Source organism: Leifsonia lichenia (assembly GCF_054780215.1).
The window spans coordinates 112232-168838 of sequence record NZ_BAAGWT010000008.1; the positions used below are offsets into that span (position 1 = coordinate 112232).

Here is a 56607-nt window from a genome sequence, read left to right on the forward strand (position 1 = left end):
GTTCACCACCACCGACCTCGACGGCGCCGTGCGCGGCATCCGGGCTCTCGGCATCCGCGGCTGCTCGGTGTCGATGCCGTTCAAGGAGGCGATCATCCCGCTGGTCGACGTGATGGAGCCGTCCGCTCTCGCGATCGAGTCGGTGAACACGGTGGTCAACGACGACGGCGTGCTGACCGCATCCAACACCGACTACGAGGCGGTGGCCGCTCTGCTCGCCGAACACCGGGTGGACCCGGCGCAGCGCGTGCTGTTGCGCGGCTCAGGCGGAATGGCGAAAGCGGTCGTGGCCGCCTTCCGCGGCGCCGGCTTCGACGACCTCACCATCGTCGCCCGCAACGAGTCGGCCGGCGCATCGCTCGCGGAGAAGTACGACTACGCCTGGGTGGCCGCCGACCCGGAGCCCGGCTTCGACGTGATCGTCAACGTCACCCCGCTCGGGATGCGCGGGGAGAGCGAGCACGTGACGGCGTTCTCCGGCGGGCACATCGCCGCCGCATCCACCGTGTTCGACGTGGTGGCGTTCCCGTCGGAGACGCCGCTGATCGTGGCGGGCCGCGCAGCAGGGGCCACCGTCATCACGGGCGCCGAGGTGATCGCCCTGCAAGCTGCACGCCAGTTCGAGCGGTACACGGGCGTCGCCCTCACCGCAGAGCAGGTGGCGCGGGCGTCGGAGTTCTCCCGCGCCGAATGAACGTCGCCCCGCGGGTCCGACCGGAGTAACGTGTGCCGCACGTGACCGAAGGGAAACCAGATGGGCGTCGGCAGTGGGATCTTCTTGGTGGTGGTCGGCGCGATCCTCGCGTTCGCGCTGAACGTGCAGGTGTCGTGGATCGATGTGCAGCTCGTCGGTTACATCCTGATGGGCGCGGGCGTGGTGGTGTTCGTGCTGTCGCTGATCTTCATGCTTCGCAGGCGCAGGACGACGACCGTGAGCCGTGGCGGCATCGACCCGGCGACCGGTGAGCGCGTCCAGGAGAAGCGCACGCGCTCCGACGACTTCTGACGCCGCCCGAAACCGCCCCTTCTTCCTGGCGCGGCACGGGGTTAGCCTGGCGGACATGCGCCTCCGACTCCGCATCGCCGCCCCTGTCCTCCTCGCCGCGCTTGCGGCGCCCCTCATCCTCTCCTCGTCCGCGTCGGCCGCGACCACGTCGCAGTGGGCGGGCTGGGCCCCTCTCACCGGCACGAGCAACAATTACACGACCACGGTGACGGTGGCGAACAACCCGCCCCTGATCGCGGACGTGACCAGCGACTCCCGCTCGGGTTCGGTCGGCGTCATCTCCGGCGCATCCACCTGGCTAGCCGCTGCGACGCCGGTCGGGGCGAAGTACGGGTCGAGCCAGGGCAAGCCGTACCTCAACCTGCGACCGAGGGCGGACAACGCGACATCGCCGTCGACCACGACGTACAGCTTCCGCACACCGACGCCGACCTCCGGCTGGACGTTCGTGCTCGGCGACATCGACGCGGACAAGGTGCAGGTCCGCGCACTCGGCCCGGACGGGGTGCCGCTGACGGCGGCGCAGCTCGGCTACCGCAGCAGCTTCAACTACTGCGTCCCCGGCGTCTGCACGCCGACGCAGACGCCGGCCGATGTGCCGGCCTGGGATCCGGCCACCAGGACGCTCAGCGGCGACCCCGTCACCAACCCGAAGTCCCTCGACACCGCGGGGGCATCGGCATGGTTCGAGCCGAACGCGCCGATCGCGTCCCTCACCTTCGTGTACACCAGGGTCACCGGCTTCCCGGTCTTCCAGACCTGGTTCGCCTCGCTCGCCCGCGACATCTCCGGAACCGTCACCGACGCCAACACCGGCCCTCTGGACGGCGTGCCCGTGACGCTGACGGATGCGAACGGCACCGTGGTGGGAACCGCGACGACCAGCGGGGGCGGCCACTACGCGTTCCCCGGCTTCCTCGCGACCAGCGGGTACACGGTCTCGATCACGCCGCCGCTGGGCAAGATCGCGGTGACCGCAGCCACGGCCCCAGCCGATCTGAGCGCAGCGGATGCGGTGGTCGACTTCGCCGTGCGCGACATCGTCCCCGTCGCGGTCAGTGGAACCGTGAAGGACGCGAACGGCCAGCCGATCGCCGGAGCGACGGTGACCATCGGCACCGCCTCGGTGACCACGAACCCTGACGGCAGCTATCTCTTCGACACGGTGCCGGTCGGCACGCACCAGGCGCTGCTCACGGTGCCGGACGGCTACACCCTGAGCAGCGGACCGCTGCCGTTCACCATCCCGCAGGGGTCGTCGACGCCGATCACCGGCCAGGACTTCGTCGTGGCCGCCAACCCGACCATCAGCGGGGCCGTGACGGCCTCGGGCGATGGGGTGGGCGGGGTGACCGTGACCGCGACAGGGCCGGGCGGCTCCGTGAGCGCGGTGACCGCCGCGGACGGCAGCTACAGCTTCCCGCGCATCCCGGCAGGCTCGTACACGGTGACCGTCACGCCGCCGGACGGCCTGGTGACCGATGGTGCTGGCAGCCTCCCCGTCACCGTGGCGACGACGGATGTCACGGGCGTGGACTTCGCGCTGGCCAAGACGGGAGACATCGCCGGAACGGTGCTCGACACGACAGGGGCAGGCGTCGCAGGCGCGACGGTCACCATCGACGGTCCGGCGGGCACCGCCACCGTGACCACGGACCCGAGTGGCGCGTACGGTGCGACAGGGCTGGTGCCGGGAACGTACACGATCGACCTCACGCTGCCCGACGGATACACGACGACCGATCCGCTCACGAAGACCGTGACGATCACGGCAGCGGGGGAGACCTTCGGCGCGGAGGACTACACGGTGGTCGCGCCGGTCGTCGTGCCGCCGACCACGCCGCCGACCACGCCTCCCGTTACGCCACCGGCGACGCCTGGCCCTGGGACGGGGACAGCGGGAACCGGTTCAGGGTCTGGCGACCTCGCGGCAACGGGGTCCGTCGTGGATGCGACGCCGGCGCTGCTCGCGGCGGCCGCGCTGCTCGTCGCTGGCGCCTGGATCGGTGTCGGCAGGCTCGCCCGCCGTCGTCGGACGTAGAATCGGGAGGTGCCCGATGACCTGCTCGCCCTGGAGAACCAGGTGTGCTTCGGCCTCGCCGTCGCCGCTCGCAGCGTGATCGCCCTGTACCGGCCGGTGCTCGATCCGCTCTCGCTGACGCATCCGCAGTATCTGGTGATGCTCGCCCTATGGGAGCGCGACCCACGGTCGGTGAAAGAGCTCAGCGAGGCTCTGCAGTTGGAGCCCGCCACGCTGTCGCCCCTGCTGAAGCGGCTCGAAGCGACCGGGTATGTGGAGCGGAAGCGGAGCACGAGCGACGAGCGCACGCTCGAGGTCACGCTCACCGCGAGCGGCAGGGCGCTGCGGAGCGAGGCGGAGAAGATCCCCGGCCAGATCGTGGCCAGGCTCGGACTGCCGGTCAGCGAGCTGGAGCATCTGCGCGAGGGGTTGCACGCGATCATCGCGGCCGCGTCGCGAACCCCCTGAGCTGGTTACAGTTTCGTCACGGGCAGACGAGGCGGGTGGCGTCGCGCTGACCCTCCGGCCGGAGCACGGTGTGCTCCGTCATCGGCCGCCCGCAGATCGGGCACGGCGACGCAGCGGAGCGGTGGTCGGGGCCCTCCGGGTGGCCAGCGCCGAGCTGGGCGGGGCCGGCGACGCTGATCAGCTTCTCGTTCATCCGGGTGTACCAGCGCATGAAGCTTCCGGACATGATCTCCTCAATTCGTTAGTGCACTAACTAGTGTACGCCCGATTGACCTTGACCCACGGGTCAGGGTTTACGCTGTGGGCGGAGGAAGCCATGCAGATCAGCGAACTCGCCCAACGGGCAGGCGTCACGGTCAAAGCCGTGCGCTACTACGAGAGCCTCGGCCTCGTGCTGCCCGACCGGCTCCCCAACGGGTACCGCGACTACACCGACGAGCAGGTGCGTGCCGTCACCGAGATCCGCGAGCTGGCGAACTCGGGCATCTCCCCCAGCAAGGCGACGCCGTTCATCGAATGCCTCGGCACCGGCCACCAGTTCAGCGACGAGTGCTCCGCATCCCTCGCCGCATACCGCGACAGCATCGCCGACCTCGACCAGACCATCGCCGTGCTCACGCGCCGCCGCGAAACCCTCGCCCGCCGCCTCGACGCGGGCGCCTCCCGGAGCTCCGCCCAGGACTGAGTCCCGGCTGCTCTCCGTCGGCGTGCCCAGGAGGGGCGGCTTGTCCGCGATCGTGATCGCAGGTTCTCGCGCTCAGGGTTCGGGGTACGGGGTGATGGTCGGGCTGTGGGTGGGGTGGTACGGGGTGCGTTCGAGCGTGTCGAAGACGCGGTACCCGGTGGGCCCGGCGAACATCTCCAGGGTGGGGTCCGTGGAGCACTCGGAATAGGACTTCAGGACGAAGAGTTTGTCCTGCCCGACCACGCCGGCGGCAAGCGTACCGTCGGCACGGTCGGCGCGAATCTGGGTGTAATGATTTCCGCCCGGGCTGGTGATGGTGGGGATCACGGTGCTGACGATGTAGCCCTGGTCTCTCCAGTAATCGCCCATCATGTTCGCGAATGCCACCGGATCACCGACGGGCGCGTGGTAGAGATTGACATCGAAGCGCTGCGTTCTCGTGCCGTCGGCCATGGTGGAGCAGGTTGCGCCGATGAACTCTTTCGCGTCGGGGTCCCACGCGCGGGCCCCGGGCTGCGGGCCGAGGGTCCACCCGTCGGGGATGCCGGACGCGGCGATCGCGGCGACCGTGTCGGCAATTATCTGGGTGCGGAGTTGCTGCCCGGTCTTCTGGGGTGCGGGGTCGGGTGGGGTGGTCATGGCGCAACCTCCAAGGGTCAGCGTGGTGGCGAGGGAGAGCAGAACGGTGGCGGTGCGGACGGTGATGGGAGTCATGGGCTGTCTCAACCTCGGGGAGCCAGGCTCGCGCCGGCGAAGAAGCTGGCGATGATGTTGTGCTGGTCCGCCCCTGGGGTGGTGTCGGTCAGTCCGCCGCTCACCGTGCCGGGCTGACCGGTGGTGGTGGCCGCGATGTTGTACAGCGACTGTGTGTCGCGGTCGTAGTAGCCGTGCCCTTCGGAGGGGACCGCATTGAGGGTGAGGGGGCCGCTGTTGCCCGTGTTCCCCTTCTCGCCGATGGCGTTGTGCCCGTCGACCGGTTCCAGGGCCTTGCCGTCACCGTCGGAGGAGAACGCTTCGGCCCCGCCGATGGCGTAGTTGGTCCCGTAGGCGACCTCGGGATTGGGTTCAGCACGACCCGAGATCGCCGCGCCGACCGGCGCGAGCTGGTCGGGGGTGGCGGCGGTGGTGTAGACGTGGTCAGCGTGCAGAGCCGACAGCGACGGCACCAGGGAGGTGTCGATCCCGGCGGAGGCGACCAGCACGAACGCATCCACCGGTGTGCGGGTGAGGGTGAGCGCGATCGAGGCCATCGTGGTCCCGTACGAATGGGCGGTGACCGCTATCGGAACCGGTCCAGGTCCGAACACCTCCCGGGTGGCGGCGTTGCCGTCAAGCTCGGCGGCGAACCGGGGCGCGCCCTTCTTCGCCGCGTCGCTGTCGACCACACCGAACACGTCCGGGTTGTCATACTCCAAGCACGCGACCACTCCAGGACGATTGATGCCGAGATCGTGTTGAGTGAGGTAGAGGTTCTTGGCGGCGTCGGTCCAGCCACCGAGAGCGTCTCTGGCTCCGGAGTCCATCCCTGCCACGCACCAGGTGGTGTTCTCGCAGGTGTCGAGATCGCCGTACCCCACGGCGACCATCGGCGGTTCGGTGAAGAAGTTGAACGCCACCAACTGCACGGGAACCTCATCGGCAGGCTCTTTCAGCGCCTGCGCCATCTTCGTGAGCACGGCCTGCCGGTCAGGCGTGAGATCGGGGTTGTTCTGCGCTAGCTCGAGGCTGATCCTGTTCGCGGTGTCGCGATCGGTGAACGGTATCCCGGGAAGGTTGCCCACGAGCCCCGGCGCTGCTTCCAGCAGCGCGGTCCGGGCGTCCGGGGTGAGTCCGTTCCACCAGCCCGCGACGACCTCCGGGTTCGGCGGTGTGTCCCAGAACCGTTGCAGAAGCCCCGGATCACCCGCCAGCAACAGCGTGAGCTCGCTCACCGTGAGGCGTTGCAGCACCGTCATCAGCGCCACCCCGCCCGGGCGGCCGCTCGCGTCGATGGTGCTGAGCTTCACCACCCCCGACGTGAAGTCGTTCAGTTCCGCCGTGGCCGCTCGAGCGATGGCCCCGTTCGTCGCCGCCTCCAACAAGCGCACGAACTGCGCCGCGGCGTGCTCATACTCTTGCTTCGCGTCCCGTGCCTTCGCCCGCGCATCCTCCAGACACTCCTCGGCATCCTCCAGACTGCGCCGGGAACGAATCAACGTCATGTTCACCTCTTCGGCGCGTTGACGTGCCGCGAACAACTCAGCACCCGCCGGAGTACGCGAAACCGAGGACGCTCTCTCCAGCGTCGCCACCGCATCGAGCAACGTCAGGTGATCCCCGGTCAGCGCAGTCACTGCAGCCTGCGCCACGGCGATGTCGTGCTCTGCCTCCTCCGCCGACACGAGCGCCCGATCCACCACGTACTGTGCGTCGAACATCGCCTGCGCCCACCCCCGCGCAGCGGCGCCCGCTTCACCGTGCCTGGTCGACGCGACGCTCGTCGCATCAGCGACCACACGCAATCGCGCACGGAACGCGTCAGCCGCGAGCCCCGACCACGCCCCGGCGCCCACCGTCGCCAGGACCGCGTACATCGTCTCCGCCCGCTGGCGGTACCGCTCCGAATGCGCCTGCAACTCCGACATCCACGCCGCCACCGCATCCACATCCCCCGGAGCAGGGTCCGAATCGAGAAGCAACGGCGACCAGTCCCGACCGTCAAAACGCACGGGCGCCCCCCGAGAACCGTCGAGCACGACAACGCCGACCGCCCCGGCAATCAACATTCTTCATAGAAGACATACCGTATCAAGAACACATACACGGAACGTTACGTGAAGGCCGGCCTCCATCGGCTCGATGGAAGGAACCATTCCGGGGTCGCCGCTCGCCGGCGTCGAGAAGTCGGCGCGGCCACGCCGGAGGACTGAAACCGGCCGTCAGGCGTGCCGGCCCTGCACCATCTCCCGGATGCGCTCGATCGCGACCTTCGGGCGGCGGTCGTCGGTCACCAGGCCGTTGGTCTCCTGGCCCGTGTCGGCGAGCTGGGTGTAGCAGAACCCGGCCAGCACCGGGCTCGCCAGCGTCGCCGCCAGCAGGGCGCCGACGCGGTCGGCGAAGTCTTCCTGGCTCGACGCGGCCGAGTAGCCCCAGGCGCCGTCCACCTCGTGCGCGCGGTCCACGAACGAGACGCCGCCGAACTCGGTCAGCATCACGGGCGTGTTCGCGTCACGCTCACCGCGGACGAGCATCCGGCGACCGGCAGGACCGAGACCGTCGAAGAGCTGCTCCACCGCCGAGGCAGAGCCGTAGCGGGCGGCGACCACCTCGCCGGACGCCTCGTAGTCGTGGATGGAGAGAATGTCGGAGTCGACGTGCTCCCACCCGTCGTTCGAGATCACGGGACGGGTGGGGTCGAGCGCCTTGGTCAGCGAGACGAGGGCGGCGGCGTAGTCGCGCATCCGGCCGTCGTGCGCGAGGTGCTGCACTCCCCAGCTCTCGTTCGTCGGCACCCAGGTGACGATGGAGGGATGCGAGTAGTCGCGGTCGACGATGTCCGCCCACTCCCGGGTGGTGCGCGTGACCGCCGTCGGGGTGAACTCGTACGCCGCGGGCGACTCGCCCCAGATCAGCAGACCGAGGGTGTCGGCGAAGAACAGGAAGCGCGGGTCCTCGTACTTCTGGTGCAGGCGCGCCGCGTTGAAGCCGAGGTCCTTGATGAGCTGCGCCTCCGCACGCAGGCCGTCCACAGACGGGGCCGCGAGGTGCGACTCGGGCCAATACCCCTGGTTGAGCACTGAGCGCACGTAGTACGGGCGGTCGTTGAGCAGGAACCGCCCTGCTGCCACCGCCGCCGACCGCAGCCCGAGGTAGGAGCGCACCCTGTCGGCGCCGACGGACACCTCCGCATCCACCAGCCGCGGATGCTCCGGCGACCAGAGCAGTTCCTCGTACGCCTGGCCGTTGCGCTGCTGCGGCAGGGGCACCGTCGCCTCGACCGTCCGTCCGACTGCCGGCACGGTCACCGTCCCGAGCGGGCGGCCGTCGAAGGTCAGCGCGATGGTGAGCTCCGCGCCGTCGGCGGCAGGGCGGTTCAGCCGGATGCGCGCATCCACTGTGCCCGCCACGAGGTCGGGCGTCCAGTGGATGCGCTCGATCGCCACCTCGGGCACGGCCTCGAGCCACACGGGCTGCCAGATGCCGGTGGTGCGGTGGTACCAGATCGAGTGCGGCTCGCGATGCCAGTCCTGCTTGCCTCGTGGCTGCGAGAGGTCGGCGGGGTCGTCTTCGGCGCGCACCACGACCGCGACGTCGGCCCGGCTGTCCGCGGCCGCGGCGAGCGCGGCCGTCACGTCGAAGGAGAACGGCGAGCCTCCGCCCTCGTGCTGGCCGACGAACCGGCCGCCGACCCAGACGCTGGCGCGGTAGTCGACGGCGCCGAAGTGCAGGATCACGCGCGGTGCGTCGTCGGCGCCCTCGATCGCCCCGAGGTCGGCCGCGCCGATCGTGCGCCGGTACCAGACCACGGGGTGGAATCCGGTGTCGCCGATGCCCGACGCCGGGGACTCCGGCGGGAACGGAACGACGATCCGGCGGTCGAAGCGGTCTGCGGCATCGTCGGCGAACCAGGACTGCGCGACGCCGTCGTCCGCATCGTCGTAGGCGAACGCCCACTCGCCGCCCAGGTCGCACCACTGCTCACGCACGAGTTGCGGGCGTGGGTATGTTCCGTCGAGTGCGCTTGCAGCGGGGAAAGTCATGGACACTATCGTGCACTAGAAATGCAGCGCTGTAAAACAGTGGATGCGGTCGGGCCGAAATGACTCAGGCCAGCGGGGCGCTCTCCCGCGTCACCAGGCGGTAGCCGACCAGCTCGTGCCTTCCCATCGACGCCAGGCCGTCGATCCGCTCGCAGAGCATCGTGATCGCCCTGGTCGCGAGCGCGGTGAGGTCTGGAGCGATGGTGGTGATGCTGGGGAAGGTCACCGACGTCATGAGCGTGTTGTCCCATCCCGTGATCGCGACGTCCTCCGGCACACGGAGGCCGCGCTCCTGCAGGGCGCGCAGCGCGCCGATGGCGGCGAGGTCGTCACGGCACATGATCGCGTCGAGCTGCAGTCCGCCGTCCAGGGCCGCCCCGATCGCCGCGGCGCCGTCGACCGGAGAGATGGCGTCGCTCGGGATGAGCATGGCAGGGTCGGGGATGATGCCGGCGTCTTCGAGCGCCGCCTGATATCCGGCGATGCGCAGCTCCGAGGTGCGCGAGAGGACGGCGGGTTCGTGGCCGGCGAACGCGATCCTGCGGCGGCCGAGGCCGAGCAGGTGCGCTGTCGCCTCGCGCGCGGCCGCGACGTTGTCGATCATCACGCGGTCGATGCTGAGCGGTGCGGCTCCCTCGCCCAGAATGACCATGGGGAGCGAGCTCCTGGTCTGCGCCAGCTCGGAGGAGCTCATCACGCTCGGCTGGAAGACGATGCCGTCGACCATCCCCGCCTCGATACCGGAGACGGCGGCGCGCTCGCCCTCCAGGGTGGCGTCGGTCTGTTCGAGCAGCACCCGGTAGCCCTGTTCCTCCGCAACGTCGGACACGCGACGGGCCAGCTCGGCGAAGTACGGGAGGGTCACGTCGGCGAACGCCAGCGCCAGCAGTCCCGTCCGTCCCGTCGCGAGCCTGCGGCCGAGCAGGTTGGGCCGGTAGCCGAGCTCGTCGATCGCCTTCTGGACCCGTTCGCGCATCCGGTCGCTGACGTGCGGGTACTCGTGGACGACGTTCGAGACGGTCTTCATCGACACCCCGGCGAGCTCCGCCACGTCCTGCAAGCGCACACCCGCCACTGCGTCTCCTCTCGTCATGAGAACTCTACTTTGCGGGTCCATAGACCCGAGTCACCAATTGTCCACCGCTTGACAGCAAATTTCTAGCGCTGTAATTTCGAGAGCAGCGCGGCTCTGCCGCGACTCGTGCCTGTAACTCAAGGGAGAGAAATCACATGAAGAAGCGATCTGCCGTGCGGGTCCTGGCCGCCGCGGTGGCCGTGGGCTTCGGCCTCGCACTCACCGCCTGCGGCAGCTCCGGCGGCTCCGGTGGAGAGGTGGCGTCCGGCGACTACTCCGGGCCCAAAGTCACCGTCACCTTCTGGAACGGCTGGACGGGCGGGGCAGCACCCGTCCTCGTCCCGAAGCTCGTGGACAAGTTCAACTCCGAGCACAAGAACATCGTCGTCAAGAACGTCCCGATGGAATGGGCGGACCTGGCCAAGAAGATGCCGCTCGCGGTCAAGGCAGGCAAGGGTCCAGACGTCGCGGTCGCGCACGGCGACGACGTCGCCACCTACGCCGCCCAGGGCCTGCTGCTCAAGAGCGACTCCATCGTCAAGTCCCTCGGTTACAGCGCCGACGACTTCCCCGAGGGTCTCATGAAGGCAGGCGAGTACAAGGGAGCCCAGTACGGCATCCCGTGGAGCGTCACCCCGCTCGGCCTCTACGTGAACAAGGACGTCCTGAAGCAGGCGGGCGTCGACCCCACCACCATCCCGGCCGACAAGGCCTCGTACATGGATGCGCTCGCCAAGCTCAAGACGGCGGGCATCCAGGGCGAGTGGGTCGACGGCTACGTCTTCACCGGGACCTTCGAGTTCCAGTCGCTGCTCTGGCAGTTCGGCGGCGACCTGTTCAACGACGACGTCACCAAGGCCACCTTCAACTCGGACGCCGGTGTGCAGGCGCTCACCCACATGGTCGACCTCATCAAGCAGGGATACAGCCCGGCCAACGTCGCTCAGGACGGCAACATCAACGCCCTGATCGCCGGGAAGACGGCCTTCAACTGGAACGGCGTGTGGCAGACCACCAACACCGCCTTCGACAAGCTCGACTGGACGGCCGTCGCGGTGCCGCAGATCGGCACGGAGAAGGCGGTCTGGTCCTCATCCACCCACTGGATGTTCATGAACAACAAGGGCCAGGACAAGAACAAGACGGCCGCCGCAGCCACGTTCGTCAAGTGGATGAACGACAACTCGGCGAGCTGGCCGGACACCGGTGAGCTGCCCGCGAGCAACAGCGTGCGCAACGACCCGGCCCTGGTGCAGAAGTACCCGAACCTGAAGCCGTTCCTCGAGGAGCTCCCGTACGCGCACTACGAGACCTCCGCCCCCGGCATCACCAGCGTGACCGCCACCGTCACCACCGCGGTCAACGAGGCCGTCACCGGCAAGAAGTCGCCCAAGCAGGCGCTCGATGACGCGGTCGAGAAGGCGAACACCCTGCTGAAGCAGAACAAGCAGACCTATGGCGAATGAGCTCGCTGTAGAGGCGGCATCGCGGCGCAACGCCGTGGTGCCGCCTCGGCGTGCCCGGCGCAGCTCCAACCTGGCTGCGCCGCGCCGTACGAAGACGGCGTACCTCTTCTTGGCGCCGTTCCTCGTCCTGTTCCTCGTCTTCGTCGCCGGTCCGGCCGTGTTCGGCCTCTGGATCAGCCTCACCAACTGGAGCCCGTTCCGCGACACGCAGCAGTTCATCGGGCTGAAGAACTACATCGACCTCTTCACGCCGGACTCGGCCACCTCTGGCGACTTCTGGCAGTCGATGGGCGCCACCGGCATCTTCACCGTCGCGAGCGTCCCGTTCCTCCTCGTGATCCCGCTGCTGATCGCGCAGCTCCTCAACCGCAAGATCCGCGGCGGCACGGTCTTCCGGGCCGTGTTCTTCGCACCGTACGTCCTCGGCGTCGCCGTCATCGGCGTGATCTGGAAGTACCTGCTCGACACCCAGTCCGGAATCGTCAACCACGTGCTCGGGATGTTCGGCCTCCCCTCCGACATCCCGTGGACCGTCAACGTGCCCTGGGTCTGGGTCTCGCTCGTCGGCATCACGGTCTGGTGGACCCTCGGCTTCAACACGGTCATCATCCTCGCCGGGCTCAAAAGCATCAACAACGACCTCTACGAGGCGGCGGCGCTGGACGGCGCCGGCCCCATCAGGAAGTTCTTCAGCGTCACCCTCCCCGGCCTGCGCCAGGTCATGACGTTCGTCGTCACGGTGACCATCCTCGCCTCCGCCAACATGTTCGGTCAGTCGTACATCGTGACCAAGGGCGGCCCAGGCAACCAGACCAGAACCGCGATCATGTACATCTCCGACCAGGGGCTGTCGCAGAACAACATGGCAGCGGCGTCGGCCATGAGCTATGTGCTGTTCGTGTTCCTCGCGATCATCAGCATCGTCAACTTCCGCCTGCAGCGGGAGCGCACGGAAAGGGCATCCCGATGACGGCCGTCTCCTCCCAGCAGCCTGTCGCGAGCGGAGAGGACCGGCCTCCCGCCCGCGCGCAGCGCCGCCGGTCGCCGCGCCGCACGGCCGGTCAGGTCATCCTCTACGTCGTGCTCTGCCTGGTCACCCTGCTGATCGTGCTGCCGCTGCTGTGGATCGTCCTCACCTCGTTCAAGACGGACAGCGACGCCATCCAGAACCCGTTCTCGGTCTTCCCGACGCCGTGGTCGGTCGACGCGTACATCACGCTGTCGAGCGGCCAGCAGCCGATCTTCCGCTGGTTCCTCAACAGCCTGCTCGCTGCGACGCTGCAGACGGCGATCATCCTGGTGACGGCCTCCGCCGCAGCGTACGCGCTCGCCCGGCTGGAGTTCTGGGGAAAGAAGATCGTCTTCGGCGCCATCATCGCGACGCTGCTCGTCCCTCCGGTCATCTTCCTCATCCCGAACTACCTGATCGTGCAGAACCTCGGCTGGCTGGACACGATCTGGGCCATCTCCATCCCCGGTGCCGCGAGCGCGTTCGGCGTGTTCTTCCTCCGCCAGTTCTTCATCGGGCTTCCCGTGGAGATCGAGGAGGCGGCCAGGATCGACGGGGCCGGTGACATCCGGATCTTCCTCCAGATCGTTGTGCCGCTCGCTCGCCCTGCCCTCGCGACGCTCGCCGTGCTGAGCTTCCTCGCCAACTGGAACGACTTCCTGTGGCCCGTGTACGTGCTGCTCAGCCCGGAGAACCTCACCCTGCAGCCCGGCCTCGCCCAGCTCCAGGGGGCGTACTCGACGCACTTCGCGATCGTGATGGCCGGGGCGGTGATCGCATCCATTCCCGTGCTGATCCTCTTCTCGATCGCGCAGCGCCACATCGTGGACAGCGTCGCCAGCTCCGGTGTGAAGGGATGAGGTCGGCGGGGGTCGCCTTGACGGTGGCAGCCGCCGCGCTGGCTGCGCTGGCAACGCTGACCGGGTGCTCGGCCGGTGGCTCCGGCTCGGCATCGGGGACCGCATCCGGTTCGGCATCGGGCCCCGCGGACGCCGGGCCGGCGTTCGCGATCGACCAGGACTTCGCCGACCCAGACGTGATCGTCCACGACGGAACGGCGTACGCGTTCGCCACGAACACACCCGGCTTCCTGGTGAGGTCTGCGACCTCCGCCGACCTGCGCGAGTGGACGGTCTCCCAGACGGATGCGCTCACCGCCCTGCCCGACTGGGCGCAGCCCGGCCGGACCTGGGCTCCCGAGGTGGCCGAGGTCTCCCCCGGCGCATTCGTCATGTACGTCACCGCTCAGGATGCAGCATCCGGCCGCCAGTGCATCGGCACGGCGACGTCGACCGCTCCCGGCGGCCCCTTCGTCCCGGCCTCCGACACCGCACTCGTCTGCCCGGTGGATGCGGGCGGCGCGATCGACGCCGCCATCTTCCGCGACGACGACGGCAGCCTCCACCTGCTCTGGAAGACGGACGGCAACTGCTGCAGCCTGGACACCTGGATCGAGACCGCCCCGCTGTCGGCCGACGGCCTCAGCCTCGCCGGAGCGCCGGTCAAGCTGCTCAAGCAGGACAGGGCCTGGGAGGGCGCGCTGGTCGAGGCACCCGACCTGGTGAAGCGCGACGGCGTCTACGTGCTGTTCTTCTCCGCGAACGACTACGGCGGCGACCACTACGCCATCGGCACCGCGACGGGCACGTCGCTGACTCAGCCGTTCACCTCGCAGGAGAAGCCGTTCCTCACCTCCTCCTCCACGGCCGGGACCTTCCACGGCCCCGGAGGCCAGAACGTCGTCAGTTTTCACGGAAAAGACTGGCTCGTCTTCCACTCCTGGGACGACTCGTACGCCTATCGCGGGATGCTCGTGCGCCAGCTCACCTGGGACGGCGCGACCCCGCACCTCGGCTGACGGCGAGCGCCTAGCTGCCCTCCGCCGGCGTGCCCGGCCCCCAGGTCACCGACTGGAACACCGCGCCCGCGTCACCGAAGGAGGAGATGGAGCCTTCCACGTCGGCCTCGATCGGCTCCGTGGAAGTGATGGTTCCTGAGTCGCCGCTCGCCGGCATCGAGAAGTCGGCGTGGAACGTGACAGCGCCCGGCGTCGCGGTCTTGACCGGCCAGCAGCCTCCGGCGCTCACCGCGGCCTGGTCAGGAAGGTGGCAGCCGAAATCCCACGGACCCACCGTGAGCGTCGGACGGCTCTGCACCGTCCACGCGGCGTTGGTCCAGATCTCGCCTGGCTCCGCTCCGCTGCTGAGGCCGAACGAGCATCCGGCCGGCTGGGCTTCCGGCGACGCAGCGCACTGGTCGAGCCACGCCTGAGCGGACGCCTGAGCGGAGTCGAGGCCCTTCGGGGTGAGGACCGCCGCATCCTGAAGCTGTACGTCGTCGGCGAAGCCGGTCACCGAGGCCTTCGCGCCCGCGAGAGTGAACCAGTCGTTGCCGGTGGACGCCGCCAGCGTGTACGTGCCTGGGAACGCGTTGAGGCGCAGCGTCGCGCCCTTCCAGCCGAGCGGCACCCCGGCGAGGGTCGCATCCACCCGGCCGGGCGCGCCGATGGTCACCGTGACCGTGCCGAGCGTGACCGGGGCGAGCTTCCAGGTGTCCACGCCGACGAGCGAGGCCGGTGTCCACGCGCCTCGGCTGACCGCGAAGTCGCGCGTGCTCTTCGTGCCGCCGCCCGTGACCTCCGCCGTGACCGTCGCGTCGCGCCCGTGCGGCCGGACGCCCACGATGCGGAACGCCGTCACCCTGTCGGTCGCGTTCTTGTACGCCTTGTTGGTGAGCAGCACATCCACCGCACGGTGCGTCCGCCCCTCGAGCTTCGTCGCCGCCTCCACGTCGCCGCGCTTCACGTCGCTGAGGTACGCGGACACCAACGCCTGAGGGGTGGATGCGTCACGCGCCCCGATCACGAGCACCAGCGCCGTGATCCCCACCCCGAGGGCGAGCGCCGTCACGATCGACACCACCACGATCCACAGCGATCCGCGCGACCGCGCCGTCTTCTCCTGGGTCACCGACACCCCTCCCCTGGTCGCCGTTCCGACCGATCGTCCCCGCCCCGGGAATCATACCGGCGGATGACACCTCCACGACCCGCGGCTGATGCCGGCGCTCTCACTCCCGGGTTGACTGGATGCATCGGCCGAACCAGGGGGAACCACGATGACGACACTGAACCACCAACTCCCGTTCACGGGTGCGGTGCCCCAGGTCAAGCGGGCTCGAGGGGTGCTCGCTTCGATCGCGGAGAACGCGTATCTGCGCTTGCTCTCCGTGCTCGTCGTCATCGCGGCCGGTGCGGTGGCGCTCGCCTTCGGAATCGCATTCGTGCTCGACCTCGTCGTGCCGGTGTTCTTCGGGGGCGAGCTCCACGCACTGGGCGCGCTGTTCCCGCAGGTCGGCTGAGCGGGCGCGCAGCAGGCCCAGCAGGGATGTGAGCACGGCCGCCTCGCAGCGGCCAGACTCACCTGGCCCACACGCCCTTCCGCCTCCTGGCGAGGTACGCTCCGATCCCGACCAGCAGCACACCGCAGCTAAGGAGTGCGGCGATGTCGCTCCCGGTCGGCGGAAGCCCGCTCGCGGGTGGCGCGGGCGGCCCCGGCTGCACAGGCGGCGCCGGCACCGCGACCGTCACCGTACTCGGTTCGGACGTCACGGCCGCACCACCCGGAGACACGCCCGAGGCGAACGCAGTATTGCTCACCCGGCCGGCGTCGAGGTCGGCCTGGGTGAGACGGTACGTCGCGGTCGCTGTGACGCTCTCGCCGGGTTCGAGCTCGCCAGGTCCGGCCGGCCACGCGTATGCGATGGCCGAGAGCCCGGCAAGCGGGTCGTCGATCGCAACGTCGCGCAGAGCGACGTTGCCGGTGTTGGTCACCGTGAACTCGAACATGATGCTCTGAGCGACCGCGGCCGGGTTCGACACTCCGGATGCGTCTGCCGCCTTCGTGAGGGTCAGCGCCGGGCTCTCGACGAGCGGCGTCACCACCGTCACCGGCGGTGTCGTCACCGTCTGCCCTGTGGGCGGCGTGCCGGTCGCGGTCGCGGTGTTCGTGACCGATCCCGCATCCACGTCGGTCTGCGTGAGGGTGTATGCAGCCGTCCCGGTGACGGACTGGCCGGGGGTCAGTGTGCCCACGACGCCCGGCCAGACGAGCGCGAGCGCTGGGAGGCCGACGAGCGGATCGGCGATGTCGACGCCGGTGAGCGTGACGTTCCCGGTGTTGGTCGCGGTGAGTGAGTACCTGATGGTGTCGCCGACCTGAACCGGCGTCGAGAGCGCGCTGGTGTCTGCTGTCTTCACGAGTCCGATCGACGGTGCGGCGGCGAGCGGGGTGTCGGTCGACGCCGGTGGCGCGGTGACCGGCGGCCCGGAAGGCGGGGTGCCCGTCGCCGTCGCCGTGTTCGTGACGGCCCCCGCATCCACGTCGGCCTGCGTAAGCGTGTACGCACCCGTCGCGGTGACCGTCTGCCCGGGGGCCAGCAGTCCGGGCGTCGGCGTCGGCCAGGTGTATGTCAGCGCGGTGAGACCGGCGAGCGGATCGGCGATCGTCACACCGGTGAGCGTCACCGTGCCGGTGTTCGTCGCCGCGAACGTGTACTCGATGGTCTGACCGGCACTGACCGGGTCCGTCAGTCCGGTCACGTCGGCCACCTTCGTAAGTGTCAGCGACGAAATGCCAGGGAGCGGTGTGTCGACGCTGACCGGCGGCGTCGTGACGGGTCCGCCTGTGGGCGGGGTACCCGTCGCGGTCGCCGCGTTCTGCACGGTGCCCGCATCCACGTCGGCCTGGGTGAGCTGATAGGTGGCGGTCGCGGTGGCGGTCTCGTGCGCCGCGAGCACGCCAGGGGATGCCGGCGCCGGCCAGGTGTACGTCAGCGTCGAGAGACCGGCGAGCGCATCGGCGATCGTCACGCTGGTGAGGGTCACGTTGCCGGTGTTGGTCACCGTGAACCGGTAGGTGACCGTCTCTCCGACCACGGGCGCTGCTGAGAGCGCCGACGTGTCAGCGACCTTCGCCAGCGTCAGCGCCGGGGCGCTCGGAAGCGGGGTGTCCGTCCCCGCCGGAGGCGGCATCACCGGGGTTCCGGCCGGCGGCGTGCCGACCACTGTGGCGGTGTTGGCCACGTGGCCGGCGTCGACATCCGCGGCCGTGAGCGTGTATGTCGCACTCGCCGTCACGGTCTCTCCCGGTGTGAGCACGCCAGGGGATGCGGGTGTCGGCCAGTCGTACGTGAGCGTCGAGAGGCCGCTGAGCGCATCCGTGATCGTGACGTCCGTGAGCGTCACGTTGCCGGAGTTGGTGGCCGTGAAGCGATAGGTGACCGTGTCGCCAGCCCCCGGCGGGGTCGACAGGGCCGACGTGTCCGCCGCCTTGGTGAACGTCAGCGCCGGCCCCGGCGTGAGCGGAGTCTCCGTGGTGGCCGGCGGTGGCGCGACGGGAGGGCCGGTCGGCGGCGAACCGACGACCGTCGCACTGTTCGCGATGTGACCGCTGTCGATGTCCGCCTGGGTGATCGCGTAGCTCGTCGTGACCGTGACGCTCTCGCCAGGAGCGAGCGTGCCCGGCGTCCCCGGCCAGGCGGCGATCAACGGGGTGATGCCGACGAGCGGGTCGGCGACCGTCACATCGGTGAGGGTCACATTGCCGGTATTGGTGGCGGTGATCGTGTAGACGACGACCTCCCCGACGACCGCGGGGTTCGACACGCTGGAACTGTCGACGGTCTTCGTGATAGCGAGTGCCGGCCCGCTCGTCAACGGGGTGTCGGTGGAGGACGGGTTCGATGGAATCGGGGTCAGATCCGGTGCGATCCCCGCGGCGGTCGCGCTGTTGGCGACGTGGCCCGCGTCGATGTCCGCCTGGGTGATCTCGTATGTCGCCGTCGCCGTCACGCTCTGCCCGGGTGCGAGGATGCCGGTCGTTCCCGGCCACACGGAGACCAGCGACGAGATGCCCGCGAGATCGTCGGTGATACCCACGGAGTGCAGCGTCACGTCTCCGGTGTTCGTGGCGGTGAACCGGTAGGTCACCGTTTGACCGACGGTCGCCGGGGCGGTCACCGCGGAGGCGTCAGCCAGCTTCTGCAACACCAGCCCCGGCGATTCGGTCCCAGGGACATTCGTGGTCGACGAAGCCGTGACCGCCGGACCGACGGGCGGAGTTCCGGTGACCGTCGCCGCGTTCGACACGATTCCCGTGTCCACGTCTGCCTGCTGCACGACGTAGGTGGCCGAACAGGTCAGGGTCGCGCCGGGGGCGAGGGTCGAACCCAGGGCGGGCGCGCATCCGGAGATCGGCGAGAGCGTGCCTGCGCCAGTGAAGTCGTGGTCGACGAGCTGGATGGCGGAGAGGCCGACGTTGCCGGTGTTCGTGGCGACGAACGTGTACATGATCGTGGTTCCGACGGTCAGATCGTTCGTGCTCGCGGTCTTGATCAGCGCGATCCCGGGCGCCGGAGGTGCCGGTGCGGCGAGGCAGGCCGCGTTGTCTCCGGTGCCGCCGGTCTCTCCGGTCACGGACGCGGAGTTGTAGAGGCCGGTGCCAGGACCGGCGCAGTCGACTGCCTGGGTTGTGTCGGTGTAGTGGAACTGCACGTCGACTGCATAGACGAACGCGGTGCGTGCCGCGATGGCGGACCCGCCTGGAGCTAGCGAGAACGGTCCAGCCCCTGTCGCGGACCCTCCGGGCGGCGCCCCCGCACCGGAGACGGTCCACGAAGCGCCGGTGACTGCCAGGTTCGGCGCGAAAGCCGGAGTGTCGACCAGCGGGCCGAAGGTGCCGGGCACGGAGGAGGAGTTGGCGACCGTGACCGTGTAGTGCGCGCTGTAGTCGCCCGCCGCATCCGGACCGGTCACACCTGTCCCCTGTTTCGTCAGGTCCAGGATGGGCTGCGCCGTGTTCGACAGCGTGCAGTGGATGTCCGCTCCGGCCACCGGGGTGAGCGTCAGGGAGCCGGTGAACGGCGCATTCGTCGGCAGTCCGGGCTGCAATCCGAACGTGTCCGTGCAGGTGATGGTGCTCGCATACGAGGCGAGCACCGTGGTCCCTGCTGCAACCTCGGTCAGCGTGTATGCGGTGCCCTCGGTCGCCACGACACTTCCGGTGGTGCCCGTGCCGGGGTCGACCGTCGCGCCTCCGCCGGTCGTGGTCGACGCTGTCGTGTCATTCACGACCGTGCCCGTCGGCCCGCCGACGCGGAGCTGCGTGGTGAACTGGTCGGTGTCGGACTGGCGTGGGGCGCCCAGTGCCTTGCTCAGCTCGATGCGCGGCGCACGAACGGTGAGGGTGGTGCTGCCCGGAGGGTTGAGGTTCGTCACCACGTTCGCAGGACCGTTGACGTACGAGCCCTCTGCGGCGGATGTGACCGCGACGGTCACGGTGCATGAGGCCTGGTTGTTGGCCAGGTCGCCGCCGGTGACGGTGAAGACGTTCGACCCTGCCACGCCCGTCCTGACGAACGGCGCCGTCCCCGCCGTCTGGGCGCACGTTCCGCCGATAGCCGGTGTCGGCGCGATCACGACGCCGGCCGGCAGGGTGTCGGCGAAGTTCCAGTCGTTCTTCGCGTTGATCTCGTCGGTGTTCGTGATCGTGAAGGTCAGGGTCGAGACCCCTCCAGGGGCGATGAGTGCCGGGCTGAACGACTTGTCGAGCTGCGGGGTCACATCCACCAGCCGCAGATTGTCGAAGGCGCCGTCGTTGCCGTTGGTCACGCCGTTGGTGTTGTACATCTGCAGGCCCATGGATGCGCCTGCCGCCTTGAACGCCTGGGTGGTCGTCATCGAGTTGATGCGCACGACCTTCGTCACCGTGCCGAACGCGCCGCCGACGTTGCTGGTGACGGACTGCGTGAACGTCCGGACGTTGGGGTCGCTGGTGGTCGCGCATCCATCGAGGGCGCTGCCGAGGTTGGTCGCTGTCCCCGTCGCGGGATCGATGGTCTGGAACTGATAGCCGGGATCCGAGGCCGCCGCACCGCAGTTGATGTATGCGCTGTCCACGCCGAAGACGTAGTAGTGGTTCAGCGACGTCGCGATCGGCTGGACCGTGCGGAACAGCACAGAGCCGGAGGCGACGGTCGAACCGGTCGGCAGGACGTCGCAGGTGCCGCCGGCCGTCGCCGAACTCTGACACTCGGTGTACGAGCTGACGACGTTGTCGGTCGTGGGGGAACCGGGCGTGAATTGCTGGCCCATGCCGCGCGCGAGCATCCGGAGGAACTGATAGCTGCGCACCCCGGGCGAGTCGGAGCAGCGCCCGTTCACGCCGGAGTCGGCCGCGCTCGTCCCCGACAGCGCGAAGGCGGGCGTGGTCGCCTGGGAGTAATTGAGGATGACTCCGTTGCAGCGCGCGCCGTTGATCCAGAACGGCGAGCCGGTGTATGCGGCACCTGTCGCGCCGACGTAGTTTGCGAAGTTGGTGGCCGACGGACCGGTGTTGTTCTCGAAGTCCTCGGTGTAGACGACGGTGCCCGGCTGCGGTGTTCCCGGCGAGCCGGGCACCGTGGCGTCCGCCCGATCGACAGGAGCGAGAAGCGTGAACGTCGCGGTCACCAGGACGAGCACGACGAGAGCGGCGACCGCCCGGAGCGCGCCGTGGAATCGCTGCGGTCTCGCGCTGCTCTCGTTATGGATCGAGCGTGTCGACATGCCGTCTCCTTCCACTGGCACGGACGCGGGGGTACGTCCTGCAGAGTCGGATAGCTGGTTCCACACCATACGCCGCCTGGGCGACGTCGTAAACGCTGATTCCGCCGGGCGGGTAAAGTCGGTGCGGGAGGTACCACCGATGCCACGTCTCCTCTACTCCGCCATCGCGTCCGTCGACGGCTACACCGCAGACACGTCCGGCAGCTTCGACTGGGCTGCTCCGGACGAGGAGGTGCACGCCTTCGTCAACGACCTGGAGCGCAGCACATCCACCTACCTGTACGGCAGGCGCATGTACGAGACCATGCAGGTCTGGCAAACCTTCGGCGACGATCCGGGCGAGTCGCCGGTGGTCGTCGACTTCGCCGGGATCTGGCGGGGCGCGGACAAAGTCGTGTACTCGGCAACGCTCGACGCCGTCTCGACCCCGCGCACCAGCCTCGAGCGCACGTTCGATCCGGATGCGGTGCGCGCCATCGTCGCCGCGGCTCCCGGAGACGTCGGCATCGGCGGCCCGACCATCGCGGCTGCGGCGCTGCGGGCGGGGCTCGTGGACGAGGTGCGGCTGATCCTGGTGCCCGTCGCGGTCGGCGGGGGAACCCCGGCGCTGCCGCGCGGTCTGAAACTCGGGCTGGAGCTGCTGGACGAGCGGCGGTTCGCGAACGGAACGGTGTTCCTGAACTACCGGGTCACGCCGAGCTGACGCTCAGCGATCCGACGGCCGAACCCGGCTCAGGCGAGGGCGAGCGTGACGCTCGGCCGTCGCAGCGCCTCGGCAAGCACCTCCAGCGTCACCCCGTGTTCCGCGAGGATCGCCAGCGGGTAGAAGAACGGGTCGTAGCCGTGCTGCGACGTCGGCAGCACGAGCCGGTCGCCCTCGAACGGCAGCGGGTCGCCGGTGGTCCTGCTGACGAGGTCGCCGTCGTCGCCGAGCTCGACGGAGACCGTGCGCGTCGGCACGCCGCCCTCGACGTGCGCCCAGCTCATCGCGGGCAGCCGCACGTCGATCATGGCCTGGAAGACGCCGATCCCCTCGCTGAGGACCGCCGCCGCAGCCCCGACCGTCTCGCTCGCGCCAAGGAGGATCACCCAGCCGTTGACCGGAGCGGTGAGCACGAGCAGGCCGGGACCGTCACCAAGGCCGGGGTTCTCGGCCAGCCGGAACCGGTCGTCGGCGATGCGCGCATCCAGGGCTGCGGCGAGCGCCTCTGGCGTCGTGGCGGGCAGGAAGGCCCAGCTTCCGCTCCCGAACGTCTCGAACAGCGCCTCGCTCAGAACCGGGATGTCGTCGGGCACAGCACGAGTCTAGGCGGCTCTCCTCGCGAGCATTTCTCAGTTTCCCTTCCGTTGCGCCCGTGCGCGGGACTACCCTGAGTGCCAGGCCCGCACAGGGTCACTGCCTCTACGGGGGCACGCGCCTCCGTGGCAGCAGAGCACAGTCGTGAGCTGCGAAGGAGCGCTCCAATGCCTGCTCGACGAACCACCGCGGCCGCGATCGTCGGCCTCACTCTCGCAGCACTCGTCCTGACCGCGCCAGGAGGCGCGGCGGGCATCGCGCCAAACGCGGCCAGTGTGCACTTCACCGCGTCGGGCGACTACGGCACCTCAGCCAATGCGACCGCCGTGCTCGCCGGCATCGGCGCGTTGCATCCCGATCTCCACCTCGCCGTCGGCGATCTGTCGTACGGAGCCGTCGGCGACGAGCAAACGTGGTGCGACAGCGTGACGCAGGCCGTCGGCGCCGGCTTCCCGTTCGAGCTCGTCTCCGGCAACCACGAGAGCAGCGGCCAGAACGGCAACATCAACGACTTCGGCGCCTGCCTGCCCAACCAGCTCCCCGGCGCGATCGGCACCTACGGGCGGCAGTACTACGTGGACGTCCCGCAGGGCGCTCCGCTCGTGCGCTTCGTGATGATCTCGCCCGGCCTTCCGTTCGCGGACGGAACCTGGACGTACAACACAGGCACCTCCCACTACGCCTGGACGGCCGCGGCCATCGACGGCGCGCGCACCGCGAACATCCCGTGGGTGGTGGTCGGGATGCACAAACCCTGCCTCTCGATGGGCCAGTACGCCTGCGAGGCGGGCGCCGACCTGATGAACCTGCTCGTGGGCAAGCGCGTCGACCTGGTCGTCACCGGACACGAGCACCTGTATCAGCGCACCAACCAGCTCGCCCTCGGCGGAGCGTGCAGCGCCATCGTGCCCGGCACGTACTCCGCGAGCTGTGTCTCCGACTCCGACGCGTCGATGGTGAAGGGAGCCGGCACGGTGTTCGCGACCGTGGGCACAGGGGGCAACGGGCTCTACAACATCAACGCAGCCGATCCGGAGGCGAACTACTTCGCCGCGGAGTCCGGCGCGAACCTCACGCCGACATACGGGTCGCTCGACGTCACAGCGACGGCGACCCAGCTCAGCGCATCGTTCGCGCGGGCGGCGGGAGGGAACTTCGCAGACTCGTTCACGATCGCACCGGGCGGAGGCGGGGGCAACCAACCGCCGACGGCGAGCTTCACCAACGCGTGCACCGACCTGGCCTGCTCGTTCAACGGGGCGGCATCGAGCGATCCGGACGGCACGATCAGCACGTTCGCGTGGGACTTCGGCGATGGCGCCACCGGCACAGGGGGCACGGCCGGCCACACATACCCGGCTGCCGGAACGTACACGGCGAGACTCACAGTGACCGACGACGGCGGAGCAAGCGGGACGACCACGAAGACGTTCGCCGTCACAGCTCCCCCGCCGCCGGCAGGGTCGCTCGCCACGGACGGCTTCGACCGTGTCATCGCGAACGGCTGGGGGACGGCTCCGACCGGCGGCCCGTGGACGGTCGCGGGCAGCGCATCCCTCTACTCTGTCGGATCGAGCGCGGGCTTCATCCAGTTGCCTGCCGGTTCGGGAGGCACGACCAGGCTCACCGGGGTGAGCTCGGCCAACACCGATCTGCGCCTCAACGTCTCGGTCGACAAGCTGCCGTCATCCGGCAACGTGTACATCTCCCTCTCGGGCAGGCGCGTCGTCACCACCGGCTCGTATCAGGCGAAGGTCATCGTGTCCTCGGTCGGCAAGGTGACCATTCAACTCGTCCGCGTCGACCCGAACGGCGGAGCGGAAGTGGTGCTGCAGTCGTCGGTCGCGCTGACCGGGACCTACGTGGCGGGCACGAAACTGGCGGTGCGCCTGCGCGTGACAGGCTCCAGCCCCACCCTCATCCAGGCCAGGGCGTGGCCGGACGGCACGACGGAGCCGACCACCTGGCAGCGCTCGATCACCGACGCCACGGCCGGGATGCAGTCGCCGGGTGGACTGGCGATCACCGGCTACTTGTCCGGCGGCGTCGCGAACGCTCCCGTGATCATGGCGGTGGACGACCTGCTCGCCGTGACCCCGTAGTCAGCACGCCCCCGGACGAGGAACAGAGCGACGATCCCCATCAGGATCACCGTCCAGTTCCCTGTCGACGCGACGATGAGGAACCCGTTCTGGTGCCCGGTCGCCGCCGTGTCGATACCGCCGGTGGAGAGGAAGAGCGTCGGGTCGGTGAGCGCGTGCGCGACGATCGCCCAGACGATGCTGCCCGTCGCCCGCATCACGAGGTACATGCACATCCCGAAGCAGAAGGTGTACGGGATGGTGATGAGCACAGCGGGGGTGAACCCGGTGCCGATCGCGTTGGCGGTGTGCATGAGGGCGAAGATCGTCGACGACAGCACGGCGACGACCAGCTCGCTGTGCCCGGCGTTGCGCAGCAGGGTCACGGCGGCGCCGCGGGTCACCAGTTCCTCCGCCACGCCGATGAACACCCCGGCGAGCAGCGTGAGCGGCACGACGCCGGGCGCGAATGACCCGTAGTCGATCCCGATCAGCCGCAGCACGATCGGGTATGCGACCACCGCGACGGCGATCCACATCCACCAGCGGCCGCGCACCGGCTGGGCGGCGAACACGCGGCGCACCAGTCCGGAGAGCACGAGGAACGCCACGATGATGACGGCCCCGATCCCGATCGGCAGCACCAGGAAGAGCAGCACGTTGACCGCGCTCCCCAGCGGGCCGCCCTCGGTGATCGCGCTGCCCCACAGCCGCCCGATCAGCCAGCCGACCCCGAGGTACAGAGCCATGTAGACAGCCGCGACGAGCACGGCCTTCCACCAGCCGCCGCGTTCCCAGAACGCCCGCCATCCGGATGTGCTCGCGCTGTCGTTCGTCATGTCCCCGCTCTCGGCTGCGCGGAGCCCCGGCTGGCCCCGACCTGACAAAGCTAGCCGATCTAGGGAAGCGGAACGAGGGGTGGCTCGATCCACGATCCGGGTTCGCTCGGCACGGTTCGGGGATACACTTCCGCCATGCGCGGTGGGTCGCCGCCTCCGGACGGCACGGCCAGAGCCCGTCCGCTGTCCCCGGGGCGAGAGGGCACGATGGCGTTCGCCGTGTCGACCTGGTTCGCCCGCCACGACCCTGGCTTCGCCGCCCTGCGCCGCGCAACCCGCACAGCCATCGTCATGCCGCTGCTGTTCGCGTTCTGCAGCATCGTCCTGCGCGACGCCCAGGTGGCGACGTTCGCCGCGTTCGGGTCGTTCGCCATGCTGATGCTGGTCGACTTCGCCGGGCCGATGCGCGAGCGGCTCCAGGCGCAGCTCGCGCTGGCGATCACCGGAGCCGCGTTCGTGTGCCTCGGAACCCTGGCGTCCCGTCCCGTGTGGCTGGCCGTTGCCGCGATGGCGGTCGTCGCGTTCGCCGTGCTGTTCGCCGGGACGGTCAGCTCGGTGCTGGCCTCCGCGAGCACGTCTCTGCTGCTGGCGTTCATTCTGCCGGTGACCCTGCCGGGAACCGTCGACTCCATCCCGCCGCGCCTGCTGGGCTGGGGGATGGCCGCGGTGGTCGGGTTCATCGCCATCGCGGTGCTCTGGCCCGCACCCACGAGGGAGCCGTTGCGCGCCCCGGCAGCGTCTGCCGCCGGTGCGCTGGCGGCCCGTCTCCGCGCCGATGTCGACTATCTGCGCGGTGACGGCGACCCCGCCCGTGCGACGGCCCGCACCCAGGCCGTCGCGACAGCGGATGCGGCCGTCGCCGGTCTGCAGTCCGTCTTCCTCGCATCCCCATACCGCCCGACCGGACTGAGCACACCGGCGCGCACCGTTGTCCGGTTGGTCGACGAGCTCACCTGGCTGAACGTGCAGATCTCCCAGTCGGTCCTGTCCCCTCCGCTCGGGTCGTCGCGTCCGTCTCCGGTGCGCGAGGCGGCGCTCCAGACCAAGCTCGCCGCAGCCGAGGCACTGGATGCGGGCGCAGAGCTCCTGAGACAGACCGGCGGCGACCCCGAGCCGCTCGAGGCCGCCCTGCGCCGCCTCGCCGAGTCGCGCGCCGCGGTGTACTCGGCGGCGATGGCCGTGCCGACGCTTCCGGTGAGCGCAGACGGCAGCGACCGTCTCGTCTCCGCGCTCGACCCCGGGTTCCGGGCGCAGGAGCTCAGCCGCGCCGTCGACCAGGCCGCGAGGAACATCGCCCTGACCGCGAGGGCGGAGCGCCGCACCTGGTGGCAGCGCGTCCTCGGCAGGCAGCCGGGGGATGTTCCCGGCCCGCTGTCGGCCGCGGAGGAGAGGGCGAGCGGCTACTTCACCTGGCATTCCGTGTGGCTGAGGAACAGCATCCGGGGTGCGGCGGCGCTCGGGATCGCGGTGCTGCTGGCGGACGTCACGGGCGTCCAGCACTCGTTCTGGGTAGTGCTCGGCACGCTGTCCGTGCTCCGCTCGAACGCCCTCAGCACCGGTCAGACGGCGCTGCGCGGCGTGCTCGGCACCGCGCTCGGCGTCGTCGTCGGCGCCCTGCTGCTCTTCGCGATCGGCACGAACACGGTGGCCCTGTGGATCCTCCTGCCGTTCGCGATCCTGCTGGCGGGCATCGCCCCGGCCGCGATCTCGTTCGCTGCGGGCCAGGCCGCGTTCACGATCACGCTGGTGCTGCTCTTCAACATCATCGTGCCGACCGGCTGGACGGTCGGCCTGCTCCGCATCGAGGACATCGCCATCGGCTGCGGCGTCAGCCTGCTCGTCGGCGTGCTGTTCTGGCCGCGCGGCGCCTCGGCCGCCCTCCGCCAGGCGCTGGCGGAGGCGTACAGCGACGGCCTGCGCTACCTCTCAGCCGCGGTCTCCTACGGCCTGACCAGGTGCGAGTCCGCGGCCACCGAGATCCCCCGCCCCACCGCACAGTCTCTCCGCGCCGCCGCCTCCTCCCGCCGCCTCGACGACACCTTCCGCACCTATCTGTCCGAGCGCGGCACCAAGCGCCACCCGCTCGCCCAGGTGACCGCACTGGTCACCGGAGTGGCAGGGGTCCGCCTCGCCGGCGACTCCCTGATCGACGTCTGGCGCGGCCAGCATCCCGCGCAGGGCGACCTCGACGGCGCCCGCGACTCCCTGCAGCGACAGGCGGACCGCCTGACCCGCTGGTACGACGACCTCGGCCGCGACCTCCTCACCCGCGCCGACCCGCCGCCGCCCCTCGACGCGGACCCCGGCCTCGACCAGCGCCTGGCGGATGCGGTCTCCCGCACCGGAGAGGACGCATCCCTCGGCGCAGCCACCGTCGTCCGCCTCGTGTGGACGGCCGACTACCTGGATGTGGTGCGGCGGCTGCAGGCGCTCATCGTCTAGCGTGGCAGTCCAGGTATGCTCCCGGCTGCCATGCACCGATCGTGCCATCGCTTGTGCGGGCCTCTGGCGGATTCGGTGATGGACGTCCGTGGACCAGTGTCCTGTTACCAACGAGCACGCCCCCTATACCGCCACGTATCGGTGTCGATAGATTGCGGGCAAAAGGCGCACGCCGCTGGCGCTGCGCAACGGGAGGGAATCGCATGAAGAGTCTGCCGTCGTTCGAGGAAGTCGTCCGAATCCGCCGGGAGGCTCTGCTCTCGCGAGCGGTGGAGGCGTACAAGTTCTTCTATCCCACCTTGTCGATGCAGTTGAACTTCGAGGCCCTCGAAAAGTACGGGGCGCAGGTGAACCGCGGGTTCCTGATTCAGTTGACCACGCCCGACATCGTCACGCTCACGCAGAACTCCGACACTCCATACGGGCTCGCCTGGGGTGACGCGTCCGCCGGACCTCTGGTGCTCGAGGTCCCGTCTGGCCCGATCCTCGGGGTGATCGACGACGCGAACTTCCACTTCGTCACGAACGTGGGACTCGTCGGCGAGGAGCAGGGCAAGGGCGCCCGCTACCTGTTCCTGCCTCCCGGTCACACCGGCGACATCCCGGAGGGCTACCTGGTGCGCCGGTTGGAGACGAACCGTTTCCTTGTCTGCGTGCGGGCGCCGCTGCCGGACGTGCAGGCTGGTCTGGATCTGCTGCGAACGCTGCGGTTCCATCTACTCGAGGATGCGGGCGACCCGCCCGCCAACGACTTCCAGGATGTGTCCGATCGGCAGTTGATCGCCGACCCCGTCGAGGTGGACGGAACGTTCGCGGTGTGGGAGACGTACAAGCGGGCGCTCGACGGTGATGTGCTGCCGTCGCGGTACTACGCCCAGTACGGCGCACTCGCCGATCTCGGACTGCGGAAAGATCGCCCGTTCGAGCCGGATGACAATCTGCGTGCCGTCCTGACCGAGGCGGCCGCGAAAGCAAACGAGCAGCTTGTCGTCGCTGCGTTCGCCGACGACAACCCCGAACGGCTGGTCTGGCCCGACCGCCAGTGGGAATGGGTGGTCTACGCCGAGGGCGACAACGGTTACTACGAGAAGGATTTCCTCCGGCTGTCCGTGCGGGAACGCTGGTTCTACCAGGCGACCCTCGAGACCCCGATGATGTTCCGGCACAGTGAGGGCGCAGGGTCGATCTACTGGCTGGGGAGCCGCGACGCAGACGGTGACGCGCTCGAAGGCGGAAGCGCATACGAGCTGACGGTTCCGACACCGGTACCCGAGAGTCAGTTCTGGTCGGTCACCCTCTACGACCTCGACACGCGGTCCGAGATCAAGACGGAGCAGTTCAAGCCGGTGCTCACCTCGCTCCGCGACGACCTGAAACCCGACGCGGACGGCAACATCACGCTCCGCTTCGGCCCCACGGCGCCGGAAGACAAGACGGCGTGGCTGCAGACGAACCCAGGCACTCAGTGGTTCGCCTACTTCCGCATCTACGGACCGCAACAGGCGGCATTCGACGGCACCTGGAAGCCGTCGGACTTCACCAAGACACGGGGCGACTAGCACGCCTCACAGCTTCTGAGAGCGATCTAGATCAGCGCATGGTCGCCGCGATCAACGCGAAAGGCCGGCCAGACGTTTCCGTCGGACCGGCCTTTCTTCGTTCGCTTGGAGCATTTCACGATCCGGTGACCCGGATCCTGAACCACCCTCCGTGCGCGAGGGGGGACTTGAACCCCCACGCCCTTTCGAGCACTGGCACCTGAAGCCAGCGCGTCTGCCAATTCCGCCACTCGCGCGAACTAGGAGAGACTAACACGACCGTCGCATTCATTTCGAATCAGCCGCCTTCGGTGCCTTCTCACCCGTTCCGACTAACATGCTCATAGTCGGCGAGCCGGGAGCGGGAGACCTGTGGGCATACTGGACAACTTCGAGAGAGGTCTCGAACGTGCTGTCAATGGCGCGTTCGCGAAGACCTTTCGGTCGGGGCTGCAACCGGTCGAGCTCACCAGCGCCCTGAGGCGGGAGCTGGACACCAAAGCCGCTGTCGTCACGCGGGATCGCATCCTGGCGCCCAACCGGTTCGCGTTGCGCATGTCGCCCGCCGACTACAAGCGGATGCGCGGGATGGGAGCCGCGCTCACCGACGAGCTCGTCTCGTTCGTGCAGCAGCACGCCACGGCCCAGCACTACCAGTTCGCCGGCGGCATCTCCATCGACCTCGTGGAGGACTCCTCCATCAGCGAGGGGATGCTGCAGGTCGACTCCGAGAACGTGAAGGGCGCCGTCGCGTGGACGCCCGTGCTCGACATCGGCGGCAAGCGTTACCCGATCACCCACTCCACCACCGTCATCGGGCGCGGCAGCGACGCCGACATCACTGTCGACGACACCGGCATCTCCCGCAAGCACGTCCAGATCATCTGGGACGGGCAGCGCGCGCAGGTGCAGGATCTCGGCTCCACGAACGGCTCGCAGCTCAACGGCCAGCCCGTCCGCAAGGCGATCCTCGAGCCCGAATCCGTCATCACCATCGGTCGAACCCGTATCGTGTTCCGAGTGCTGCCGCAGGCGGCGCCCGCCCCGTCCGCCGGTCAGGGCTTCGCCGAGGACGTGACACGGCGCAACGACATCGGAAACTTCTGGAGCGAATCGTGAACCCCAGTGAGCTGACGCTCCTCGTGCTCCGGTTCGGGTTCCTCCTGCTGCTGTGGCTTTTCGTCTTCGGCATCGTCTACGCCCTGCGCACCGACCTGTTCGGCCAGCGCGTGCGCAAACTTCCGGATGCCCAGGCAGCGTCGCCGGCCGCATCCCCGTTCGTCGGCGCCCCGGGCGGGGCGGGCCAGGCGGCGACCGGCGCGGCAGCGGGCAGGCCCATGCAGGCGGCTCCCGTCTCCAGCCTCCCGTCCGGTGCGAACACCGCGACCGGCCGCCCGAAGGCCACCACACAGTCCGCCACCCGACTCGTGATCACCTCCGGTCCGCGCCAGGGCACCGAGCTTCCGCTCGGCCGCGACCCGATCACCATCGGCCGGTCGAGCGAGTCCGGTCTGGTGATCCGCGACGACTACACCTCCACGCATCACGCCAGGCTGCTGCTGTGGAACGACGAGTGGATGGTCCAGGACCTCGACTCCACCAACGGCACCTTCCTCGACGGCCGACGCGTCACCGTCCCGACTCAGATCCCGCTCGACACCCCGATCAAGATCGGCACGACGACGTTCGAGCTGCGACGGTAGACGTGGCGCCGAACCGGGCAGCGGCCGTCTCACACGTCGGGAAGATCCGCTCCAACAACCAGGACTCCGGCTATGCCGGGCACGACCTGTTCGTCGTCGCCGACGGGATGGGTGGCCACGCGGGCGGCGACGTCGCCTCCGCCATCGCCGTGAACCGCATCCGCGAGGCCGACAAGGAGTACGCGACAGCCTCCGAGGCGGAGTTCGCGCTGCAGTCCGCGCTGATCGCCGCGAACTCGCTGCTCGCCGAGACCGTGTTCGAGCATCCGGAACTCACCGGCATGGGCACCACCGTGAGCGCCATCGTGCGCGTCGGCGACCAGCTCGCACTCGCCCACATCGGCGACTCGCGCATCTACCTGTTCCGCGACGGCGAGCTCAAGCAGGTCTCCATCGACCACACCTTCGTGCAGCGCCTCGTCGACAGCGGCCGCATCACCGAGGAGGAGGCGATGGTCCACCCTCGCCGCTCCGTTCTGATGCGCGTGCTCGGCGATGTGGATGCGTCCCCGGAGATCGACACCTGGACCCTCGACACCCAGCCGGGCGACCGCTGGCTGATCTGCTCGGACGGCCTGAGCGGCGTCGTCAAGCACGACGACATGGTCGCCGCCCTCGCGTCGAGGGATGCGCCGAAGCAGGTCGCGGACAAACTCGTCAGGCAGAGCCTCGACGCCGGAGCCCCAGACAACGTCACCGTCGTCATCCTCGACATCGCCGACACGGCCCGCGGGGAGACCGTGAAAGACCCGGTCACGGTCGGCTCGGCCGCCGCACCGCTGTCGTTCGACACCGAGGCCAAGCCGACCACCCGCACCACGCGCCTCCCGTCGTTGCGCCTGCACCCCATCCGGCCCGCGACGGGCCCGACGCACTTCGAGCCGCAGTCCGAGGACTATCTCGACGAGCTGATCGAGGAGGACCAGCGTCGCGTCCGCCGCAGACGGATCACCTGGCTCGTCGGTGTCATCGTCCTCGTGCTGGCCATCGCCCTCGCGGCGCTGTTCGGCTACCAGTGGACGCAGTCCCGCTACTTCGTCGGCGCATCCCCGTCCGGCAACGTCGCCATCTTCCAGGGTGTGCAGCAGAACCTCGGGCCGATCACCCTGTCTCACGTCTACGAGGAGTCGAGCGTGAGCGTCGATGAGCTCCCCGCGTACGACAAGCAGCTCGTGCAGCAGACCATCAACGCCGACAGTCTGTCGTCGGCGCAAGCGATCGTGGATCAGTTGGCCGATGCCGTCAAACAGTAACGCTGCGACGCTCGACCAGACCGCGCCGGCCACCGGCAAGGTCAAACGTCTGCGCCTTCCCGCCAAGCTCCGCAATCTGGAGCTGGCGCTCCTCATCGTCGCCTGCGCCATCAACGCCGTCGCCGTCGTGCTCGTGCAGCTCGGCGCGCTCGGGCACGTGGACCTCACCCTGCTGTACCTCGGCGTCGGCCTGTCCGTCCTGGTGTTCGGGATGCACATCGCCCTCCGCTACGTGGCTCCCCAGGCCGACCCGTTCCTGCTGCCGATCGCCACCGTGCTGAACGGCATCGGCATCGCGGAGATCTACCGCATCGACATCCACTACCAGGACACCGGCTGGAACAGCGCCGGCGTGCGGCAGATCGTGTGGAGCGCCATCGCCATCATCTGCGCGCTGGCCGTCATCATCGTGATCCGCAACCACCGCGTGCTGCAGCGCTACACCTACATCTTCGGGTTCGCCGCCCTGCTGCTTCTGCTGCTTCCGATGCTGCCGGGCATCGGCAAGGAGATCTACGGCGCACGGGTCTGGATCGGCATCGGGCCGTTCAGCTTCCAGCCGGGCGAGATCGCCAAGCTGTGCCTGGCGATCTTCTTCGCCGGGTACCTCGTGCAGCACCGCGACTCGCTCTCGATGGTCGGCAAGAAGTTCCTCGGGATGCGGTTCCCCCGCGCCCGCGACCTCGGCCCCATCCTGATCGTCTGGCTGATGTCGATGGCCGTCATCGTGTTCCAGCGCGACCTCGGCACCGGGCTCCTGATCTTCGGCCTGTTTCTGGTGATGCTGTACGTCGCGACGGCCCGCATCAGTTGGGTGCTCCTCGGCCTGCTGCTGATCGTCGGCGGCGCCGTGGTCGCGAGCCAAGTGCTCGTGTATGTGCACGACCGGTTCGAGAACTGGCTGAACCCGTTCGCCCAGAAGGTGTACGACGCGGACGGCGGCAGCTTCCAGCTCGTGCAGGGCCTGTTCGGACTCGCGCACGGCGGCCTGATCGGCACCGGCCTCGGCCAGGGGCAGCCGTGGGTCACCCCCGTGTCGCAGAGCGACTACATCATCGCGAGCATCGGCGAAGAGCTCGGCCTGGCCGGTCTGTTCGCGATCTTCGCCCTCTACCTGCTGTTCGTCGCTCGCGGCCTCCGCATCGGCTTCGCCGGTCAGGACGACTTCGGCAAACTGCTCGCCGTCGGACTGTCGTTCACGGTCGCACTGCAGTGCTTCATCGTGATCGGCGGCGTCACCAGGGTCATCCCGCTGACCGGCCTGACCACGCCGTTCCTCGCGGCTGGCGGTTCGTCGCTCGTCGCCAACTGGATCATCGTGGCTCTGCTGCTCCGATTGTCTGACACCGTCCGCAACCAACCCCGTCTGGTGGTGAGCTGAGTGAATCGCGAGATCAAGCGCATCAGCACCATCGTGCTGCTGATGTTCGTGGCGCTGCTGGTGTCCACCTCCATCCTCACGGTGTTCCAGGCGGATGCACTGACGGCGGATGCGCGCAACAGCCGTGCCAGGAACGACAGCTATTCGCAGCAGCGCGGCGCGATCCTGGTCGCCGGCCAGCCGATCGCCCAGTCCGTGCCGTCGAACGACGTCTACAAGTTCCAGCGCGTATACAGCAACGGACCGCTCTACTCGTCGGTCACCGGCTTCTTCCCCGTCAACGGAGAGCCGACCGGGCTGGAGGGCGCGCTCGACGACAAGCTCAGCGGCTCGTCCAACTCGCAGTTCTTCGACCGCGTGAACGCGATCCTCACCGGCAAGAACCCGCAGGGCGCCTCGGTCGAGACCACGATCGACCCCGTCGCGCAGCAGGCGGCGTACGACGCCCTCGGCAGCTACCAGGGCGCCGTCGTCCTGATGGAGCCGAAGACCGGACGCATCCTGGCGATGGTCTCCAAGCCCGACTTCGACCCGAACACGCTCGCCGGTCACGACGGCGACACGGTCAACGCCAACTATCAGGCCCTCCTGGATGCACAGGGCAGCCCCCTGACGAACCGCACCATCGGCGGCGACCTCAACCCGCCAGGCTCCACCTTCAAGCCGGTGATGAGCGCTGCGGCCTTCGGCTCCGGCAACTACACCAAGGACAGCCAGCTCCCCAACGTCGCGTCGCTGCCGCTGCCGGGCTCGCCCACGGTGGTCAAGAACGACAACTTCTCCACCTGCGGCCCCGGCGCCACCGTGTCGATCGCGACGGCGCAGATCCTGAGCTGCAACATCCCGTTCGCCGAGCTCGGGATGCAGCTCGACCCGCAGACGATCCACTCGCAGGCCGAGAAGTTCGGCTTCAACCAGTCGCTCCGCATCCCGATTCCGGTGGAGAAGAGCGTGTACCCGCTCTACACCGACGACGCGCAGCGCGCTCTCGGGTCGTTCGGGCAGTACAACGACAAGGCCACGCCGCTGCAGATGGCAATGGTCTCGGCCGCGATCGCGAACGGCGGCAAGCTGATGTACCCGAACCTGGTCGACTCGATCCGTTCGGCGGACCTTCAGACACTCGAAAGCTTCCAGGCGAAAGAGTTCAGCCAGGCGCTCAGCCAGGAGAACGCCGACACGATCAAGCAGATGATGGTCGACGGCGTCGATCACGGCGTGGCGAGCAATGCAAGAATAGACGGGGTCGAGGTCGGCGGTAAGACCGGAACGGCGCAGAACGGGGACAACGACCCCTACACGCTCTGGTTCACGGGTTTCGCGCCGGCGAACGATCCTCAGTTCGCTGTGGCGGTTGTTGTTGAAAATGGCGGTGGACAAGGTCAGAACGGCACGGGTAACTCCATCGCCGCTCCGATCGCGAAGAAAGTACTAGAGGCGGTGCTGAATAAATGAGACCCACAGCAGGGCTCACCTTCGGGGGACGTTACGAGCTGCAATCGCGGATCGCGATCGGCGGCATGGGCGAGGTCTGGCAAGCAACAGACCTCGTGATCGGACGCACCGTCGCCATCAAGATCCTCAAGGACGAATACCTCGGCGACCCTGGCTTCCTCGAGCGCTTCCGCGCCGAGGCCCGTCACGCCGCCCTGGTGAACCACGAGGGCATCGCGAACGTCTTCGACTACGGCGAGGAGGAGGGCAGCGCCTTCCTCGTGATGGAGCTGGTCCCCGGCGAGGCTCTGTCGACCATCCTCGAGCGCGAGCATGTGCTCAGCACGGACAAGACACTGGACATCGTCGCGCAGACCGCCGCCGCGCTGCACGCCGCCCACGCCGCCGGTCTCGTGCACCGCGACATCAAGCCGGGCAACCTGCTCATCACGCCGGACGGCCGCGTCAAGATCACCGACTTCGGCATCGCGCGCATCGCCGACCAGGTTCCGCTGACCGCCACCGGCCAGGTCATGGGCACCGTCCAGTACCTCTCGCCCGAGCAGGCGTCCGGCCACCCGGCGTCGCCGACCACGGACATCTACTCGCTCGGCATCGTCGCCTACGAGTGCCTCGCCGGCCGTCGACCGTTCACGGGCGAGTCGCAGGTCGCCATCGCGATGGCGCAGATCAACGAGGCGCCGCCCGAGCTGCCCGCGACCGTCGCAGAGCCGGTGCGCAACCTGGTCTTCGCGTGCATCGCCAAGAACCCGGCCGACCGTCCGGCCTCCGCCGCCCACCTCGCGCGTGCCGCCCAGGCGCTGCGCCGAGGGGATGTGCAGGCCGCTGCAGCGTCCGTTCCCGCCGTTCTCGGCGGCGCGGTCCTCGGAGGCGCGACCACGATGCTGATGCCGTCCGCCAGCGCGGGCGCAACCGAGGCCACGACCATCCTGCCGTCCGCGTCTGCGCAGACGACGCAGACGGAGCTGCAGGATGCGGAGCCGTCCACCACGACCAAGAAGCGCAGCCCGTGGACCTGGCCGCTGATCGCCCTGATCGCCCTCCTGGCGCTGGTGCTGATCGGCACGATCATCGCGCTGGTCGCGCAGCCGAACACGCCGCCGCCCACGTCGCCGAGCACGACCGCGAGCCAGACGCCGAGCACCAAACCAACCACGCCGAGCCCGACACCCACGAGCAACACCGTGCAGATCACCGAGGCCGACTTCGACGGACTGACCGCCGACGCCGCTCGCGCCAAGCTGCAGGGACTCGGGATGGTCGCCGACGTCCAGACCGGAAACGCCGCCACCGCGCAGGCCCAGGTGAACACCGTCTACTCGGTGAACCCCACCGGCCCCGTGCAGAAGGGCGCCACGATCACGGTCAAGGTCTTCGGGCCGGTCACGCCCATCCCGACCCCGACGGACACGGTCACGGCCAACCCGAGCGAGGTCGACAACTTCGACCCGAACAACATGCCCAAGATCACGGTCACGTTCGGCTCGGCCACCTGCCCGGCCGGACAGGACCTGAAGGGCCGCGCACTGTACGTGAACGGGACGCAGCAGACGCCGGTGAACGCCAGCACGACGACCTGGTCGCCGAACGCGGTCGGCACATACCAACTGTCGTACACGATCTTCTGCGGGGAGTCGATCGAGTCGGCGCAGTCGCCTGCTGTCCCGTATGTGGTGAAGAGCAGCACGACCACTGGGGGGAACGGTAATGGAGGAACGGGAACAGGGACGAACGGCGGCTGATCCGGCCCCCGCTTCGGGGGGAGTTACCCAGACAGAGACCGCTACACTAGCCGGAGCCACCACCCGGAAGGAGTCCGCATTGAGCCCAGATAGCCGCCTGCTCGCAGGCCGATATCAGGTGGGCGAACTCATCGGACGTGGTGGGATGTCGGATGTGCACCGCGGCAAAGACACGCGTCTCGGCCGCACCGTGGCGATCAAGCTGCTCAAGCCGTCGCTGGCGACCGATCCCGCCTTCCGCACGCGTTTCCGTCAGGAGGCTCAGGCGGCGGCGCGCATGGCGCATCCCACGATCGTCCGCGTGTTCGACGCCGGCGAGGAGACGGTCCGCGAGCCCAACGGCCACGAGGCGCAGCTCCCGTTCATCGTCATGGAGTACGTCGACGGCGTGCTCCTCAAAGACCTCATCAAGAAGGGCCCGCTCGAGGTCACCGAGGCCGTGCGCATCACCGAGGGCATCCTCACCGCGCTCGAGTACTCGCACCGCGCAGGCGTCGTGCACCGCGACATCAAGCCGGGCAACGTCATGATCACCAAGTCCGGCCAGGTCAAGGTCATGGACTTCGGCATCGCCAGGGCGATCAGCGACTCCTCCGCGACCGTGGCGCAGACCACCGCCATCCTCGGCACCGCCAGCTACTTCTCGCCGGAGCAGGCCAAGGGCGAGTCCGTGGATGCGCGCACCGACCTCTACTCCACCGGTGTCGTGCTCTTTGAGATGCTCACCGGCCGCCCTCCGTTCCGTGGCGACACACCGGTGGCCGTCGCGTACCAGCACGTCAGCGAAGCGCCGGTCAAGCCGAGCTCCATCAACCACAAGATCTCACCGGCGATGGACATCGTCGTCGCGCGCGCTCTCACCAAAGACCGCTTCGAGCGGTATCAGACGGTCACCGAGTTCCGGGACGACCTGGAGCTGGCCGCCTCGGGCAAGGTCCCCATCCACAAGGCTCCGGATGCGGTGGGCGAGACGCTCTTCGGAGCCCCGCCGAGCGTCGTGTCCGGCCCGGAGGCCGCCTTCCGCCAGCTCGCGGAGGACCAGACGATGGTCCGCACGCAGCGCCGCCCGCCGGTCATCTGGATCTGGGCCGGTGTCGCGATCATGGCCGTCGTCATCGTCGCCGTTCTCGCGTGGGTTCTCCGGCTCGCTCCGAGCACCACACTGCCGGAGACCTCGCGCGAGGTGCCGAACCTGTCGGGCCAGGCGCTCGACAAGGCCACCGCGCAGTTGCAGGACATGAAGCTCAAGTGGACCCAGGCGTCCGAAGCGAGCTCCACGTACCCGCAGGGCGAGGTGATCCGCACCGATCCCGGCGCGGGAATCGTGGTCGCCACCGGTGACACGATCACGGTCTACGTCTCGACGGGCAAGAAGACGGTCAGTGTGCCAGACGTGCACAACATGACGACGGATGCGGCCAAGGCCGCCCTGGCCGCCGTCGGCCTCTCTGTCGGGCCGGTGACGACGACGAACTCGTCGACGGTGCCCGCCAACGTGGTGATCACCACCGATCCGGCGCCGAACGCCAACGCCCACGAGGGCGACGCCATCGCGCTCACCGTCTCCAGCGGCAAGGTCACGGTCACCGACCTGACCGGTCAGTCCTTGCAGGCCGCCACCGGCATCCTCTCCGACCTCGGATTGGTCGTGAACCCGAAACCGGATGCGACCTGCCCGCAGGACAAGGGCGCACCGCTCGTGCACACGCAGTCTCAGGTGGGGGACGTGCCGCAGGGCTCGACGGTCGACCTGACCTACTGCTCGGGCTGAGCGGACAGCGCTGGCGCTGGCGCGTTCGCGCCAGCGAGTTCAGACCAGCTTGACCAGTGGGTTCAGGTCGCGTGCTGCCGCAGCCGCGCCGTGCAGTCCCGCCACTTCGAGCCAGTTGCCGAGCATCCGGTACCCGCCCTCGGTGAGCACGGACTCCGGGTGGAACTGCACACCGTAGATCGGCGCTTCCCTGTGTCGCAGCGCCATGATGACGCCGCCCGGCGTGCGTGCCGTGATGACGAGGTCGTCCGGAACCGTGCCGTCGACCACGGCAAGCGAGTGATACCGGGTGGCCGTGAACGGCTGACCGACGCCGTCGAAGAACGGGCTGTCGTCGTGGGTGACCTCCGACGTCTTGCCGTGCATCAGCTCTTCGGCGTTCGTGACGACGCCTCCGAACGCCTCGGCGATGGCCTGGTGCCCCAGGCAGACGCCGAGCAGCGGCATCCCAGTCCGCAGCGCCAGCTTCACCGTGGGGATCGACACACCGGCGTCCGACGGCTTGCCCGGCCCGGGCGACACCAGCACGGCGTCGTACTCGGCGAGGCGCGCGGCCAGGTCGGCCTCGGCGATGTCGTCGTTGCGCACGACCTCGGTCTCCGCACCCAGCTCTTGAAGGTAGCCGTTCAGGGTGTAGACGAAGCTGTCGTAGTTGTCGATGACGAGTACGCGGGTCACGGCCCCACGGTACCTTCCTGCGGCCCCAAGAGCGAATCCACCCACGGGAACACCCAGGTCACGAGCGCCGCGAGCACCGCTACGAAGAGGACGATCAGAATCAGGACCCGCACCCACCACGGCCCTGGCAGGATGCGCCACAGTGCGCCGTACATCGTCACCCTCCGTTGGCCGCTACGGCGGCCGCGATCTCGCTCGGCACGTCGCTGGTCGGTGCATAGCTCTGGAACACGTTGTATGCGATCAGCCGTTCGCCCGCGTGGAACGGCGGGTTGCAGGTGGTGATCGTCATGAGCTTGTCGATCGGGGTCGCATCCGGCTGGCGGGGAACGGGGAGGATCACCCCGACGGCGCTCGGCTGCACGTACTCGAAGTTGCGGAAGGTGTACGTGTACCAGCCGTCTTTGGTCTGCACGTAGATGCGATCGCCGATGTGGAGCTTGGACAGGTCGATGAAGGTGTTCCCCCAGCCGCTGTCGTGGCCGGCCACCGCGAAGTTGCCGACGGCGCCCGGCATCGCCGTTCCCTTGTAGTGGCCGACGCCGGCGTTGTAGCTGTTGAGCACGCGCTCGGTGTCGACCGTCTCGCGGATCGTCCGCTTCCAGTCTGCGCCGAGCCGCGGGATGTAGATGACCGCGAACGGCTGGTAGTCGGCGGGCTCGGAGAGCACGGGAGGGGGCGCGGGCTGCGTCGGGTCGGTGTCCGCTGGCGGCGTCGGCGTCGGCGACTTCGCCGCTTCGTCGAGCCACCTCTGGCTCTGCTCCTGCGCCGCGCTGGTCTGCGACCCAGCGAGCACCAGGCTGTTCCACCAGATCTGCCAGCCGAGGAACAGCAGGACGAGCACGCCGGCGGTGATCAGCAGCTCGCCGAGCACCCCGAAGAAGGTGACCCGGTGACGTCGACGGACCCGGCCGGTGGGCGCAGCGGGCGGCTGCGGGTCGATCGGGGCTGTCATATGTGTGATTCTAGGAGATATTGGCTGAGTAATGGCCTCGGGCATCCCTCGGACTCCCACAGCCTGTCCCGCTACACTATGGAGCTATGGCACGCACCAAGTCGAAGACCAAGCCCGAGCGCACTGTCGCCCAGTCGGGCGAGGACGCCCCCAACCCTGTCTGGTTCAAGCCGGTGATGTTCGGCTTCATGCTTCTCGGGCTGGTGTGGATCATCGTCTTCTACGTGAGCCAGAACATGTACCCGATCCCGGCACTCGGCGCGTGGAACATCCTCGTCGGCTTCGGCATCGCCTTCATCGGCTTCCTCATGACCACCCGCTGGCGCTAGTCGGCTTCATATACTCCACCCGGGATCGGCTGCGGCCGGTCCCGGGTTTTTTCATGCCTGCGCGGCCATGACCAACAGAGTTATACACAGGTGTCCTCCACAGTGAGGACAATCACACTGGTGTGGTTCTCCCCAGTGTTAATAAGCCTGTGGAGAGTTACACCCGTGTAATTATCCCCACTGTTAATAAGCCTGTGGATAACTTATCCACGCACTGGGGAGGAATTACAGGAAGCGGATGAGGCTCAGGGCGATGAGAAGCACGCAGAGCAGGATCAGCAGCGGAAGCTGCCAGCGCCGACGCGAGACACTGCGGGTCTCGACGTAGACCAGGCCGACGAGCGCGCCACCGACCAGCCCGCCCACGTGAGCCTGCCAGGCGATCCCGAAGCCCGGGATGAACCCGATGACCAGGTTGATCGCCACGAGGACGAGCAACTGGGTCGCGTTGCCGCCCAGCCGTCGCTGGATGATGAAGAACGCCCCGAGCATCCCGAAGATGGCACCGGATGCGCCGACCACCGGCTGCAACGGATTGGCGATCAGCAGCACGCCCACCGACCCGGCGAACCCGCTGATCAGGAAGAGCGCCGCGAATCTGGCCCTGCCGAGCATCGGTTCCAGCATCATGCCGAAGATCCACAGCGTGTACATGTTGAGCGCGATGTGCAGGATGCTGGCGTGCGCGAACACGGTCGTCAGCATCCGCCACGGCTCGAAGGCCACCGGGCTCGAGTACACCCCGGCGTACTGGATGGCCTGGGTGACCGTCTGCCCGATTCCCGGGAGCTGCTGCAGCACGAAGACGAAAACGCACAGCGCGATGATCGCGTACGTGACCACCGGTGACCCGCGGCCGGTCGCCCTGGTGACCCAGGCCGGCTTGGTGCGGGGAGCCTCCGCGCGCTGCTGCGCCATGCACTCCGGGCAGATCACTCCGACCGCGGCCGGAGTCTGGCACTCAGGGCAGATCGTGCGCCCGCACCGCTGACAGAGCACATAGCTCTGCCGGTCGGGGTGACGATAGCAATAGGTCGCCCTGGCGTCGACGGGCTGAGACATCGTTCGACCCGCCCCCGCCGCTGCTAGACCTGCTCGACGGTGACCGACTCGATGACGACGTCGTCGAGCGGCCGGTCACGCGCATCCGTCGGCAGCTCGGCGAGCTTGTCGACGACCTTGCGGGACGCCTCGTCTTCGACAGCGCCGAAGATGGAGTGCTTGCCCTGCAGCCACGTGGTGGGCGCGACGGTGATGAAGAACTGCGAACCGTTGGTGCCGTGGCCGCCCTGGATGCCGGCGTTGGCCATTGCGAGGATGTACGGCTCGGTGAAGTCGAGCTCCGGGTTGATCTCGTCGTCGAACTGGTAGCCCGGTCCGCCGATGCCCTGACCGAGCGGGTCTCCGCCCTGGATCATGAAGCCGGGGATGATGCGGTGGAAGACGACGCCGTCGTACAGCGGGTCGGTGCTCTTGGCGCCCGTCGCCGGGTGCGTCCATTCGATTTCACCGGTCGCCAGGCCGACGAAGTTCCTGACCGTCTTCGGTGCGTGATTGCCGAAGAGGTTGACCTTGATGTCCCCGTAGTTAGTGTGGAGGGTGGCGACAGCGGTGTGCTTAGACATGGCACCAATTCTTGCACAGGGGTTCTGGGCTCTCGGGCCATCCACAGGCCTTTAGGTGGCAAGATGGAGTGAGTTCGCTACACGACGCAATGGAGGTCCAGATGAACCTGACACGGAAGCGGAAGAAGGAACTCAAGCGCCTGCGCAGTAGCGCCGAAGAGCTTTGGGGTCAGCAGCAGGATGTGCTGGCGAATGCCAACGCCGTCGCGGCGGAGGCTCGCAAGCAGGCTGCCTACTACACGCGCGAAGAGATCGCTCCGAGAGTGCGCGACGGGTACGAGCACTACGTGCGCCCCGCCACGCAGACCGCTGGCCGTGTGGCCGGTGCGGCGCGCGAGCGGCTGGTGAGCGACGTCATCCCAGCGGTCGGCACCGCCGTCGGCACGGCGATGTCCGTCGTCGACCACGCTCGGGATGCGCGTGCACGCGCCTTCATCGGCGAGGTCAAGAAAGCGGGCAAAGACGTCTCGAAGAAGGCCAAGGCCGCCACGGATTCGTCGGGGCCGGGTGCGGGAACGGTCATCGCCGTGGTCCTCGGCGCCATCGCGGCCGTCGGACTGCTCTACGCGGTGTGGCAGACGTTCCGCGCAGACGACGAGCTCTGGGTGGCAGACGAGGAGCCCACGGCTCCCGCCGCCGAGTAGCAGCGACTTCGAAAAGGGGTGGCGCCGGATGGCGCCACCCCTTTCGTGTGCCTGCCTCAGGGTCGATTGGGGGGATTCCCCGATACCGCGCGCGCGTCGGCCGTCGCAGACTCGAAGCATGAACACTCTCTACCGTCCAACGTCCGGCCGCGTGCTCGGCGGCGTCTGCGCGGGACTCGCTCAGCGCTTCGGGTGGAGCGCGACGACCGTGCGCGTCCTGTTCCTGCTGTCGTGCCTGCTCCCCGGTCCCCAGTTCATCGCGTACATCGCGATGTGGATCGTCATTCCGTCCGAAGAGCCGCGGCGCGCCTGACTACGCCAGCCCGGCCATCCCGAGCGCCACGTTGACCAGTTCGACCCTGCGCGACGGGATGCTGTGCAGCGGGAACCAGCGCGCCTCGTCCGTCGTTCCATCCAGCTCGTTCGTGAGCGTGCCCCCGACCACGGATGCGCGGTACACGATCCGGAGCGCGTGCAGCGGCCCCGCATCCTCTATGAACCGCGCCTCGGCCGGCACGATGTGCGAGTCGATGCCGATCAGTTCGCCGGCGACAGCCTCGTAGCCTGTCTCCTCCGCGATCTCGCGGACCACCGCATCCACCGGGTCTTCACCGGGGTCGATGCCGCCGCCGGGGAGGGTCCAGCCGGAGCGGCCGCCCTCGTTCCAGTGCGCGAGCAGTATCCGGTCGTTGTCGACGATGACTCCGTAGGCGGCGACCCGAATGTCCATGCGGACACCATACTGCGGTTGTCGGTCGCAGGCGGCACACTGGAGGGGTGCCTGAACTTCCGGAAGTCACGGCTCTTGCGGCCGACCTCGACGCGCGCCTTCGCGGCCGTGTCATCGACACGCTCGGCATCGTCGCCTTCGCCGCGCTGAAGACCTTCGATCCCCCGGTTAACGCCGTCACCGGCACGACCATCGCCGGTGTGACGAGGCACGGCAAGTTCCTCGACATCGCCGCGGGCGACCTGCACATCGTCATCCACCTGGCGCGGGCTGGCTGGATCCGCTGGAGGGATGCACCGCCCCCTCCGCCCACCGGGCGGCCGGGGAAGGGTCCGCTGGCGGCACGCCTTGTGCTGGACGACGGCTCCGGCCTCGACATCACCGAGGCCGGAACGAAGAAGAGCCTGTCCATCTCGGTCGTGCACGACCCGTCCGATGTGCCCGGCGTGGCGCGCCTCGGGCCGGACCCGCTGTCCCGCGAGTTCACCGAGGCAGCGTTCGCGCGCATCCTCGCGGACGCCGGACGCGCGCAGATCAAGGGCGTGCTGCGCAACCAGTCGATCATCGCCGGCATCGGCAACGCATACTCGGACGAGATCCTGCACACGGCCAAGATGTCGCCGTTCAAGCCGGCATCGATGACCCAGGAGGAGGTGACCAGGCTCTACACCGCCATGCAGTCGACGCTGCGGGATGCGCTCGCTCGCGCCGACGGACTGGCCGCCTCCGAGCTCAAGGGCGAGAAGAAGCTCGGGATGCAGGTGCACGGTCGCACCGGCCAACCGTGCCCGGTCTGCGGCGACACCGTCCGCCAGGTGATCTTCGCCGACTCGACGCTGCAGTACTGCCCCACCTGCCAGACCGGAGGCAAGCCCCTCGCGGATCGGGTGCTGTCGCGGCTGCTCAAGTAGCCGACCGCTGCCGCGCGCTCAGCAGTCGCAGGTGATCGCATCCACTCCGACCGGCGCGGTCAGCTCGTCCGTGGGCCGTTCGACGGGCCCGTTGTCGTTCTCAATGCCGAGGCCCTCGCGCGCCCAGTACTCGAAGCCGCCGATCATCTCCTTGACGGAGTAGCCGAGCAGACTGAACTGGAGCGCGGCCCGCGTCGAACCGTTGCAGCCGGGACCCCAGCAGTACACGACCACGGGCATTCCCTCGGGGATGAGCGCGGCGGCCTGCTCACCGATCTGCGCGGTCGGCAGGTGCACGGCGCCGGGGATGCGCGCCTGAGCCCACGCCGCGTCCCCACGCGAGTCGACGAGCACGAACCGCTCCCCCGCATCCCGGGCCGCCCTGACATCGGAGGGGTCGGTCTCGAACTCGAGCTTGCGGGCGAAGTGGCGGGCTGCTTCTGCGGCTGTGATGGTCATGACCACAGATTAGGGATGCGCGCGGCCCGTTTGAAGAGACGATCACCGGCATTTGAGCCCCGTCACCGTCGATCCGATGGCAGAATCGGCGCATGACCGCGAATCCTCCGTACACGACCGATTCGGTCGACGACGCCCTGCTCGCCGAGCTGCAGCGCGACGGCCGTCAGTCGATCGCCGAGCTGGCCAGACGCGTGCACATGTCGAACTCCGCGGTCGCGGAGCGCGTTCGTCGCCTGGAGGACGCGGGCGTTATCGGCGGCTACCGCGCCGTGATCGACCCGGAGCGCCTCGGCTACGCGATCCTCGCGTTCCTGCGCCTGCGCTACCCGAGCAGCGTCTATACGCCTCTGCACGAGCTTCTGGCCGAGACGCCGGAGGTCGTGGAGGCGCACCACGTCACCGGAGACGACTGCTTCATCCTGAAGGTGGTGGCGACCTCGATGCGCCACCTGGAACAGGTCAGCGGCAAGATCGGAACTCTGGGGAGCGTCACGACGAGCGTCTCGTATTCGAGCCCGTTCCCGTCGAGGGCGATCGTGCCGCCCGAGAGCTGACTGACCGCTGGAGATAAAACTGTGGAGCCTAGGAGATTCGAACTCCTGACATCCTGCTTGCAAAGCAGGCGCTCTACCAACTGAGCTAAGGCCCCGGAGGGGCTGTGATCCGAGAAGAAATCTATCTCTCAAAAACACAGTGGTGGGGATACGAGGACTTGAACCTCGGACCTCTTCGTTATCAGCGAAGCGCTCTAACCGCCTGAGCTATATCCCCGATTGGGCAGATTAGAGACTACCTGATCTGCCCGTCCAATGCGAAATCGGCGGGGTGCCGAACCGCACGGGATGGTCGTTCTAGTTGTTCGTGAAGCCGACGAGCAGGCCGCCGGTGATCTTCACGGAAAGGTTGTACAGGAGGGCGAAGACGGCGCCGAGGGCCGTGATCACGATGATGTCGAGGATGCCGACGACGAGCGAGAAGCCCATCACCTGACCGAGGCCGAGGATCGACTTGAGGTCGCTTCCTCCGGCGCCCGAGATGTCCTTGAACAGGCTGTTGACCTGGTCGAAGATTCCGGTGCGGTCGAGCACGGTCCACACCAGGAACGTTCCGACGATCGCGATGATCGCCAGGCAGATCCCCGCGAGGAACGACAGCTTCACGGTCGACCAGAAGTCGATGTACACCAGTTTGAGGCGCACCTGCTTGGCGGACGCGGGTCTCCGGGACGACTTCTTGGCGAGCTTTTCGGCGACACTACTGCTCATCTACGGTTTCTTCCTTCCCGACGTCCCCAGATTCTTCGTCATCTTCCTGAGAATCAAGGTTGCGTTCGGTGTTTTTGGCCAGAGCGATGATCTTGTCGGACTCGGCGAAACGTGCAAAGACGACACCCATGGTGTCTCGGCCCTTGGCGGGTACCTCGGCCACGGAGGAGCGTACCACCTTGCCGCTGGCAAGAACCACAAGGACCTCGTCATCGTCGTCCACGATCAGGGCACCGACCAGGTCGCCCCTGTCGTCGCTCAATTTCGCGACCTTGATGCCCAGACCGCCGCGGTTCTGCAGGCGATACTGGTCGGCGGCGGTGCGCTTGGCGTATCCGCCCTCCGTCACGACGAACACGTATCCGTCGTCCGAGACCACGGATGCGTCGAGCAGCTTGTCGTCACCGCGGAAGTGCATCCCGATCACGCCGGAGGTGGAGCGACCCATCGGGCGCAACGCCTCGTCGGAGGCGGTGAACCGGATCGACATGCCCTTGCGCGAGACGAGCAGCAGGTCGGAGTCCTCCTCGACCAGCAGCGCGGAGACGAGTTCGTCCTCCTCGCGCAGCTTGATCGCGATGATGCCGCCGGAGCGGTTCGTGTCGTACTCGCTCAGCGCCGTCTTCTTGATGAGGCCGTCGCGGGTGGCGAGCACAAGATACTTGGCCGCCTCGTAGTCGGGGATGTCGAGGATCTCGGCGATCTCCTCATCCGGCTGCATGGCGAGCAGGTTGGCGACGTGCTGGCCCTTCGCGTCGCGGCCGGCCTCCTGCAGCTCGTACGCCTTGGCGCGGTAGACGCGACCCTTTGTCGAGAAGAACAGCAGCCAGTGGTGCGTGGTGGTGACGAAGAAGTGGTCGACCACATCCTCCCCACGGAGCTGGGCGCCCTTGACGCCCTTGCCGCCGCGGTGCTGGCTGCGGTAGTTGTCGCTGCGGGTGCGCTTGATGTATCCGCCGCGCGTGACCGTGACCACCATCTCCTCTTCGGGGATGAGGTCTTCCATGCTCATGTCGCCGTCGAAGCCGAACATGATCTCGGTGCGGCGGTCGTCGCCGAAGCGGTCGACGATCTCGGTGAGCTCGTCGCTGACGATCGTGCGCTGACGCACCGGGTCGGCCAGGATCGCCTGGAAGTCCGCGATCTCGCGCTCGATCTCGTCGTGCTCGTCGATGATCTTCTGGCGCTCCAGGGCGGCCAGACGGCGCAACTGCATCGCGAGGATCGCATCCGCCTGGATGTCGTCGACGTCGAGCAGCTCCTTCAGGCCGGTGCGGGCGTCGTCCACGGTCGGGGACCGGCGGATGAGCGCGATGACGTCGTCCAGCGCATCCAGTGCCTTGAGGTAGCCGCGCAGGATGTGCGCCCGCTCCTCCGCCTTGCGCAGACGATAGCGCGTGCGACGGACGATGACCTCGATCTGGTGGTCGACCCACGCGGTGATGAAGCCGTCGAGGGCGAGCGTGCGCGGCACGTTGTCCACGATTGCGAGCATGTTCGCGCCGAAGTTCTCCTGCAACTGCGTGTGCTTGTACAGGTTGTTCAGCACGACCTTCGCGACCGCGTCCCGCTTCAGCACGATGACGAGGCGCTGGCCGGTGCGACCGGAGGTCTCGTCGCGGATGTCGGCGATGCCGCCGATCTTGCCGTCCTTGACCAGGTCGGCGATCTTGATCGCGAGGTTGTCCGGGTTGACCTGGTACGGCAGTTCGGTGACCACCAGGCAGATGCGGCCCTGGATCTCCTCGATCGCCACGACGGCGCGCATGGTGATCGAGCCGCGGCCCGTGCGGTATGTGTCCTGGATGCCCTTGATGCCGAGGATCTGCGCGCCGGTCGGGAAGTCCGGTCCCTTGATGCGCTTCATCAGCTCTTCGAGGAGCTCCTCGCGCGGCGCATCCGGGTTGGCCAGGTACCACAGCGCGCCGTCCGCGACCTCGCGGAGGTTGTGCGGAGGGATGTTCGTGGCCATGCCGACCGCGATGCCGACAGAGCCGTTGACAAGCAGGTTCGGGAAGCGGCTCGGCAGCACGGCCGGCTCCTGCGTGCGGCCGTCGTAGTTGTCCTGGAAGTCGACGGTCTCCTCGTCGATGTCGCGGACCATCTCCATCGCGAGCGGAGCCATCTTGGTCTCCGTGTATCGCGGGGCCGCCGCGCCGTCGTTGCCCGGCGAACCGAAGTTGCCCTGGCCGAGAGCCAGCGGGTAGCGAAGGCTCCACGGCTGAACGAGACGGACGAGGGCATCGTAGATGGCGGAGTCACCGTGCGGGTGGAACTGCCCCATCACGTCGCCGACCACGCGGGCGCACTTCGAGAACGCCTTGTCCGGGCGGTATCCGCCGTCGAACATCGCGTAGATCACGCGGCGGTGCACGGGCTTGAGACCGTCGCGCACCTCGGGCAGCGCGCGCCCGATGATGACGCTCATGGCGTAGTCGAGGTAGGAGCGCTGCATCTCCGACTGCAGGTCGACCTGGTCGATCCTGCCGTGGATGCCGAACCCGGCCCCTGCGGTGTCGTCGGTCACGGTGTCGTCTCCCGGGGTGCCTTCGATGTTGTCAGATGTCAAGGAAACGCACGTCCTTCGCGTTCTTCTGGATGAAATTACGTCGCGACTCGACGTCCTCGCCCATCAGGGTGGCGAAGATCTCGTCGGCCGCGGCGGCGTCGTCGAGAGTGACCTGCAGCAGCGTGCGGGTCTCCGGGCTCATCGTGGTCTCCCACAACTCCTTGTAGTCCATCTCGCCGAGACCCTTGTAGCGCTGAACGCCGTTGTCCTTCGGGATGCGCTTGCCCGCCGCGATCCCGTCGGCCAGGAACGCGTCGCGCTCCCTGTCGGAGTACACGTACTCGTGCTCGGCGTTGGTCCACTTGAGGCGATAGAGCGGCGGCTGCGCGAGGTACACGTAGCCGAGCTCGATGAGCGGACGCATGTAGCGGAACAGGAGCGTCAGCAGCAGCGTGGTGATGTGCTGGCCGTCGACGTCGGCATCCGCCATCAGGACGATCTTGTGGTAGCGCGCCTTCTCCGGGTTGAAGTCCTCGCCGATGCCGGCGCCGAACGCCGTGATCATCGCCTGCACTTCGTTGTTCGCGAGCGCGCGGTCGAGCCGCGCCTTCTCGACGTTGAGGATCTTGCCGCGCAGCGGGAGGATCGCCTGCGTCTCCGGGTTGCGGCCCTGGACGGCCGAGCCGCCCGCCGAGTCGCCCTCGACGATGAAGATCTCCGAGATCGACGGGTCCTTCGACTGGCAGTCTTTGAGCTTGCCGGGCATCCCGCCACCCTCGAGGAGGCCCTTGCGCCGTGCGGTCTCGCGCGCCTTGCGGGCAGCGAGTCGCGCGGTCGCGGCCTGGAGCGCCTTGCGGATGATCTCCTTCGCCTGGTTGGGGTTGCGGTCGAACCAGTCGCCGAGCTGGTCGCCGACGACCTTCTGCACGAACGCCTTCGCCTCGGTGTTGCCGAGCTTGGTCTTGGTCTGGCCCTCGAACTGCGGCTCGGACAGCTTCACCGAGATGACGGCGGTGAGACCCTCGCGCACGTCGTCGCCGGAGAGGTTGTCGTCCTTCTCCTTCAGGATGTTCTTCTCACGTGCATACCGGTTGACCAGAGTGGTCAGTGCGGCGCGGAAGCCTTCCTCGTGCGTTCCACCCTCGTGGGTGTTGATGGTGTTGGCGTAGGTGAAGACGCTCTCGTTGTAGCTCGTGGTCCACTGCATCGCGACCTCGAGCGCGATCTTGCGCTCGGTGTCCTCCGACTCGAACGCGATGATCTCGTCGTGGACCACCTCGGCCTTCTTGGCGGAGTTGAGGTAGTGCACGTAGTCGATGAGGCCCTGCTCATAGAGGAACACTTCGGAGCGTGGCTCCTCCTGTCCCTCTTCGAGGCGCTCGTCCGTCAGTGCGATGCGGAGTCCCTTGTTGAGGAACGCCATCTGCTGGAAGCGGGTGCGCAGGGTGTCGTAGTCGAACTCGACGCTCTCGAACGTGTCGGGACTCGGCCAGAACGTGATCGTCGTGCCGGTCGCATCCGTCTCTTCGCCCATTTCGAGGGGAGCCACGGGAACGCCGTTGCGGTAGCTCTGCCGGTAGACGTTGCCCTGGCGGCTGACCTCGACGTCGAGGCGCGTGGACAGTGCGTTCACCACGGAGCTTCCGACGCCGTGCAGACCGCCGGAGACCGCGTAGCCGCCTCCGCCGAACTTGCCGCCGGCGTGCAGGATGGTCAGAACGACTTCGACGGTCGACTTGCCCTCGACGGGGTGGATGTCGACCGGGATGCCGCGACCGTTGTCGATGACACGCACGCCGCCGTCGGCGAGGATGGTGACGTCGATGTTGTCCGCGTGACCGGCGAGCGCCTCGTCGACGGAGTTGTCGACGATCTCCTGCACCAGGTGGTGGAGGCCGCGGGGGCCGGTCGAACCGATGTACATTCCGGGTCGCTTGCGTACGGCTTCGAGACCCTCGAGGACCTGGATCTCATTCGCGCCGTAGTCGTGTTCCGACTCAGCCTTGCTCGGTTCCATCGTCATATGAAATTAGGCTCCTGACCGCACTCAGTAGTGACCTATTCATTCTACCAAGCGCAGGGTGCCTCGGGGGGCGAAAACGCCCGTCTGACGCGTTGTTTTCCCTCGATTGACCTCTTTTGTGCACTCAACCGTAAGTATCGCGCGGGCCACGCCCTGGAATCGACCTGGGGCCTCTTTTCCAGGAGGGGGCGTCTGGGCCTTGAAAACGGATCGACTGGATGTCCGCATCCGGGAATCGATCCGCGATCCTGGCGAGGAGGTCGGAGCGCATGATCCTGAGCTGCGTCGCCCACGCCGTCGACTCGCACCTGACGGTGAGCACGCCGTCGGTGATCCCCTCCGGAATCGCGTGCTTCGCCGTCTCCTCGCCTGCCAGTTCGAGCCAGCCGGCCAGGAGGTCGGACTGCGCGAGCGAGGAGGTCCAGCCGAGCTGGACCGCGAGTGCGTCGACCACGTCGCCGAGCCCGCGCGGGTCGCGTCCCTTGCCGAAGGGCTGACTCGCCGACGGGTCGGCGTCCTTCTTCTTGACCCTGCGGCTGCGGGTGGTCGGTGCACCGCCGAAGAGTTCGCGCATCCGGAGGTAGGTCGCGGACGCATCGCTGAGCGGCGCGGCGTCGATGGATGCCTTCTGCTCAGCCATCCGTTGATCCCTTCTCCACGCCCTCTTCCACCACGGCGCCGGCTTCGATCCGCACGGTGTGAGCCGTCAGCTCGCCCGGCACATCGTCGAACACGGCCGCGGTGATGAGCACCTGCTCGTAACCCCCTACGGCGGTTGCAAGCATCCTACGCCTGGCCTGATCCAGCTCGGCGAACACATCATCGAGGATAAGGACCGGGTCGCCGGTGTTCGACTCGCGGCGCAGCAGCTCGGCGGATGCGAGCTTCAGCGCGAGCGCGAACGACCACGACTCCCCGTGGCTGGCGTAGCCCTTGGCGGGGAGCCCGTTCAGCTCGAAGAGCACGTCGTCGCGGTGCGGCCCGATGAGGGTCAGCCCGCGGTCGAGTTCCTTGCGGCGCACGGCTGCGAGGGCCTGCCGGAACGCATCGGCGGTGGCGACACCGGATGAGTCGGTTACGGGATCGGCCGGCCCGGCCTCGTCCGTGTCCTCGACCTCTGCCCCGCGGATGGTCAGCAGCGGGATGAGCCGCGGATGGTGGTCGTCGCCGGCCACGGAACGGTAGGCGTTGGTGAGCGGATCGGTGAGGCGCGCGATCAGGTCCAGGCGCGCATCCACCAGTTCGGCGCCCAACGCGACCAGGCGCTCGTCCCAGATGTCGAGAGTGCCGAGCTGTCCTTCCTTGACCCCGGACGCGCGCGCCGACTTGAGCAGGGTGTTGCGCTGCTTGAGCACGCGCTCGTAGTCGGCGAGCACTCCGGCGAAACGCGGATTCCGCTGCACCAGCAACTGGTCGATGAACCTGCGCCGGATGCTCGGCTCTCCCCGGACGAGCGCGAGGTCCTCCGGAGCGAACAGCACGCTCGAGAAGTAGCGGGGAAGCTCACGGGTCTTGATCGCCGACCTGTTCACCTGCGCCCGGTTGGCAGAACCGCGGTTGAGCTGCAGCTCCACCAGCAGTTCACGGCCGTCGTGCTGGATGCGGGTGCGCACGATGGCGGACTCCGCATCCTTGCGGATCATGGCCTGGTCGCTCGACACCCGATGCGACCCGAGGGTGCTCAGATAGCCGAGCGACTCGACCAGATTCGTCTTCCCCTGGCCGTTGCGGCCGACGAAAAGGTTCGCGCCGGCCGCAAGCGGCACTTCCGCCGTGCGGTAGTTGCGGAAGTCGGTCAGGGAAAGATGCGTAACTCTCAAAGAGGGTTAGTCCACGGCTTTCACGGCGTGGCCGCCGAACTGGTTGCGCAGCGCCGCGACGGCCTTCATCGCTGGCGAGTCCTCCTGGCGCGAGACGAAACGCGCGAAGATCGACGCGCTGATCGTGGGGACGGGCACGGCATTCGCCAGCGCCTCCTCCACGGTCCAGCGACCCTCGCCCGAATCCTGCACATAGCCTTCGATGTGCTCGAACTCCGGGTCCTGCTCCAGCGCGCGCACGAGCAGGTCGAGTAGCCAGGAGCGGACGACCGTTCCGCGCTGCCATGCCTTGAACGTGCCCGTGACGTCTTTGACGATGTCCTTGCGGGTGTCGAGCAGCTCGTAACCCTCCGCATACGCCTGCATGAGCGCATACTCGATGCCGTTGTGCACCATCTTGGCGTAGTGGCCGGCGCCGACCTCGCCGACATGGACGAAGCCCTCGTCGCGCGGGCCCTCTGGCCGCAGAGCGTCGAAGACCGGCATCACGCGCTCGACCTGCGCGGCGCTTCCGCCGACCATAAGGCCATAGCCGTTGTCGAGACCCCAGACGCCACCGGACACACCCGCATCCATGAAGTCGATGCCCTTGGGCGCGAGCTGCTCGGAGTGCTTGAAGTCCTCCGTGAAACGGGAGTTTCCTCCGTCGATCACGAGGTCGCCCTTCTCGAGCAGCGGCTCGAGATCGGTGATCACCGCATCGGTGATCGCTCCGGCGGGGACCATGACCCACACGGTGCGCGGAGCGGGCAGCGCGGCGACGAGATCGGCGAGGGTGGCGACATCCGATACCTCGGGGTTCGTGTCGTAGCCGGTCACCTCGATGCCGTTCTTCTCGAGGCGGGCACGCATGTTGTTGCCCATTTTTCCGAGACCGACGAGGCCGATGTGCATGATTGTCCTTCTTCTCTGTTCGAGCGGACGGCGGGTTACCTGAGCAGCAGGTTGGGCTGCAGGAGGTACTTGTAGTTGTCCGCGCCTGCCTGGTCCTTCGATGTCTGGCTCGTGATCAGCACAGGACCGGGCTTGTTGGGGTTTTCGGTCTTGGTGAAGGAAATGCGCACGAATTCCGAGTGCACGGCACCGAGACCATCGAGCAGGAACTGCGGTTTCAGCGAAACCACCGTTTCCTGGCCAGTGAGGAGAGCGTCGATGCTCTCGGATGCTTGAGCCTGCTCCGAACCGATGGCCTCCAGGGTGAGGCCGTCTGCGGAGAAGGTGTAACGAAGGGCGGCCTCACGCTCGAGCACGAGAGCGACGCGCCTGGTCGCCTCGATCAGCTCGGCGGTGTTGACGACCGCGTAGTTGTCGACCTGCTCGGGGAAGAGCCGTCGCACAGGGGGGAAGTTGCCCTTGATGAGCAGCGAGGTCACGGTCTTCTTGTCGGCGGTGAACGCGATGAGCTCGCGGTCGTCGCGATTCGTGATCGACACGGCGATCGTGCCGCTGTGGCCGAGCGTCTTGCCGATCTCGGTCAGCGTGCGAGCGGGAACCAGTGCGGTGACGGGCTCGCCGGAGGTGGTGCCGTTGTCCCAGTTGATCTCCCGGACGGCCACGCGGTAGCGGTCGGTCGCGACCAGGCCGAGGGTGTTATCCCCGACCTCGAGCTGCACTCCGGTGATGACCGGCGTGACATCGTCTCGGGATGCGGCGACGCCGACCTGCGCGACGGCCTCGGCGAACTCGTCGGCCGGGACGAGCCCGGCCTGACCGCTCACCTGCGGGATGCTCGGATATTCCTCGACCGGCATGGAGAGCAGGGTGAAGTTCGCTGATCCTGCGCGAACGACGATCTTGGACTCTTCCGTTGAGAACTGCACGGGCGCGTTCGGAAGCTTCGCAGCGATCTCGGCGAGCAGACGGCCGGAGACCAGCACACGACCGGGTTCTTCGACCTCGGCGGCGATCTCGGTCTGCGCCGAGACCTCGTAGTCGAACGACGAGAGCTGCAGCCCGGTGTCGGTCGTCTCGATCAGCACACCACTCAGGATGGGGAGCGTCGTCCTCTGGGGAAGGAGCTTCACGGCGAAGGAGACGGCTTCACTGAATACATCCCGGTTGGCTTGGAACTTCACGAAGTCACCTCTGTCGTCGGCGGGAAATGGATCGTGACAAATCCTAGCGCTTGCCTTCGTCGCGAAAAATTGTGATTCGAGCGATCGGGGTTCAGGTTGTCGGCCTCCCAATTCAGAAGACTTAATGATTAATGGTGTTAACCGCTGTGGAAACTGTGGATAACTCTGTCGAGGCCAGTCAACCACTGGGAACTACACGTTTGTGACTTGTTGATGAGCTGGGGATTCCTGTTGTTTGCAGGGGAACCGGGCTGTGTCGCGATCGGCCTCAATTCACAGGCATCCATGATTCGTCCCCATTAACGGGCCGGCTTTCCCACGCTTCTCCACAAGTTATCCACAGGTGTTAATAATCCACTGTCCCCACTCTGGGGACAGGTATGTGGATAACTCGACGCACTGGGTGCGCGCGAGGAGCGTGTCGCGGGCGTGGCGGAGCGCCGCCCGCGCATCCAAGGTGCTGCATCCGGAGCGGTGGGAGCGGACGGTTACTTGCTGTAGCGGTGGTTCTGCTTGATGCGGCTGGTGAGCTCGGTGACCTGGTTGTAGATCGAGCGGCGCTCTTTCATGAGTTCGCTGATCTTCTTGTTGGCGTACATCACCGTGGTGTGGTCGCGGTTGCCGAAGAGCTGACCGATTTTCGGCAGGGAGAGATTCGTGAGCTCGCGGCAGAGATACATGGCGATCTGTCGTGCCGTGGCGACGGCCTGTGAGCGACTCGAACCGTAGAGGTCGTCCACCGTGAGCTTGAAGTAGTCGGCCGTGTTGGTGATGATGTCCGTCGGCGCGATCACATTGTCGTCGTCGAGGGTGATGAGGTCTTTGAGCACCGTCTGCACCAGCGGCATATCGACGGGAGTGCGGTTGAGGCTCGCGAACGCGGTGACCCGGATGAGTGTGCCTTCGAGCTCGCGGATGTTGCTCGACACCTTCGACGCCATGAATTCGAGGATGTCGTCCGGAACCTGGATTTTCTCGCTCTGCGCTTTCTTGCGGAGGATCGCGATGCGGGTCTCCAGGTCGGGCACCTGCACGTCGGTGATGAGTCCCCACTCGAAGCGGGACCGCATCCTGTCTTCGAAGCCTGTGAGGAGTTTCGGCGGCAGATCGCTGGTGATGACCACCTGCTTGTTGTGGTCGTGCAGGGTGTTGAAGGTGTGGAAGAAGGCTTCCTGCGTCTCGACAGCCCTCTGCAGGAACTGGATGTCGTCGATCAGGAGGATGTCGATGTTGCGGTACCTGGCCTGGAAGGACGACCCGCGGTTGTTGGCGATCGAGTTGATGAAGTCGTTCGTGAACTCCTCACTGCTGACGTAGCGCACCCGGATTCCCGGGTAGAGGCTCATCGCGTAGTGGCCGATGGCGTGCAGGAGGTGTGTCTTGCCGAGGCCGGAGTCGCCGTAGATGAAGAGCGGGTTGTACGCCTTGGCCGGCGCTTCCGCGACCGCGACCGCTGCGGCGTGCGCGAAGCGGTTCGACTGGCCGATGACGAAGTTGTCGAAGCTGTACTTGGGGTTGAGGCGCGTGTCGTTGTTGCGCGGAGGTGCGGTGATCTCGACGGACGGAGCAACCATCGGCGCCGGCGACTCGATGTATGCCGCGTTGGCGGGTTCGGTCGGGCCCGCCATGGTCTCCTGCTGGATCTCCGGGTTGACCACGATCGCGAAGGTGTTGACCGCGAGCGATTCGTCGAGGCCGCCGATGGCGTTGAGCAGGGGGACGCGGCTGCGCTGCTCGATCATCCCGCGGGTGAATTCGTTCGGGACCTCCAAGTAGAAGGTTCCGGCCATGATGCCTTTCGGCTCGACCAGGCTGAGGAATCCGTGCAACTGCGGGGTGATGCGGTCGTCGGTCTCCAAGGAATCGAGCACCGTCTGCCATGCCGCAGAAATGGACTCTTCGCCGCCTGCCATCGTTCCCCGTATTCGTCTCGTGTGGATGCGGTCAACCGATGAAGCGCAGTCGACTCCATCGTTGACGTGTCCATCGGGTCGGCCGCGTGTGCG

At 67.8% G+C, this 56607-nt stretch carries 50 protein-coding genes and 3 tRNA genes (1 of these 53 running past the window's edge); 26 read left to right on the top strand and 27 right to left on the bottom strand.

What is annotated here, in order from left to right:
- The 4 genes in view from ACYVGI_RS13635 to ACYVGI_RS13650 are tightly spaced (at most 60 nt apart) and all read left to right on the top strand, a layout consistent with a single transcriptional unit that may run on beyond the window.
- Nucleotides 1-694, top strand: partial view of a shikimate 5-dehydrogenase gene (locus ACYVGI_RS13635; RefSeq protein ID WP_460633154.1) — the 3' portion only. Its footprint begins 122 nt before the window's first position; 694 of the gene's 816 nt are visible here — the last part of the coding sequence; the start codon falls outside the window, past its left edge; it ends in the stop codon at nt 692-694.
- A 60-nt stretch (nt 695-754) separates the two neighbouring features.
- Nucleotides 755-1006: a DUF6458 family protein gene (locus ACYVGI_RS13640; RefSeq protein WP_460633155.1), complete on the top strand. Its 252-nt coding sequence runs from the start codon at nt 755-757 to the stop codon at nt 1004-1006.
- A gap of 55 nt (nt 1007-1061) precedes the next feature.
- Nucleotides 1062-3047: an MSCRAMM family protein gene (locus ACYVGI_RS13645; protein ID WP_460633156.1), complete on the top strand. Its 1986-nt coding sequence runs from the start codon at nt 1062-1064 to the stop codon at nt 3045-3047.
- Nucleotides 3048-3056: 9 nt separating this feature from the next.
- Nucleotides 3057-3494: a MarR family winged helix-turn-helix transcriptional regulator gene (locus tag ACYVGI_RS13650; protein WP_460633157.1), complete on the top strand. Its 438-nt coding sequence runs from the start codon at nt 3057-3059 to the stop codon at nt 3492-3494.
- Between the two features lie 16 nt (nt 3495-3510).
- On the opposite strand, the gene ACYVGI_RS13655 is transcribed toward ACYVGI_RS13650, so the two are convergent.
- A complete protein-coding gene (locus ACYVGI_RS13655) occupies nt 3511-3720 on the bottom strand; it encodes a hypothetical protein (protein ID WP_055897053.1) in 210 nt (69 codons plus the stop codon).
- A gap of 90 nt (nt 3721-3810) precedes the next feature.
- Here ACYVGI_RS13655 and ACYVGI_RS13660 point away from each other — a divergent pair, with 90 nt between their 5' ends.
- Nucleotides 3811-4179 carry a MerR family transcriptional regulator gene (locus ACYVGI_RS13660; RefSeq protein ID WP_460633158.1) on the top strand — a complete coding sequence of 123 codons (369 nt, stop codon included), beginning with the start codon at nt 3811-3813 and terminating at the stop codon, nt 4177-4179.
- Nucleotides 4180-4251: 72 nt separating this feature from the next.
- Here the strand turns inward: ACYVGI_RS13660 and ACYVGI_RS13665 are convergent, their stop codons facing one another.
- From ACYVGI_RS13665 to ACYVGI_RS13680, 4 genes are all read right to left on the bottom strand, one after another.
- Nucleotides 4252-4893, bottom strand: coding sequence for a hypothetical protein (locus ACYVGI_RS13665; RefSeq protein ID WP_460633159.1), 642 nt, complete (start codon nt 4891-4893; stop codon nt 4252-4254).
- Nucleotides 4894-4901: 8 nt separating this feature from the next.
- Nucleotides 4902-6824 carry an alpha/beta hydrolase gene (locus ACYVGI_RS13670; RefSeq protein ID WP_460633160.1) on the bottom strand — a complete coding sequence of 641 codons (1923 nt, stop codon included), beginning with the start codon at nt 6822-6824 and terminating at the stop codon, nt 4902-4904.
- 273 nt (nt 6825-7097) lie between these two features.
- Nucleotides 7098-8918 (bottom strand): glycoside hydrolase family 2 protein, encoded by a 1821-nt coding sequence (locus ACYVGI_RS13675; RefSeq protein ID WP_460633161.1) that lies wholly within the window; start codon nt 8916-8918, stop codon nt 7098-7100.
- A 64-nt stretch (nt 8919-8982) separates the two neighbouring features.
- Nucleotides 8983-10011, bottom strand: coding sequence for a LacI family DNA-binding transcriptional regulator (locus ACYVGI_RS13680; RefSeq protein ID WP_460633162.1), 1029 nt, complete (start codon nt 10009-10011; stop codon nt 8983-8985).
- A gap of 137 nt (nt 10012-10148) precedes the next feature.
- Here ACYVGI_RS13680 and ACYVGI_RS13685 point away from each other — a divergent pair, with 137 nt between their 5' ends.
- The 4 genes from ACYVGI_RS13685 to ACYVGI_RS13700 are packed head-to-tail and all read left to right on the top strand — an operon-like array spanning nt 10149 to nt 14326.
- Nucleotides 10149-11459, top strand: coding sequence for an ABC transporter substrate-binding protein (locus ACYVGI_RS13685; protein ID WP_460633163.1), 1311 nt, complete (start codon nt 10149-10151; stop codon nt 11457-11459).
- On the top strand, nt 11449-12429 hold the full coding sequence (locus tag ACYVGI_RS13690; RefSeq protein WP_460633164.1) for a carbohydrate ABC transporter permease: 981 nt from the start codon (nt 11449-11451) through the stop codon (nt 12427-12429). The genes ACYVGI_RS13685 and ACYVGI_RS13690 overlap by 11 nt, the downstream gene beginning before the upstream one ends.
- A complete protein-coding gene (locus tag ACYVGI_RS13695) occupies nt 12426-13328 on the top strand; it encodes a carbohydrate ABC transporter permease (protein WP_460633165.1) in 903 nt (300 codons plus the stop codon). Before ACYVGI_RS13690 ends, ACYVGI_RS13695 begins: the two co-directional genes overlap by 4 nt.
- A 23-nt stretch (nt 13329-13351) precedes the next feature.
- Nucleotides 13352-14326, top strand: a complete 975-nt coding sequence (locus ACYVGI_RS13700; RefSeq protein WP_460633408.1) for a glycoside hydrolase family 43 protein — start codon at nt 13352-13354, stop codon at nt 14324-14326.
- 10 nt (nt 14327-14336) lie between these two features.
- Here ACYVGI_RS13700 and ACYVGI_RS13705 read toward each other — a convergent pair whose 3' ends face one another.
- On the bottom strand, nt 14337-15437 hold the full coding sequence (locus ACYVGI_RS13705; protein ID WP_460633166.1) for a hypothetical protein: 1101 nt from the start codon (nt 15435-15437) through the stop codon (nt 14337-14339).
- Nucleotides 15438-15585: 148 nt separating this feature from the next.
- Between ACYVGI_RS13705 and ACYVGI_RS13710 the strand changes: the two genes are divergently transcribed.
- Nucleotides 15586-15828 (top strand): hypothetical protein, encoded by a 243-nt coding sequence (locus ACYVGI_RS13710; protein ID WP_460633167.1) that lies wholly within the window; start codon nt 15586-15588, stop codon nt 15826-15828.
- Between the two features lie 58 nt (nt 15829-15886).
- Here the strand turns inward: ACYVGI_RS13710 and ACYVGI_RS13715 are convergent, their stop codons facing one another.
- Nucleotides 15887-21073 (bottom strand): beta strand repeat-containing protein, encoded by a 5187-nt coding sequence (locus ACYVGI_RS13715; RefSeq protein ID WP_460633168.1) that lies wholly within the window; start codon nt 21071-21073, stop codon nt 15887-15889.
- Between the two features lie 139 nt (nt 21074-21212).
- On the opposite strand from ACYVGI_RS13715, the gene ACYVGI_RS13720 reads away from it, so the two are divergent.
- Nucleotides 21213-21776 (top strand): dihydrofolate reductase family protein, encoded by a 564-nt coding sequence (locus ACYVGI_RS13720; protein ID WP_460633169.1) that lies wholly within the window; start codon nt 21213-21215, stop codon nt 21774-21776.
- 29 nt (nt 21777-21805) lie between these two features.
- Here the strand turns inward: ACYVGI_RS13720 and ACYVGI_RS13725 are convergent, their stop codons facing one another.
- Nucleotides 21806-22369 carry a hypothetical protein gene (locus ACYVGI_RS13725; protein ID WP_460633170.1) on the bottom strand — a complete coding sequence of 188 codons (564 nt, stop codon included), beginning with the start codon at nt 22367-22369 and terminating at the stop codon, nt 21806-21808.
- A gap of 168 nt (nt 22370-22537) precedes the next feature.
- On the opposite strand from ACYVGI_RS13725, the gene ACYVGI_RS13730 reads away from it, so the two are divergent.
- On the top strand, nt 22538-24472 hold the full coding sequence (locus tag ACYVGI_RS13730) for a PKD domain-containing protein (protein ID WP_460633171.1): 1935 nt from the start codon (nt 22538-22540) through the stop codon (nt 24470-24472).
- Here ACYVGI_RS13730 and ACYVGI_RS13735 read toward each other — a convergent pair.
- A complete protein-coding gene (locus ACYVGI_RS13735) occupies nt 24400-25290 on the bottom strand; it encodes a CPBP family intramembrane glutamic endopeptidase (RefSeq protein ID WP_460633172.1) in 891 nt (296 codons plus the stop codon). The two genes, ACYVGI_RS13730 and ACYVGI_RS13735, sit on opposite strands and share 73 nt — an antisense overlap.
- Nucleotides 25291-25425: 135 nt before the next feature.
- Between ACYVGI_RS13735 and ACYVGI_RS13740 the strand changes: the two genes are divergently transcribed.
- Nucleotides 25426-27732 carry an FUSC family protein gene (locus ACYVGI_RS13740; protein ID WP_460633173.1) on the top strand — a complete coding sequence of 769 codons (2307 nt, stop codon included), beginning with the start codon at nt 25426-25428 and terminating at the stop codon, nt 27730-27732.
- Between the two features lie 203 nt (nt 27733-27935).
- Nucleotides 27936-29291 carry a DUF1214 domain-containing protein gene (locus ACYVGI_RS13745; RefSeq protein ID WP_460633174.1) on the top strand — a complete coding sequence of 452 codons (1356 nt, stop codon included), beginning with the start codon at nt 27936-27938 and terminating at the stop codon, nt 29289-29291.
- 152 nt (nt 29292-29443) lie between these two features.
- On the opposite strand, the gene ACYVGI_RS13750 is transcribed toward ACYVGI_RS13745, so the two are convergent.
- Nucleotides 29444-29527 (bottom strand) — tRNA-Leu (locus ACYVGI_RS13750).
- Nucleotides 29528-29642: 115 nt separating this feature from the next.
- Between ACYVGI_RS13750 and ACYVGI_RS13755 the strand changes: the two genes are divergently transcribed.
- The 7 genes from ACYVGI_RS13755 (at nt 29643) to pknB (ending at nt 38575) form a co-directional block, all read left to right on the top strand.
- Nucleotides 29643-30389, top strand: a complete 747-nt coding sequence (locus ACYVGI_RS13755) for an FhaA domain-containing protein (RefSeq protein ID WP_460633175.1) — start codon at nt 29643-29645, stop codon at nt 30387-30389.
- Nucleotides 30386-30973: an FHA domain-containing protein FhaB/FipA gene (locus ACYVGI_RS13760; protein WP_460633176.1), complete on the top strand. Its 588-nt coding sequence runs from the start codon at nt 30386-30388 to the stop codon at nt 30971-30973. Before ACYVGI_RS13755 ends, ACYVGI_RS13760 begins: the two co-directional genes overlap by 4 nt.
- 2 nt (nt 30974-30975) lie before the next feature.
- Nucleotides 30976-32226, top strand: coding sequence for a PP2C family protein-serine/threonine phosphatase (locus tag ACYVGI_RS13765; protein WP_460633177.1), 1251 nt, complete (start codon nt 30976-30978; stop codon nt 32224-32226).
- Nucleotides 32210-33607, top strand: a complete 1398-nt coding sequence (locus ACYVGI_RS13770) for an FtsW/RodA/SpoVE family cell cycle protein (protein ID WP_460633178.1) — start codon at nt 32210-32212, stop codon at nt 33605-33607. The genes ACYVGI_RS13765 and ACYVGI_RS13770 overlap by 17 nt, the downstream gene beginning before the upstream one ends.
- A complete protein-coding gene (locus tag ACYVGI_RS13775; RefSeq protein ID WP_460633179.1) occupies nt 33608-35062 on the top strand; it encodes a peptidoglycan D,D-transpeptidase FtsI family protein in 1455 nt (484 codons plus the stop codon).
- Nucleotides 35059-36804 (top strand): serine/threonine protein kinase, encoded by a 1746-nt coding sequence (locus ACYVGI_RS13780; protein ID WP_460633180.1) that lies wholly within the window; start codon nt 35059-35061, stop codon nt 36802-36804. The genes ACYVGI_RS13775 and ACYVGI_RS13780 overlap by 4 nt, the downstream gene beginning before the upstream one ends.
- Before the next feature lie 79 nt (nt 36805-36883).
- The gene (pknB, locus tag ACYVGI_RS13785; RefSeq protein ID WP_460633181.1) at nt 36884-38575 is read left to right on the top strand and encodes a Stk1 family PASTA domain-containing Ser/Thr kinase; all 1692 of its coding nucleotides are present in this window, start codon (nt 36884-36886) and stop codon (nt 38573-38575) included.
- Between the two features lie 39 nt (nt 38576-38614).
- On the opposite strand, the gene ACYVGI_RS13790 is transcribed toward pknB, so the two are convergent.
- From ACYVGI_RS13790 to ACYVGI_RS13800, 3 genes are read right to left on the bottom strand one after another with little or no spacing between them, the layout of a single operon-like run.
- Nucleotides 38615-39253 carry an anthranilate synthase component II gene (locus tag ACYVGI_RS13790; protein ID WP_460633182.1) on the bottom strand — a complete coding sequence of 213 codons (639 nt, stop codon included), beginning with the start codon at nt 39251-39253 and terminating at the stop codon, nt 38615-38617.
- The gene (locus ACYVGI_RS13795; protein ID WP_460633183.1) at nt 39250-39408 is read right to left on the bottom strand and encodes a hypothetical protein; all 159 of its coding nucleotides are present in this window, start codon (nt 39406-39408) and stop codon (nt 39250-39252) included. The genes ACYVGI_RS13790 and ACYVGI_RS13795 overlap by 4 nt, the downstream gene beginning before the upstream one ends.
- A gap of 2 nt (nt 39409-39410) precedes the next feature.
- Nucleotides 39411-40208 carry a class E sortase gene (locus tag ACYVGI_RS13800; RefSeq protein WP_460633184.1) on the bottom strand — a complete coding sequence of 266 codons (798 nt, stop codon included), beginning with the start codon at nt 40206-40208 and terminating at the stop codon, nt 39411-39413.
- Between the two features lie 86 nt (nt 40209-40294).
- Between ACYVGI_RS13800 and ACYVGI_RS13805 the strand changes: the two genes are divergently transcribed.
- On the top strand, nt 40295-40537 hold the full coding sequence (locus tag ACYVGI_RS13805) for a cell division protein CrgA (protein WP_055897136.1): 243 nt from the start codon (nt 40295-40297) through the stop codon (nt 40535-40537).
- Nucleotides 40538-40762: 225 nt separating this feature from the next.
- Here ACYVGI_RS13805 and ACYVGI_RS13810 read toward each other — a convergent pair whose 3' ends face one another.
- Both ACYVGI_RS13810 and ACYVGI_RS13815 read right to left on the bottom strand, forming a co-directional pair.
- On the bottom strand, nt 40763-41599 hold the full coding sequence (locus ACYVGI_RS13810) for a rhomboid family intramembrane serine protease (protein WP_460633185.1): 837 nt from the start codon (nt 41597-41599) through the stop codon (nt 40763-40765).
- 23 nt (nt 41600-41622) lie between these two features.
- Complete coding sequence (locus ACYVGI_RS13815) at nt 41623-42162, bottom strand: peptidylprolyl isomerase (RefSeq protein ID WP_460633186.1); 540 nt, start codon at nt 42160-42162, stop codon at nt 41623-41625.
- 101 nt (nt 42163-42263) lie between these two features.
- On the opposite strand from ACYVGI_RS13815, the gene ACYVGI_RS13820 reads away from it, so the two are divergent.
- Together ACYVGI_RS13820 and ACYVGI_RS13825 are read left to right on the top strand one after the other, a co-directional pair.
- Entirely contained in the window at nt 42264-42806 is a 543-nt protein-coding gene (locus ACYVGI_RS13820; RefSeq protein WP_460633187.1) for a hypothetical protein, read from the top strand.
- A 118-nt stretch (nt 42807-42924) separates the two neighbouring features.
- Entirely contained in the window at nt 42925-43119 is a 195-nt protein-coding gene (locus tag ACYVGI_RS13825) for a PspC domain-containing protein (RefSeq protein ID WP_460633188.1), read from the top strand.
- Here ACYVGI_RS13825 and ACYVGI_RS13830 read toward each other — a convergent pair whose 3' ends face one another.
- Nucleotides 43120-43536, bottom strand: coding sequence for an NUDIX hydrolase (locus ACYVGI_RS13830; protein WP_460633189.1), 417 nt, complete (start codon nt 43534-43536; stop codon nt 43120-43122).
- A gap of 47 nt (nt 43537-43583) precedes the next feature.
- On the opposite strand from ACYVGI_RS13830, the gene ACYVGI_RS13835 reads away from it, so the two are divergent.
- Nucleotides 43584-44447, top strand: a complete 864-nt coding sequence (locus ACYVGI_RS13835; protein WP_460633190.1) for an Fpg/Nei family DNA glycosylase — start codon at nt 43584-43586, stop codon at nt 44445-44447.
- An 18-nt stretch (nt 44448-44465) separates the two neighbouring features.
- Here ACYVGI_RS13835 and ACYVGI_RS13840 read toward each other — a convergent pair whose 3' ends face one another.
- Complete coding sequence (locus tag ACYVGI_RS13840) at nt 44466-44906, bottom strand: rhodanese-like domain-containing protein (protein WP_460633191.1); 441 nt, start codon at nt 44904-44906, stop codon at nt 44466-44468.
- A gap of 92 nt (nt 44907-44998) precedes the next feature.
- Between ACYVGI_RS13840 and ACYVGI_RS13845 the strand changes: the two genes are divergently transcribed.
- A complete protein-coding gene (locus tag ACYVGI_RS13845) occupies nt 44999-45463 on the top strand; it encodes an Lrp/AsnC family transcriptional regulator (RefSeq protein ID WP_460633192.1) in 465 nt (154 codons plus the stop codon).
- Nucleotides 45464-45485: 22 nt separating this feature from the next.
- Here the strand turns inward: ACYVGI_RS13845 and ACYVGI_RS13850 are convergent.
- The 10 genes from ACYVGI_RS13850 to dnaA all read right to left on the bottom strand — a co-directional run bounded on the left by ACYVGI_RS13850 (nt 45486) and on the right by dnaA (nt 56514).
- A tRNA-Ala gene (locus ACYVGI_RS13850) sits at nt 45486-45558 on the bottom strand.
- Between the two features lie 45 nt (nt 45559-45603).
- A tRNA-Ile gene (locus tag ACYVGI_RS13855) sits at nt 45604-45680 on the bottom strand.
- A gap of 80 nt (nt 45681-45760) precedes the next feature.
- The gene (locus ACYVGI_RS13860; protein ID WP_460633193.1) at nt 45761-46174 is read right to left on the bottom strand and encodes a DUF3566 domain-containing protein; all 414 of its coding nucleotides are present in this window, start codon (nt 46172-46174) and stop codon (nt 45761-45763) included.
- Entirely contained in the window at nt 46164-48701 is a 2538-nt protein-coding gene (gyrA, locus tag ACYVGI_RS13865; protein ID WP_460633409.1) for a DNA gyrase subunit A, read from the bottom strand. The genes ACYVGI_RS13860 and gyrA overlap by 11 nt, the downstream gene beginning before the upstream one ends.
- Nucleotides 48702-48732: 31 nt before the next feature.
- Nucleotides 48733-50706, bottom strand: coding sequence for a DNA topoisomerase (ATP-hydrolyzing) subunit B (gene gyrB / locus ACYVGI_RS13870; RefSeq protein ID WP_460633194.1), 1974 nt, complete (start codon nt 50704-50706; stop codon nt 48733-48735).
- A 124-nt stretch (nt 50707-50830) separates the two neighbouring features.
- Nucleotides 50831-51346, bottom strand: coding sequence for a DciA family protein (locus tag ACYVGI_RS13875; protein ID WP_460633195.1), 516 nt, complete (start codon nt 51344-51346; stop codon nt 50831-50833).
- A complete protein-coding gene (gene recF, locus ACYVGI_RS13880; protein WP_460633196.1) occupies nt 51339-52526 on the bottom strand; it encodes a DNA replication/repair protein RecF in 1188 nt (395 codons plus the stop codon). The genes ACYVGI_RS13875 and recF overlap by 8 nt, the downstream gene beginning before the upstream one ends.
- A gap of 6 nt (nt 52527-52532) precedes the next feature.
- On the bottom strand, nt 52533-53420 hold the full coding sequence (gene gnd / locus ACYVGI_RS13885) for a phosphogluconate dehydrogenase (NAD(+)-dependent, decarboxylating) (RefSeq protein ID WP_402853147.1): 888 nt from the start codon (nt 53418-53420) through the stop codon (nt 52533-52535).
- Nucleotides 53421-53455: 35 nt separating this feature from the next.
- A complete protein-coding gene (gene dnaN, locus ACYVGI_RS13890) occupies nt 53456-54601 on the bottom strand; it encodes a DNA polymerase III subunit beta (RefSeq protein ID WP_460633197.1) in 1146 nt (381 codons plus the stop codon).
- Between the two features lie 488 nt (nt 54602-55089).
- Nucleotides 55090-56514, bottom strand: a complete 1425-nt coding sequence (dnaA, locus tag ACYVGI_RS13895) for a chromosomal replication initiator protein DnaA (protein WP_460633198.1) — start codon at nt 56512-56514, stop codon at nt 55090-55092.
- Nucleotides 56515-56607: the final 93 nt, after the last annotated feature.

Excerpts from the sequence above, each read along its gene's own strand:
- ACYVGI_RS13660 (WP_460633158.1), top strand. The coding sequence starts at position 3,811 with ATGCAGATCAGCGAACTCGCCCAACGGGCAGGCGTCACGGTCAAAGCC.
- ACYVGI_RS13665 (WP_460633159.1), bottom strand. The coding sequence starts at position 4,893 with ATGACTCCCATCACCGTCCGCACCGCCACCGTTCTGCTCTCCCTCGCC.
- ACYVGI_RS13795 (WP_460633183.1), bottom strand. The coding sequence starts at position 39,408 with ATGTACGGCGCACTGTGGCGCATCCTGCCAGGGCCGTGGTGGGTGCGG.
- ACYVGI_RS13640 (WP_460633155.1), top strand. The coding sequence starts at position 755 with ATGGGCGTCGGCAGTGGGATCTTCTTGGTGGTGGTCGGCGCGATCCTC.
- ACYVGI_RS13860 (WP_460633193.1), bottom strand. The coding sequence starts at position 46,174 with ATGAGCAGTAGTGTCGCCGAAAAGCTCGCCAAGAAGTCGTCCCGGAGA.
- ACYVGI_RS13685 (WP_460633163.1), top strand. The coding sequence starts at position 10,149 with ATGAAGAAGCGATCTGCCGTGCGGGTCCTGGCCGCCGCGGTGGCCGTG.
- gyrB (WP_460633194.1), bottom strand. The coding sequence starts at position 50,706 with ATGACGATGGAACCGAGCAAGGCTGAGTCGGAACACGACTACGGCGCG.
- ACYVGI_RS13830 (WP_460633189.1), bottom strand. The coding sequence starts at position 43,536 with ATGGACATTCGGGTCGCCGCCTACGGAGTCATCGTCGACAACGACCGG.
- ACYVGI_RS13715 (WP_460633168.1), bottom strand. The coding sequence starts at position 21,073 with ATGTCGACACGCTCGATCCATAACGAGAGCAGCGCGAGACCGCAGCGA.
- ACYVGI_RS13820 (WP_460633187.1), top strand. The coding sequence starts at position 42,264 with ATGAACCTGACACGGAAGCGGAAGAAGGAACTCAAGCGCCTGCGCAGT.
- ACYVGI_RS13875 (WP_460633195.1), bottom strand. The coding sequence starts at position 51,346 with ATGGCTGAGCAGAAGGCATCCATCGACGCCGCGCCGCTCAGCGATGCG.
- ACYVGI_RS13710 (WP_460633167.1), top strand. The coding sequence starts at position 15,586 with ATGACGACACTGAACCACCAACTCCCGTTCACGGGTGCGGTGCCCCAG.
- ACYVGI_RS13845 (WP_460633192.1), top strand. The coding sequence starts at position 44,999 with ATGACCGCGAATCCTCCGTACACGACCGATTCGGTCGACGACGCCCTG.
- ACYVGI_RS13655 (WP_055897053.1), bottom strand. The coding sequence starts at position 3,720 with ATGTCCGGAAGCTTCATGCGCTGGTACACCCGGATGAACGAGAAGCTG.
- ACYVGI_RS13675 (WP_460633161.1), bottom strand. The coding sequence starts at position 8,918 with ATGACTTTCCCCGCTGCAAGCGCACTCGACGGAACATACCCACGCCCG.
- ACYVGI_RS13805 (WP_055897136.1), top strand. The coding sequence starts at position 40,295 with ATGGCACGCACCAAGTCGAAGACCAAGCCCGAGCGCACTGTCGCCCAG.
- ACYVGI_RS13680 (WP_460633162.1), bottom strand. The coding sequence starts at position 10,011 with ATGACGAGAGGAGACGCAGTGGCGGGTGTGCGCTTGCAGGACGTGGCG.
- ACYVGI_RS13770 (WP_460633178.1), top strand. The coding sequence starts at position 32,210 with ATGCCGTCAAACAGTAACGCTGCGACGCTCGACCAGACCGCGCCGGCC.
- ACYVGI_RS13825 (WP_460633188.1), top strand. The coding sequence starts at position 42,925 with ATGAACACTCTCTACCGTCCAACGTCCGGCCGCGTGCTCGGCGGCGTC.
- ACYVGI_RS13645 (WP_460633156.1), top strand. The coding sequence starts at position 1,062 with ATGCGCCTCCGACTCCGCATCGCCGCCCCTGTCCTCCTCGCCGCGCTT.
- ACYVGI_RS13745 (WP_460633174.1), top strand. The coding sequence starts at position 27,936 with ATGAAGAGTCTGCCGTCGTTCGAGGAAGTCGTCCGAATCCGCCGGGAG.
- dnaA (WP_460633198.1), bottom strand. The coding sequence starts at position 56,514 with ATGGCAGGCGGCGAAGAGTCCATTTCTGCGGCATGGCAGACGGTGCTC.
- ACYVGI_RS13840 (WP_460633191.1), bottom strand. The coding sequence starts at position 44,906 with ATGACCATCACAGCCGCAGAAGCAGCCCGCCACTTCGCCCGCAAGCTC.
- ACYVGI_RS13690 (WP_460633164.1), top strand. The coding sequence starts at position 11,449 with ATGGCGAATGAGCTCGCTGTAGAGGCGGCATCGCGGCGCAACGCCGTG.
- ACYVGI_RS13735 (WP_460633172.1), bottom strand. The coding sequence starts at position 25,290 with ATGACGAACGACAGCGCGAGCACATCCGGATGGCGGGCGTTCTGGGAA.
- ACYVGI_RS13800 (WP_460633184.1), bottom strand. The coding sequence starts at position 40,208 with ATGACAGCCCCGATCGACCCGCAGCCGCCCGCTGCGCCCACCGGCCGG.
- ACYVGI_RS13730 (WP_460633171.1), top strand. The coding sequence starts at position 22,538 with ATGCCTGCTCGACGAACCACCGCGGCCGCGATCGTCGGCCTCACTCTC.
- ACYVGI_RS13695 (WP_460633165.1), top strand. The coding sequence starts at position 12,426 with ATGACGGCCGTCTCCTCCCAGCAGCCTGTCGCGAGCGGAGAGGACCGG.
- gnd (WP_402853147.1), bottom strand. The coding sequence starts at position 53,420 with ATGCACATCGGCCTCGTCGGTCTCGGAAAAATGGGCAACAACATGCGT.
- ACYVGI_RS13815 (WP_460633186.1), bottom strand. The coding sequence starts at position 42,162 with ATGTCTAAGCACACCGCTGTCGCCACCCTCCACACTAACTACGGGGAC.
- ACYVGI_RS13810 (WP_460633185.1), bottom strand. The coding sequence starts at position 41,599 with ATGTCTCAGCCCGTCGACGCCAGGGCGACCTATTGCTATCGTCACCCC.
- ACYVGI_RS13780 (WP_460633180.1), top strand. The coding sequence starts at position 35,059 with ATGAGACCCACAGCAGGGCTCACCTTCGGGGGACGTTACGAGCTGCAA.
- ACYVGI_RS13740 (WP_460633173.1), top strand. The coding sequence starts at position 25,426 with ATGCGCGGTGGGTCGCCGCCTCCGGACGGCACGGCCAGAGCCCGTCCG.
- ACYVGI_RS13720 (WP_460633169.1), top strand. The coding sequence starts at position 21,213 with ATGCCACGTCTCCTCTACTCCGCCATCGCGTCCGTCGACGGCTACACC.